Genomic DNA, 56,591 nt, shown 5'->3' with positions numbered 1-56,591 from the left:
GGGAGTTTAAAAAAACGGCAGGGGAAGGCAACCGGGACAATGCAGAAGTGTGATCGCTATCGAAACGTTTCGTTCACGCACGGACAAAGCACAAACAAAAGGGGCTCAGCCATGCTGAGCCCCTTATCAGGCGGGTTAAATCTCGACCTGCGTGCCGAGCTCGATCACCCGGTTCGGCGGGATCTCAAACTGATCCGGCGCGCGCAGCGCGTTGCGGCTCAGGGCGACGAACAGTTTACCGCGCAAATAGAGGTACCACGGCCGCTTGGTGAGGATCAGCGATTCATGGGACATGAAGAACGAGGTCTCCGACATGCGGCACGGCAACCCTTCCAGCCCGCAGCGGTGGAACACTTCCTCGACGTTCGGCGTTTCACGCCAGCCGTAGCTGGCCACCACCCGCCAGAAGGTCGGCGACAGCTGTTCGATGGTTACCCGGCGCACGTTGTGCACGTAAGGCGCATCTTCGGTGCGCAGCGTCAGCAGCACCACCCGCTCATGCAGCACCTTGTTGTGCTTCAGGTTGTGCAGCAGCGCAAAAGGAATGACGTTGGTGGCGCGCGACATGAACACCGCGGTACCCGGCACCCGCACCGGCGGCGATTTCTCCAGCGAGGCAATCATCGCCTCCAGCGAGTTGCCGTGTTCATGCAGGCGGCGCAGCAGGCGGAAACGCTCGCTCTTCCAGGTGGTCATAATGAGGAACATCACCAGCGCCAAGGTCAGCGGCAACCAGCCGCCGGAGAACAGCTTCAGGGCGTTGGCGGAGAACATCGGCACGTCGATGATCAGCAAGATGGTCACGATGCCGATCGCCAGGAAGCGATTCCAGTGCCAGTTGTTGATCGCCACCGAGGTGACCAGAATGCTGGTCAGCACCATGGTGCCGGTGACGGCAATGCCGTACGCCGCCGCCAGATTGCTGGAGTGTTCGAAGCCGATGATCACCAGCACCACCGAGATGTACAGCGTCCAGTTGATCACCGGAATATAGATCTGGCCGGATTCCATTTCCGAGGTGTGAATGATACGCATCGGCGACAGATAGCCCAGACGCACCGCCTGGCGAGTCAGCGAGAAGACGCCGGAAATCACCGCCTGCGAGGCGATAACCGTTGCCAGGGTCGCCAGAATCAGCAGCGGGATCAGCGCCCAGTCGGGTGCCAGCAGGAAGAACGGGTTTTTGATCGCCTCCGGGTTTTTCAGCAGCAGCGCGCCCTGGCCGAAGTAGTTGAGCACCAGCGATGGCAACACCACGGTGAACCAGGCCAGGCGAATCGGGAACTTGCCGAAGTGCCCCATATCGGCATACAGCGCCTCGACGCCGGTGATCGACAGCACCACCGCCCCCAGCGCGAAGAACGATACCTTCTTATATTCCATGAAGAAGTTGAGCGCCCATTTGGGGTTCAGCGCCTGCAGCACTTCCGGGTTCGAAATGATGCTGCGCGCGCCCAGCACCGCCAACACGATGAACCACAGCAGCATCACCGGAGCGAACAGCTTGCCAACGCTGCCGGTGCCGTGCTTTTGAATGGCGAACAGCAGCGTCAGTACCAGAATGGAGAGCGGCACGATATAGGCGTCAAGCGCAGGCGCGGCGATTTCCAGCCCCTCGATCGCCGACATCACCGAGATAGCCGGGGTGATCACCACCTCACCATAGAAGAAGCTGCCGCCGATCAGGCCCAGTATCACCAGCACGGCGGTAGTGCGCGCCGAGGTGTTGCGCCCGGCCAGCGACATCAGCGTCAGGATACCGCCCTCGCCGGCGTTGTCCGCGCGCATCACGTAGGTGAGATATTTGAGGGAAACGATCACGATCAGCATCCAGAAAATCAGCGACAGGAAGCCGAAAACCACGTCTGGACGAACATCGAAGCCGTAATGGCCGGAGAAACACTCTCTCAGCGTATAGAGAGGGCTGGTTCCGATATCACCGTAGACCACGCCGATGGCCGCCAGGGTTACCGCCGATAAGGACTGCTTATGCTCTGCGCTCATAATTCGTTTCTTTATCAGAACATCCGTTAGCGATGCATCCGCATCAGGCAAAATACGGGCTCAAAGATCCGTCACGCCCACCAGAAAGCCGCACAGTATGCACCATTTATACGCCTTGCCTACCCTTATATCAGAGCCGAAAAATAAACAAAATGTGAACCGGATATCCGGCACAGCTTAGAAAAATATTACTAATCAATAAGCTATACCACTAAAAATAATGGTGGTTTATCATCGGATTATCGACCAAGATTGGCTAACTCTCGGACAATGCGACAATTATATGACGCCATCATCCCTTCTGGCAGAACGAATTTCCCGCCTCAGCAGCGCGCTGGAGAGCGGTCTTTATGAGCGGCAAGAAGCGATCCGCCTGTGCCTGCTCGCGGCGCTGAGCGGCGAAAGCGTATTCCTGCTCGGCCCGCCCGGCATCGCCAAGAGCCTGATCGCGCGCCGGCTGAAGTTTGCCTTCCGCAACGCCCGTTCCTTTGAATACCTGATGACGCGATTTTCCACGCCGGAAGAGGTCTTCGGCCCGCTCTCTATTCAGGCGCTGAAAGATGAAGGGCGCTATCAGCGCCTGACAACCGGCTACCTGCCCGAAGCAGAGATCGTGTTTCTGGACGAAATCTGGAAGGCCGGCCCGGCGATCCTCAACACCCTGCTGACGGCGATCAACGAACGGCGCTTTCGCAACGGCAACAGCGAAGAACCGATCCCGCTGCGCCTGCTGGTCACCGCCTCCAACGAACTGCCCGAAGCGGACAACAGCCTCGAAGCCTTATATGACCGCATGCTGATCCGCCTGTGGCTGGACAAGGTGCAGGATAAACAGAATTTCCGCTCGCTGCTGGTCAACCGCCAAAACGAGAGCCAAAACCCGGTGCCGGCGGCGCTGAGCGTCAGCGATGAAGAGTTTCTGCAGTGGCAACCGCAGATCGACAAGGTGGCGCTGCCGGAAGCCTGCTTTGAGCTGATTTTCCAGCTGCGCCAGCGGCTGGACGCGCTGGAACAGGCGCCGTACGTCTCCGACCGACGCTGGAAAAAGGCCCTGCGCCTGCTGCAGGCCTGCGCCTTCTTCAGCGGGCGCGACGCCATCGCCCCGCTCGACCTGATGCTGCTGAAAGACTGCCTGTGGCACGATCTCACCTCGCTGAAACTGCTGCAACAGCAGATCGATCAGCTGCTGACCGAATCGGCCTATCAGCAGCAGTCGATGTTGATCCAACTGCAACAAATCCACACCCGCTGGCTGCAGGATCAGCAACAACAAAGCGACCGGCAGGCCATCAGCCTGGTGAAAAAGGGCGGCATGTTCAGCCGCAAACCGCAATACGCGCCGGCCACGCCGTTCGCCGGCGGCACTCTCACTCTGCTGCTGCAAAAACCGCTGCAGCTGCATGACATTCAGGTCAACCATCTGAGCATCGAGAGCAGCGTGCTGGATAACTGGCTGCAAAAAGGCGGCGACGTGCGCGCCAAGCTGAACGGCATCGGCTTCGCGCAGCCGATCGATTTGGAGGTCGACGACCAACTGCACCTGACGGTGCTGGACGTCAGCCGCCAGCCTTCGCTGCTGGCGCTGCCGGGCAAACAGGCCACCGCCACGCCGCAGGCGCTGCTGGATGAAATGGACGCGTTGGCCCAGCGCCTGGCGGAGCAGCGCCGCGCCTTCAGCCAGCATCAGCCCTGTCTGTTCACCCCCGCCGCCGGCCTGGCCAAGATCGAAGCCAGTCTGCTGCAGGTGGCAGAGCAGGTTAAACAGCAACTGCAGCAAATGCGCGGCCAGTAACCATGCTCAGTCTGGAGACGCTCGATCTGCTGCTGGCGATCACCGAAGGCGAGATGATCGAGGAGATGATCGTCGGCATGCTGGCGGCGCCGCAGCTGTCGGTGTTCTTTAAAAAGTTTCCGGCCATTCGCCGGGCGCTGGATCGCGATCTGCCACGCTGGAAACTGCAGCTCAAGGAGCGTCTGCAGGAGGCCATGGTGCCGCCGGCGCTGGCGCAGGAATTTTACCGCTACCAACAGTGCCAACTGGAGAATAACACCCAGTTCTATCACAACCTCAACGACACGATGGAGCTGCTGCGCCAGCTGGTCTCGCCGTTTTATGAACAGGCGCGCGCGCTGGTGGACGCCGCCGATCTGCCCAATCATCCGCTGGACGACAGCTTCCAAACCCTATTCTTGCAGCGCTGGCGCATCAGCCTGACGCTGCAGGCCACCATGCTGCACCACCAGCTGCTGGAACAAGAGCGCGAGCAGCTGATGGCGGAACTGCAGGAGCGCCTGGCACTGAGCGGCGCGCTGGAGCCGCTGCTGTCGGAGAACGACACCGCCGCCGGCAGGCTGTGGGACATGAGCAAAGGCCAGCTGCAGCGCGGTGATTACCAACGGCTGGTGGAGTACGGCAACTTTTTGCAGCAGCAGCCAGAGCTGAAAAAGTTGGCGCAGCAGCTGGGCCGCAGCTATCAGGCCAAGGCAGTGCAGCAACAGGACGCGCAGCCCGAACCGTTCAGGGTCATGGTACAGGTGCCGGCCACGCTGCCGGAAGAAGTGAGCGGCATTCATCAAAGCGATGACATCCTGCGCCTGCTGCCGCCGGAGCTGGCGACGCTGGGGATTGAAGAGCTGGAGTTCGAGTTTTATCGCCGCCTGTTGGAAAAGCGGCTGCTGAGCTACCGCCTGCAGGGCGACGTTTGGCAGGAACAGATCCTGATCCGCCAGGTCACCCACCAGCAGCAGGATCAACAGCCGCGCGGGCCGTTTATCGTCTGCGTGGACACCTCAGGATCGATGGGCGGCTTCAACGAACAGTGCGCCAAGGCGTTCTGCCTGGCGCTGCTGCGCATTGCGCTGGCGGACAACCGCCGCTGCTACATCATGCTGTTCGCCAACCAGATCGTGCATTACGAACTCACCGCCGCCAGCGGCATCGAACAGGCGGTGCGCTTTCTTGGCCAGCAGTTTCGCGGCGGCACCGATCTGGCGGCCTGCCTGAACGCCACCGTCACCAAAATGGCGGAAAGCGGCTGGTTCGACGCCGATGCGGTGATCATTTCCGATTTTATCGCCCAGCGATTGCCGGAGGAGGTAATAAAGAAGGTAAAACAGCAGCAGCAAAGCCACCAGCAGCGTTTCCATGCGGTGGCGATGTCCGCCTACGGCAAACCCGGCATCATGCGCATCTTCGATCATATCTGGCGCTTTGATACCGGGCTGAAAAGCCGTTTGATGCGCCGCTGGCGGCGCTAGGCAGGATCAGAGCAGGCCTTCGACCGCCCCGCGCACTTCCGGCGACCACACGCCGCACTGCACCTGGCCGATATGCGACAGTTGCAACAGCAGCATCACCAAACGCGACTGGCCGATACCGCCGCCGATGGTCTGTGGCATATCGCCGCGCAACAACGACTGGTGCCACTCCAGCTTCATGCGCTCTTCGTCACCGGTCAGCGCCAGCTGATGTTTCAGCGCGGCGGCGTCGACGCGGATGCCCATAGAGGACAGCTCGAAAGCGTCCTGCAGCACCGGGTTCCACACCACGATGTCGCCGTTCAGGCCCGCCAGGCCATCCGCCGCCGGCGTGGTCCAGTCATCATAATCCGGCGCCCGCACATCGTGCGATTTGCCGTGCGACAGCTTGCCGCCGATGCCGATCAGGAATACCGCGCCCAGCTCTTTGGCGATCGCCCGCTCGCGCCCTTTGGCGTCCAGATCCGGGTAGCGCTGCAGCAGGGTTTCGCTGTGCACAAAGTGGATCTGTTCCGGCAGGAACGGAGTCAGACCATGCTCGCGGCTGACTTCCGCCTCCGTCGCCTTGATGGCGGCGTAAATGCTGCGCACGGTGCTTTTCAGGTAGTCCAGGCTGCGCTCACCATCGCCCATTACCCGCTCCCAATCCCACTGATCGACGTACACCGAGTGGATAGGCGTCAGGCGATCTTCATCCGGGCGCAGCGCCTTCATATGGGTGTACAGGCCTTCGCCAGCGCCGAAATCGTAACTACCCAGGGTTTTGCGTTTCCATTTCGCCAGTGAATGCACCACTTCGAAGGTGGCGTCCGGCAGGGTTTTGACCTTAACCTGCACCGCTTTCTCGCTGCCGGAGAGGTTATCCTGCGTGCCATCGCCCAAACGGCTGAGGATCGGGGCCTGCACTTCGATCAGACCGAGCTGTTGCTCCAGCTGGCGGGAGAAGAAGGATTTGACCTGGCTGATTTGTTGTTGTTTTTGGATAAACTGTTTTTTCATTGCCGTATCTCTTGTAAACCTGTCTCTGTTGCCATCGATTAAGCAACAAAATGATACGCCAATTCAATATCCACTAATCAATATTGCCTTTTCACTTTTAATCGTTCATTTTTACCCGGACAGAATTCAACAATCGTTAATTAATGGGGGATTAAATGGCGGAAATTTATCAGATCGATAATCTCGATCGCGGCATCCTCAACGCACTGATGGACAACGCGCGCACACCGTACGCCGAACTGGCGAAAAACTTCGCCGTCAGCCCCGGCACCATTCATGTGCGGGTAGAGAAGATGAAACAGGCCGGGATCATCACCGGCGCGCGCATCGACGTCAGCCCCAAACAGCTGGGCTATGACGTGTGCTGCTTTATCGGCATCATATTAAAGAGCGCCAAAGACTATCCTTCGGCGCTGAAGAAGCTGGAAAGCCTGGAAGAAGTGGTGGAAGCCTATTACACCACCGGCCACTACAGCGTCTTTATCAAGGTGATGTGCCGATCGATCGACGCGCTGCAACAGGTACTTATCAACAAGATCCAGACCATCGACGAGATCCAGTCTACCGAAACGCTGATCTCGCTGCAGAACCCCATTATGCGCACCATCGTGCCGTAACCCGCCAAATTGCATACCCACATTATCCACAGGTAGATCCCAGCCGATTCACAGCGTACAATGCAGCCACTTTGAGTGAGAAGGTTGGGATCGTTGGTTCATGGCAGACATTACTCTGATCAGTGGCAGTACGCTTGGCAGCGCCGAATACGTGGCTGAACATTTGGCTGAAAAGCTGGAAGACGCGGGTTTCTCTACCGAGATGCTGCACGGCCCTGAACTGGATGAGCTGCCGTTGACCGGTCGCTGGCTGGTGGTCTCTTCCACGCACGGCGCCGGCGAACTGCCGGATAACCTTCAGCCGTTGCTGGAGCAGATCGCAGAACAACAGCCGGATCTTTCCGAGGTGCAGTTCGGCGCCGTCGGTTTGGGCAGTTCGGAATACGACACCTTCTGCGGTGCGATCAAACAGATCGACGATCTGTTGATCGCCAGAGGCGCGAAAAGGATCGGCGATCGTCTCGAGATCGACGTGACCGAACATGAAATTCCCGAGGATCCGGCCGAGGAATGGGTAAAAAACTGGATTGATTTACTCTAATTCGTCTAAAGATCGTGCGAACGATTGTGGATAACTATACTTAAAAGCAGGGTAAAAGCCGTAGTTATCCCAATAACAACCGTAGTGCGCTTTTTGTCCTGTGCATAACAAGCCTTTTAGATCCCAGCTTATCTGCGTCGGGATCACCGATCATTCACAGCAAACGATCCTCCTTAATCTGCTGATCTTCATCGTGAATAGTCACTTATCCACAGAGGATCGCGATCCTAATAAGAGATCTAATAAAGAGATGTTTAAATAAAAAAGATCTTCTTTTAATTACCGACGATCCTGACCACTTGGTCGATTGTCTAAACTTGAGTAGAATCCCCCACCCCAGGGCAAATAACGATCGTTCGCAATACGGCGAGGTGCAGTTCCATGTTTTATCCAGATCAATTTGACGTCATCATCATCGGTGGTGGCCATGCAGGGACCGAGGCCGCCATGGCCGCGGCACGCATGGGACGTCAGACTTTATTATTGACACACAATATCGATACGCTGGGACAGATGTCCTGCAACCCGGCGATTGGCGGTATTGGTAAAGGGCATCTGGTTAAGGAAATTGATGCACTCGGCGGCCTGATGGCCACGGCGATCGACCATGCCGGCATCCAGTTTAGGATACTAAACGCCAGCAAAGGCCCAGCCGTTCGCGCCACGCGCGCTCAGGCGGATCGCGTACTGTATCGCCAGGCGATCCGTACCGCGTTGGAGAACCAACCCAACCTGATGATCTTCCAACAACCCGTTGAGGATCTGATCGTCGAAAACGATCGCGTAGTGGGCGCCGTCACCCAAATGGGCCTGAAATTCCGCGCCAAGGCGGTGGTATTGACCGTCGGCACTTTCCTGGACGGTAAGATCCATATTGGCCTGGAGAATTACAGCGGCGGCCGCGCCGGGGATCCTCCTTCAATCTCGCTGTCGCAGCGCCTGCGAGAACTGCCGCTGCGCGTTAACCGCTTGAAAACCGGTACGCCGCCGCGCATCGACGCTCGCACTATCGATTTCAGCGTACTGGCGCCACAACACGGCGATACGCCGGTGCCGGTATTCTCGTTCTTGGGCGATGCTAGCCAGCACCCAGAACAAATGGCGTGCTACATCACCCATACCAATGAAAAAACCCATGACGTGATCCGCAATAACCTCGATCGCAGCCCGATGTATGCCGGGATCATCGAAGGGATCGGCCCACGTTACTGCCCGTCGATCGAAGACAAGGTCATGCGCTTTGCCGATCGCAACGCGCACCAGATCTTCCTCGAACCGGAAGGCCTGACCAGCAACGAGATTTACCCTAACGGGATCTCCACCAGCCTGCCGTTCGACGTGCAGATGCAGATCGTCCGTTCGATGGAAGGCATGCAGAACGCGCGTATTATTCGCCCTGGTTACGCCATCGAGTACGATTTCTTCGATCCGCGCGATTTGAAGCCGACGCTGGAAAGCAAATTCATTCAGGGGCTGTTCTTCGCCGGCCAGATCAACGGCACTACCGGGTATGAAGAAGCCGCTGCGCAGGGCCTGCTGGCCGGTTTGAACGCCGGGCGCTTCGCCGACGAACAGGAAGGCTGGGCGCCACGTCGGGATCAGGCTTATCTGGGCGTGCTGGTGGACGATCTCAGCACCCTCGGCACCAAAGAACCGTACCGGATGTTTACCTCACGTGCCGAGTATCGTCTGATGCTGCGCGAAGACAACGCCGATCTCCGCCTGACGGAAAAAGGCCGTGAACTGGGCCTGGTGGACGATGTGCGTTGGGCGCGTTACAGCGAGAAGCTGGAGCGAATCGAACGCGAACGTCAGCGCCTGCGCGACATCTGGATGCACCCGCACGCCGAGAACGTCGAACAGGTCAATGCGCTGCTGAAAGCGCCGTTGTCGCGTGAAGCGAACGGCGAAGAGCTGCTGCGCCGCCCTGAGATGGATTACGCGCAGTTGACCGGCACCGACGTCTTCGCGCCGCCGCTGGACGACGTACAAGCTGCCGAACAGGTCGAGATCCAGGTCAAATACGAAGGCTACATCGCTCGCCAGCAGGAAGAGATCGAAAAACAGCAGCGCAATGAGAATACCGTGCTGCCGTTGGATCTCGATTACCGTCAGGTTTCAGGGCTGTCGAACGAGGTGATCGCCAAGCTGAACGATCACAAACCGAACTCCATCGGCCAGGCTTCGCGCATCTCCGGCATTACGCCGGCGGCGATCTCGATTTTGCTGATCTGGCTGAAAAAGCAGGGACTGCTGCGCCGCAGCGCATAAATCTCGCATCCAGGCGGCCGTTTGTTCATCCCGTAGCCAAACGGCCGCTGACATCACTTGCGCCCTGAATTATCATAGTCGCCTCATTGCGCCAGCTAACCATCCGCTGGTCGTTCAGCGCCTGCCAGAGGATCCGTTGTGCAAAAAAAATTAGACTCGCTGCTTGCGGTAGCAGGCATTGAGCTGCCCGATCAGCAGAAACAGCAGCTGCTGGGCTATGTCGGCATGCTGGATAAATGGAACAAGGCTTATAACCTCACGTCGGTGCGCGATCCGCAGCAAATGCTGGTGCGCCACATCCTCGACAGCATCGTGGTCAACCCGCATCTGCAGGGCTCGCGTTTTATCGATGTCGGTACCGGCCCCGGCTTGCCGGGCATTCCGCTGGCGATCGTGCGCCCGGACGCGCATTTCACGCTGCTCGACAGCCTGGGTAAGCGTGTGCGTTTCCTGCGTCAGGTGCAGCATGAGCTGGGCCTGAACAATATCGAGCCGGTGCAGAGCCGCGTTGAGGAGTTTCCGGCCGAGCCACCGTTCGATGGCGTGATCAGCCGCGCGTTCGCTTCGCTGCAGGATATGCTGTCCTGGTGCCATCATCTGCCGGCGAAAGGGCAGGGGCGTTTTTACGCGTTGAAAGGCGTGCGCCCGGATGAAGAGCTGACGCAGCTGCCTGCAGGCGTTAGCCTGGAGTCTATCGTGCGGCTGCAGGTGCCTGAACTGGAAGGCGAACGCCATCTGGTGATTCTTAAGGCAAACTGAGTTTGCTTTTGATCAAACAAGCGTGAATTAAAGGCAGTACCAGGCAGAAAGATAAGCAGGCTAATTAGTTGGTCGCTTTTTTTAGTTAATTTACTTCCTATTAACACAAAAAACGCGGCTAATTAGCGACAATAGAGTAATTGCATTTGGAAATAGTCACGTTAGCAATCATGTGCGAAAGATTGGCGTTTGCTGCTAATGTTAATTGGCTGTTGGAATATTGCCCCGCTGCTTGTCAATAAAAGGTTTTCATCGGGTATACGGATTGTTTTTGAACAGTTAACTGATAATGTTTTGATTTATATAATCTTTTGATCGCTCAAATTGCTAAAGACGGTTTGGTTGACCATCGGCTATAAATCAGGAAGGGACATTACTGTGATCGGCTTCGCGTTTCTAAACGCAACGCTGGAATAATCAGACAATTAAATGCGCCCTATTATTCCGACCGTTTTCTTGTGAAAATAGGCTGGAATAGGGAAATTTAAATAATTGTTCACCTTTTCGCTACTTATCGATTGAATTCGTTGGTATGCCCCGTATAATTTGCTCGTTTTTTGCTGCTTGACTCAGGACAGCAAAAACAGTTGTATACGTCACTCAGCATACCCCCTCTGGGGTACGGAGAGAACAAACGTCATGTCTGTGTCCCTTTACAGCGGGAAAGTCGCACGCAAACTGCTGTTTTTGCAGTTAATGACTTTTGTTCTGATCAGCGTTGCTTTCTGGCTGAAAAGCCCGGAATGGAGCGCTTCGGCGCTGGCAGGCGGTCTCGCCGCCTGGTTGCCGAGTGCAATGTTTATGCTGTTTGCCTTGCGCCATCAGGCGCAAACGCCGGCGCCCGGTAGGGTTGCCTGGTCGTTCGCCATCGGCGAGGGGCTAAAGGTCGTGATCACCATCGTTTTGCTGATCGTGGCGCTGGGGGTGTTCAAGGCGGAGTTTATACCGCTTGGCCTGACCTATTTAGCGGTGTTAGTGGTGCAGATAGTGGCACCGGCCGTGATTAACAGTTACCGAACTTAACTAAATAAGGGTAAGAGGCATCATGTCTGCAGGAGAAGTCTTGACTCCACAGGAGTATATCGGTCACCACCTGACGCAGCTTCAGGTCGGGACTGGGTTTTGGTCGATTAACCTCGACTCGATGTTTTTCTCCGTCGTCCTCGGGGCGCTCTTCCTGGTGATCTTCCGCAAAGTGGCCAAAAACGCCACCAGCGGCGTGCCGGGTAAACTGCAAACCGCCGTGGAGCTGGTGGTCGGTTTCGTCGACAGCAGCGTGCGCGATATGTACCACGGCAAGAGCAAGGTCATTGCGCCGTTGGCACTGACCGTGTTCGTCTGGGTGTTCCTGATGAACCTGATGGACCTTATCCCGGTTGACTTCCTGCCTTATCTCGGCACCCACGTTCTCGGTCTGCCTGCGCTGCGCGTCGTGCCTACCGCCGACGTGAACGTCACGCTGTCTATGGCGCTGGGCGTGTTTATCCTGATTCTGTTCTATAGCATCAAAATGAAAGGCGTTGGCGGGTTCGTTAAAGAGTTGACCATGCAGCCGTTCAACCACCCTGTATTCATTCCTATCAACCTGATTCTTGAAGGTGTCAGCCTGCTGTCCAAACCTGTTTCACTGGGTCTGCGACTGTTCGGCAACATGTATGCGGGTGAGTTGATCTTCATCCTGATTGCCGGCCTGTTGCCGTGGTGGTCACAGTGGGTCCTGAGCTTGCCTTGGGCTATTTTCCACATCCTGATCATTACGCTTCAAGCCTTTATTTTCATGGTTCTGACGATCGTCTATCTGTCGATGGCGTCTGAAGAGCACTGATTTTCTTAAAACACTTGCACTTTTAAACTGAAACAAACTGGAGACTGTCATGGAAAACCTGAGTATGGATCTGCTGTACATGGCTGCCGCTGTGATGATGGGTTTAGCGGCAATCGGTGCTGCGATCGGTATCGGCATCCTGGGTGGTAAATTCTTGGAAGGCGCTGCTCGTCAGCCTGACCTGATTCCTCTGCTGCGTACACAGTTCTTTATCGTTATGGGTCTGGTCGACGCCATCCCGATGATCGCTGTAGGTCTGGGTCTGTACGTGATGTTCGCCGTCGCGTAAGTAGAGTAACCCTCTACGACGTAACCAAACTATTAACTTTTAAAGAGGCATTGTGCTGTGAATCTTAACGCAACAATCCTCGGCCAGGCCATCGCGTTCGTTCTGTTTGTCTGGTTCTGCATGAAGTACGTATGGCCGCCGATCATGGCTGCCATCGAGAAACGTCAGAAAGAAATCGCTGACGGCCTCGCTTCTGCAGAGCGTGCCAAAAAAGATCTGGACTTAGCGCAAGCCAATGCGACCGACCAGCTGAAAACTGCTAAAGCAGAAGCTCAGGTGATCATCGAGCAAGCGAACAAACGCAAAGCTCAGATCATGGATGAAGCGAAAGCCGAAGCCGAGCAGGAACGTAACAAAATCGTGGCGCAGGCTCAGGCTGAGATCGAAGCCGAACGTAAGCGCGCTCGTGAAGAGTTGCGTAAGCAAGTCGCGATGCTGGCAATTGCCGGCGCCGAGAAGATCATCGAACGTTCCGTGGATGAAGCTGCTAACAGCGACATCGTTGATAAACTGGTCGCTGAACTGTAAGGAGGGAGGGGCTGATGTCTGAATTTGTAACTGTAGCTCGCCCCTACGCCAAAGCAGCTTTTGACTTTGCCGTTGAGCACCAAAGCGTAGAGCGCTGGCAGGAAATGCTGGCGTTTGCGGCTGAAGTCACTCGCAATGAACAGATTTCTGAACTGCTGTCTGGCGCGGTCGCGCCAGAAACGCTGTCCAAGACGTTCATCGCGGTTTGTGGCGATCGGCTCGACGAACATGGCCAGAACTTTATCCGTGTAATGGCCGAAAATGGACGTTTACTGGTTCTTCCTGCCGTGCTGCAGCAGTTCATCGAACTGCGCGCCTCGCTGGAATCCACCGTCGAAGTCGAAGTGCTCTCTGCGAGCGCGCTGAGCGACGAACAGCAGGCGAAAATCGCCGCTGCGATGGAAAAACGTCTGTCACGCAAAGTTAAGCTGAATTGCAAAATTGACAAGTCTGTACTGGCCGGCATCGTTGTTCGCGCCGGCGATATGGTGATTGATGGCAGCGTTCGCGGTCGTCTTGAACGCCTGACAGACGTCTTGCAGTCTTAAGGGGACTGGAGCATGCAACTGAATTCCACCGAAATCAGCGAACTGATCAAGCAGCGCATTGCTCAGTTCAATGTAGTGAGCGAAGCTCACAATGAAGGTACTATCGTTTCCGTCAGCGACGGGATCATCCGCGTACACGGCCTGGCCGAAGTTATGCAGGGCGAAATGATCGCGCTGCCTGGCAACCGTTACGCAATCGCATTGAACCTGGAGCGCGACTCCGTAGGTGCCGTGGTTATGGGTCCGTACGCGGATCTGGCCGAAGGCATGAAGGTTAAATGCACCGGCCGTATCCTGGAAGTTCCAGTCGGTCGTGGTCTGCTGGGCCGCGTAGTTAACACCCTGGGTGCACCAATCGACGGCAAAGGCCCGATTGAGAACGATGGCTTCTCTCCGGTAGAAGCTATCGCGCCAGGCGTTATCGAGCGTCAGTCCGTTGATCAGCCGGTTCAGACTGGCTACAAATCCGTTGACGCCATGATTCCAATCGGCCGTGGCCAGCGTGAGCTGGTGATCGGTGACCGTCAGACCGGTAAAACCGCGCTGGCGATCGATGCGATCATCAACCAACGCGACTCCGGCATCAAATGCGTTTACGTGGCTATCGGCCAGAAAGCGTCCACCATCGCTAACGTGGTGCGCAAACTGGAAGAGCACGGCGCACTGGCCAACACCATCGTGGTGGTGGCGACCGCTTCCGAATCCGCTGCACTGCAATACCTGGCGCCATACGCCGGTTGCGCAATGGGTGAATACTTCCGTGACCGCGGTGAAGATGCGCTGATCGTGTACGATGACCTGTCCAAACAGGCCGTTGCTTACCGCCAGATTTCCCTGCTGCTTCGTCGTCCGCCAGGTCGTGAAGCTTACCCAGGCGACGTATTCTACCTGCACTCCCGCTTGCTGGAGCGTGCAGCGCGCGTTAACGCCGAATACGTTGAAGCCTTCACCAAAGGTGAAGTTAAAGGCCAAACCGGTTCACTGACCGCTCTGCCGATCATTGAAACCCAGGCGGGTGACGTTTCCGCGTTCGTTCCGACCAACGTAATCTCGATTACCGATGGTCAGATCTTCCTGGAATCCAACCTGTTCAACTCCGGTATTCGTCCGGCAGTTAACCCGGGTATCTCCGTATCCCGTGTTGGTGGCGCCGCGCAGACCAAGATCATGAAGAAACTGTCCGGTGGTATCCGTACCGCGCTGGCGCAGTATCGTGAGCTGGCTGCGTTCTCCCAGTTCGCCTCCGATCTGGACGACGCGACCCGCAAACAGCTGAGCCACGGTCAGAAAGTGACCGAGCTGCTGAAACAGAAACAGTATGCGCCGATGTCGGTTGCACAACAGTCTCTGGTGCTGTTTGCCGCAGAACGCGGTTACCTGAACGACGTCGAAGTCGCCAAAGTGGTGAGCTTCGAAGCCGCGCTGGTCGCCTATGCGGACCGCGAGCACGCCGAACTGCTGAACCACATCAACCAAACTGGCAACTTCAATGATGAGATCGAGGGCAAGTTGAAAGACATCCTCGAGACCTTCAAGAAAACCCAGTCCTGGTAACGCCGAACGGTCCTGCTGTTGAAAGACAGCAGGCCGTCTGGCACTGAGGAGAAGCAGAGATGGCCGGCGCAAAAGAGATACGTAGTAAGATCGCTAGCGTGCAAAACACGCAAAAGATCACTAAAGCGATGGAAATGGTCGCCGCCTCCAAAATGCGTAAATCGCAGGATCGCATGGCGGCCAGCCGTCCTTATGCAGAGACCATGCGCAAAGTGATTGGTCACCTTGCGTTAGGGAATCTGGAGTACAAGCACCCGTACCTGGATGAGCGTGACGTTAAGCGCGTCGGGTATCTGGTGGTGTCTACTGACCGTGGTCTCTGCGGCGGCTTGAACATCAACCTGTTCAAAAAGCTGCTGGCGGAGATGAAAGCCTGGTCCGAAAAAGGCGTCGAAACCGATTTGGCGCTGATTGGCTCTAAAGCGGCCTCTTTCTTTGGTTCCGTGGGCGGCAACGTGGTTGCCCAGGTGACCGGCATGGGGGACAAACCTTCCCTGTCGGATCTGATCGGGCCGGTGAAAGTGATGCTGCAGGCCTACGACGAAGGTCGTTTGGACAAGCTGTACATTGTCAGCAACAAATTTGTTAATACGATGTCCCAAGAGCCACAGGTGCTTCAGCTGCTGCCGTTACCGCCAGCCGATGACGAAGAGCTGAAGAAAACGCCTTGGGATTACCTGTATGAACCCGATCCAAAAGTGCTGCTTGATACCTTGCTGCGCCGCTATGTGGAGTCGCAGGTTTATCAGGGCGTCGTGGAAAACCTGGCCAGCGAGCAGGCCGCACGAATGGTCGCGATGAAAGCCGCAACCGATAACGGCGGTAGCCTGATCAAAGAGCTGCAGTTGGTATACAACAAGGCGCGTCAGGCCAGCATCACTCAGGAACTCACCGAGATCGTTTCGGGAGCCTCCGCGGTTTAAGCTAGGTTTACGAATTACGTAGAGGATTCAAGATGGCTACTGGAAAGATTATCCAGGTAATCGGCGCCGTGGTGGACGTCGAGTTCCCTCAGGATGCCGTACCAAAAGTGTACGATGCCCTTGAGGTAGAAAACGGCACCGAAAAACTGGTGTTGGAAGTTCAGCAACAGCTGGGCGGTGGCGTGGTTCGCTGTATCGCAATGGGGACCTCCGACGGTCTGCGTCGCGGTCTGAAAGTGAACAACCTGGACCACCCGATTGAAGTGCCGGTGGGTAAAGCTACCCTGGGCCGTATCATGAACGTATTGGGTCAACCGATCGACATGAAAGGCGACATCGGCGAAGAAGAGCGTTGGGCGATTCACCGCGCGGCGCCAAGCTACGAAGAGCTGTCCAGCTCCCAGGAGCTGCTGGAAACCGGTATCAAGGTAATGGACCTGATTTGTCCATTCGCCAAGGGCGGTAAAGTCGGTCTGTTCGGCGGTGCGGGCGTGGGTAAAACCGTAAACATGATGGAGCTGATCCGTAACATCGCGATCGAGCACTCCGGTTATTCTGTGTTTGCGGGCGTGGGCGAGCGTACTCGTGAGGGTAACGACTTCTACCACGAAATGACCGACTCCAACGTTCTGGACAAAGTATCCCTGGTTTACGGCCAGATGAACGAGCCACCAGGTAACCGTCTGCGCGTTGCGCTGACCGGTCTGACCATGGCGGAGAAATTCCGTGACGAAGGCCGTGACGTTCTGCTGTTCGTTGACAACATCTACCGTTACACCCTGGCCGGTACCGAAGTGTCCGCACTTCTGGGCCGTATGCCATCCGCGGTAGGTTATCAGCCAACGCTGGCGGAAGAGATGGGCGTTCTGCAAGAACGTATCACCTCGACCAAGACCGGTTCCATCACTTCCGTACAGGCCGTTTACGTTCCTGCGGATGACTTGACTGACCCGTCACCAGCCACCACCTTTGCGCACTTGGACGCAACCGTGGTACTGAGCCGTAACATCGCTTCTCTGGGTATCTACCCGGCCGTTGACCCGCTGGATTCCACCAGCCGTCAGCTGGATCCGCTGGTTGTTGGCCAGGAGCACTACGACGTAGCGCGTGGCGTGCAGTCCATTCTGCAACGCTACCAGGAACTGAAAGATATCATCGCGATCCTGGGTATGGACGAGCTGTCTGAAGAAGACAAACTGGTCGTATCCCGTGCGCGTAAGATCCAACGCTTCCTGTCTCAGCCGTTCTTCGTGGCAGAAGTCTTCACCGGTTCTCCGGGCAAGTTCGTATCGCTGAAAGACACCATCCGTGGTTTCAAAGGCATTATGGACGGCGACTATGACCACCTGCCGGAGCAGGCGTTCTACATGGTTGGCACCATTGAAGAAGCAGTGGAAAAAGCCAAGAAACTGTAACGCCTTGAGAGGAGGGTGATATGGCTATGACTTACCATCTGGATGTAGTCAGCGCGGAAAAACAGATGTTTTCCGGCCTGGTGCAGAAGATCCAGGTGACAGGCAGCGAAGGTGAACTGGGGATCTTCCCTGGCCATGCGCCGCTGCTGACTGCCATCAAGCCTGGCATGGTGCGTATTGTTAAACAGCACGGTGAAGAAGAGTTCATCTACCTGTCCGGCGGCATCCTCGAGGTGCAGCCGAGCGTGGTTACCGTGCTGGCGGACACTGCTATCCGTGGTACTGACCTCGACGAAGCGAGAGCGTTGGAAGCTAAGCGTAAAGCTGAAGAACACATTCGCAGCTCTCATGGCGATGTCGACTATGCTCAGGCATCCGCTGAACTGGCGAAAGCGATCGCAAAACTGCGCGTTATCGAGCTCACCAGAAAAGCGATGTAATGTTTGGGTGCAAAGCACCCAACTTTAAGAAAGCGGCCTATAGGGTCGCTTTTTTTTTACTTTAAAATAAGCATTTCAGCCCGGCGGACAGTGTGGTGTATAACCCCTGATATCGGGAAATAAACGTCGCCGATCGCCGACAGTTTTTTCGTCCCGACGCCGAATTGGCCGCGATAGCGGCAGGCCAAGGCCCACGCGGTCTGCACCGGGTTCGTGCAGAGAAATATGTAGTAATATCGTCGCTAAACGGTTTTACTTTCGTCTATCAAAATGGAGTTATCAGGTTGCTTATGTCGAACAGCGCAATGAGCGTGGTTATCCTCGCCGCGGGCAAGGGAACACGCATGTATTCCGATCTTCCCAAGGTCTTACATCCGTTGGCCGGCAAGCCGATGGTGCAACACGTCATTGATGCCGCGATGAAACTGGGCGCGCAACATGTCCACCTGGTATACGGCCACGGCGGCGATCTGCTGAAGAGTACGTTGACTGACGGCGCGCTGAACTGGGTGCTGCAGGCCGAGCAACTGGGTACCGGCCATGCGATGCAGCAGGCCGCGCCGCACTTTGCCGACGATGAAGACGTGCTGATGCTGTACGGTGACGTGCCGTTGATCTCCGTGGATACGCTGCAACGCCTGCTGGCGGCCAAGCCGCAGGGCGGTATCGGGCTGCTGACGGTCAAGCTGGACGATCCGAGCGGTTACGGCCGCATCGTGCGCGAGCAGGGCAACGTGGTGGGCATCGTCGAACACAAGGATGCCAGCGAGGCGCAGCGCCAGATTAACGAGATCAATACCGGCATCCTGGTGGCGAACGGGCGCGATCTGAAGCGCTGGCTGGGGATGTTGAATAACGACAACGCGCAGGGTGAGTTCTACATCACCGATATCATTGCGTTGGCCCATGCCGACGGCAAGAAAATCGAAACCGTGCACCCGTCGCGTTTGAGTGAAGTGGAAGGCGTGAACAACCGCCTGCAGCTGGCGACCCTGGAGCGCGTCTTCCAGTCGGAACAGTCTGAAAAGCTGCTGTTGGCCGGCGTGATGTTGCTGGATCCGGCGCGTTTCGATCTGCGCGGGGAACTTGTTCATGGCCGCGACATCACTATTGATGCGAATGTGATTATCGAAGGTCACGTCAAGCTGGGCGACCGGGTGAAAATCGGCGCCGGCTGCGTGCTGAAAAACTGCGTGATTGGCGATGACTGCGAGATCAGCCCTTACAGCGTGCTGGAAGACAGCGTGCTGGAGGCTGACTGCACCGTGGGGCCGTTCGCCCGCCTGCGCCCAGGCGCGGAGCTGGCGGCAGGGGCTCACGTCGGCAACTTCGTGGAAATGAAAAAGGCGCGTCTGGGTAAAGGCTCCAAGGCCGGCCACCTCAGCTATCTGGGCGATGCCGAAATCGGCGATGACGTGAATATCGGCGCCGGCACCATCACCTGCAACTACGATGGCGCCAACAAGCACAAGACGGTGATCGGCGACGGCGTATTCGTCGGTTCCGATACTCAGCTGGTGGCGCCGGTGTCGGTCGGCAAAGGCTCCACCATCGCCGCCGGCACCACGGTGACGCGCGATATCGCCGAGAACGAACTGGTGCTGAGCCGCGTCAAGCAGGTGCACATTCAGGGCTGGCAACGTCCGGTGAAGAAGAAGTCATAGTGTGTTTTGCGTTGGGCTCCGTTCACGAGCCCAATACAAAACATAATAACCCCCACCATCTACAGGCTCGGGGGACGCACGGTAAAAACCGGCAAAAATCAGGTCAAGGCATCGAAAGCGCCCATGAAGGGCGTTCATTAGGAATACAACTGATGTGTGGAATTGTAGGCGCAGTAGCGCAACGTGATATCGCAGAAATCCTGTTGGAAGGTTTACGCCGTCTCGAGTACCGCGGTTATGACTCCGCCGGTCTGGCGGTGGTCGACGCGCAGGGCAACGTCAGCCGCCTGCGCCGCGTAGGCAAGGTGCAAAAACTGGCCGAAGCAGCGGAGCAGACCGATCTACACGGCGGTACCGGCATCGCTCACACCCGTTGGGCAACGCACGGTGAACCTACTGAGGCGAACGCGCACCCGCATGTTTCCGACTACATTACCGTGGTGCATAACGGCATCATCGAAAACCACGAACCGCTGCGCGAACTGTTGATCGAACGCGGTTATCGCTTCAGCTCCGAAACCGACACCGAAGTGATTGCGCACCTGGTGCACTGGGAACAACTGCAAGGCGGTACGCTGCTGGAAGTGGTTCAGCGCGTGATCCCACAGCTGCGCGGCGCCTACGGCACCGTGGTGATGGACAGCCGCGATCCGAGCGTATTGGTCGCGGCGCGCTCCGGCAGCCCGTTGGTTATCGGCCGCGGCGTCGGGGAAAACTTCATCGCTTCCGATCAGCTGGCGCTGCTGCCGGTCACCCGCCGCTTCATCTTCCTGGAAGAAGGCGACGTGGTGGAAGTGACTCGCCGCACCGTCAACATCTTCGACAAGCAGGGCAACGCCATCGAGCGCCCTGAGATCGAATCCCAGGTGCAGTATGACGCCGGCGACAAGGGCGCTTACCGTCACTACATGCAAAAAGAGATCTACGAACAGCCGCTGGCGCTGAAAAACACCCTGGAAGGGCGTTTCAGCCATGGCCAAATCAACCTGAGCGAGCTGGGCCCGCGCGCCGATGAGCTGTTGGCCAAGGTGCAGCACGTGCAGATTATCGCCTGTGGCACTTCTTATCACTCCGGTATGGTGGCGCGTTACTGGTTCGAAGCGCTGGCCGGCGTGCCGTGCGACGTCGAGATCGCCTCCGAATTCCGTTACCGCAAATCGGCGGTGCGTCCGGGCAGCCTGATCATCACCCTGTCGCAGTCCGGCGAAACCGCCGATACCCTGGCGGCGCTGCGCCTGTCCAAAGAGCTGGGTTATCTCGGTTCGCTGGCCGTTTGTAACGTTGCGGGCTCTTCGCTGGTGCGCGAATCCGATCTGGCGTTGATGACCAAGGCCGGCACGGAAATCGGCGTAGCCTCGACCAAGGCCTTCACCACGCAGCTCACCGTGCTGCTGATGCTGGTGGCGCGCCTGGGCCGCCTGAAAGGCATGGCAGAAAGCGTGGAGCAGGAGATCGTGCACGGCCTGCAGGCGCTGCCGGCGCGCATCGAGCAGATGCTGTCGATGGATAAAGAGATCGAAGCGCTGGCGGAAGGCTTCTCTGACAAGCACCATGCGCTGTTCCTCGGCCGCGGCGATCAGTATCCGATCGCCATGGAAGGGGCGCTGAAGCTGAAAGAGATCTCCTATATTCATGCCGAAGCTTATGCGGCGGGCGAGCTGAAACACGGCCCGCTGGCGCTGATCGACGCCGATATGCCGGTGATTGTGGTGGCACCGAACAACGAACTGCTGGAAAAGCTGAAGTCCAACATTGAAGAAGTGCGCGCGCGCGGCGGCCAGCTGTACGTGTTCGCCGATCAGGACGCCGGCTTCGTCAGCAGCGAAGGCATGACCATCATTCCTCTGCCGCACGTCGAGGAAATCGTGGCGCCGATCTTCTACACCGTGCCGTTGCAGCTGCTGTCTTACCACGTGGCGCTGATCAAAGGCACCGACGTTGACCAGCCGCGCAATCTGGCGAAGTCTGTCACCGTAGAGTAATCTGCCGCAGGTAAACTGCAAAAGCCGGCCTTAGTGCCGGCTTTTTTCATGAGTAACGCGAAAGATGACAGCGGCGCCGATTCAGGGATAAACGTTGTCATATTCAAGCGGATAGGGCGTGGCCAAACGGTTTTTTTATTGCTTGGCAATTGCGCTGTTTTTGATTTAACTAATTGATTTTTATGTAAATTATCACCCCTCAAATGCACTGTAATATAACTGTCATATTGCGTACATTTTTCTGTCACCAAACTGTCCTATTTTCCCTCCTGCAGCAATACTTACTCTGATTAAAACGACTCGAAGTCGATTTTAAATATCCCATTAGGAGGGATTATGAAACTGATGCGTACCACCGTCGCCAGTATTGTGGCAGCGACCTTCTCCCTGACCGCCGTGTCCGCGTTCGCTGCTGCCAGCCTGACCGGTGCAGGTGCGACATTCCCCGCTCCGGTTTACGCCAAGTGGGCAGATTCTTATCAGAAAGAAACCGGCAACAAAGTTAACTATCAGGGCATCGGCTCCTCTGGCGGCGTGAAGCAAATCGTGGCCAACACCGTTGACTTTGGCGCCTCCGACGCCCCGCTGTCTGACGACAAGCTGGCGGCCGACGGCCTGTTCCAGTTCCCGACCGTGATTGGCGGCGTGGTGCTGGCCGTGAATATCCCGGGCATTAAATCCGGCGAACTGACTCTGGACGGTAAAACCCTGGGCGATATCTACCTGGGCAACGTCAAAAAATGGAACGACCCGGCTATCACCAAGCTGAACCCAGGCGTGAAACTGCCTGATCAGAACATCGCCGTGGTACGCCGCGCCGATGGTTCCGGCACCTCGTTCGTGTTCACCAGCTACCTGTCCAAGGCCAACGCGCAGTGGAAAGAAAAGATTGGCGCCGGTTCTACCGTTAACTGGCCGACCGGTCTGGGCGGCAAAGGCAACGACGGCATCGCCGCCTTCGTTCAGCGTCTGCCAGGCTCTATCGGCTACGTAGAATACGCTTACGCCAAGCAGAACAACCTGGCTTATACCAAGCTGGTTTCCGCCGACGGTAAACCGGTCAGCCCGACTGAAGAGAGCTTCAGCAACGCGGCCAAAGGCGTGGATTGGAGCAAGACCTTCGCTCAGGATCTGACAGACCAGAAAGGCGACAACGTGTGGCCAATCACCTCCACCACCTTCATCCTGGTGCACAAAGAGCAGAAAAATCCTGCTCAGGGTGCCGAAGTGCTGAAGTTCTTCGACTGGGCTTACAAAACCGGCGCCAAGCAGGCGAACGAGCTGGATTACGCCACCCTGCCGAAAGAAGTGGTTGAGCAGGTGCGCGCGGCCTGGAAAACCAACGTAAAAGACAGTTCAGGTAAAGCGCTGTACTAACAACGCAGGGGCGCGGGTTCGCCGCGCCCCACACAGTTCTTCAGGCTCCGATCCCGGTTGGGGCTGCCAGGGTTCAAACAGAGAGTAATCTATGGCTGAGTACAAGCCGACCATCAAAGCACCGGGCAAAAACGGTGACATCATTTTCAGCGCGCTGGTGAGACTGGCTGCGCTGATTACCCTATTGTTGCTGGGCGGCATTATCGTTTCGCTGATCTTCGCCTCCTGGCCAAGCATGCAGAAATTCGGCTTCGCTTTCCTGTGGACCAAAGAGTGGGACGCGCCGGCGGAGCAGTTCGGCGCGTTGGTGCCGATCTACGGTACCGTGGTCACCTCGCTTATCGCGCTGATCATCGCCGTGCCGGTGAGCTTCGGCATCGCGCTGTTCCTGACCGAACTGGCGCCGAACTGGTTGAAGCGGCCGCTGGGCATCGCCATTGAGCTGCTGGCGGCCATCCCGAGCATCGTCTACGGCATGTGGGGCCTGTTCGTGTTCGCCCCGCTGTTCGCCGAATACTTCCAGACGCCGGTGGGCGAAGTGCTGTCGGGCATTCCGATCGTCGGCGAGCTGTTCTCCGGCCCGGCCTTCGGCATCGGCATTCTGGCCGCCGGGGTGATCCTGGCGATCATGATCATTCCTTACATCGCCGCGGTCATGCGCGACGTGTTCGAACAGACGCCGGTGATGATGAAAGAGTCGGCCTACGGCATCGGTTGCACCACCTGGGAAGTCATCTGGCGCATCGTGCTGCCGTTCACCAAAAACGGCGTCATCGGCGGCGTGATGTTGGGCCTGGGCCGCGCGCTGGGGGAAACCATGGCGGTGACCTTTATCATCGGTAACACCTACCAGCTCGACAGCGCTTCGCTGTACATGCCGGGCAACAGTATCACCTCGGCGCTGGCCAACGAATTCGCCGAAGCCGAGTCCGGCGTGCACACCGCCGCGTTGATGGAGCTGGGTCTGATTCTGTTTGTTATCACCTTTATCGTGCTGGCGCTGTCGAAACTGATGATCATGCGTCTGGCCAAGAATGAGGGGCGTTAACATGGCGACGATGGATATGCAAAACGCAGTCGTTCTGGCGGAAAGCCGCCGCAAAATGCAGGCCTGGCGCCGGCAGAAAAACCGCCTCGCGCTATTCCTGTCGATGGCGACCATGGCGTTCGGGCTGTTCTGGTTGATCTGGATCCTGATCGCCACCGTCACCAAAGGCTTCGACGGTATGTCGCTGGCGCTGTTCACCGAAATGACCCCGCCGCCGAATACCGCGGGCGGCGGCTTGGCCAACGCCATCGCCGGCAGCGGCCTGTTGATCCTGTGGGCGACCATCTTCGGTACGCCGCTGGGCATCATGGCCGGCATCTACCTGGCGGAATACGGCCGTAAATCCTGGCTGGCGGAAGTGATCCGCTTTATCAACGATATCCTGCTGTCCGCACCGTCGATCGTGGTGGGCCTGTTCGTTTACACCATCGTGGTGGCGAAGATGGAACACTTCTCCGGCTGGGCCGGCATCGTGGCGCTGGCGCTGCTGCAGGTGCCGATCGTCATTCGCACCACCGAAAACATGCTGAAGCTGGTACCGGATACGCTGCGCGAGGCCGCGTATGCCCTGGGTACACCGAAATGGCGCATGATTTCTGCCATCACGCTGAAGGCGTCGGTGTCCGGCATCATCACCGGCGTGCTGCTGGCGATTGCGCGCATCGCGGGGGAAACCGCACCGCTGCTGTTCACCTCGCTGTCGAACCAGTTCTGGAGCACCGACCTGATGCAGCCGATCGCCAACCTGCCGGTGACCATCTTCAAATTCGCCATGAGCCCGTTCGCCGAATGGCAACAGCTGGCCTGGGCCGGGGTGCTGTTGATCACCCTGTGCGTACTGTTACTGAATATCCTGGCGCGCGTGATTTTCGCCAAGAAAAAGCATTCATAAAATTTTGAGCGCCGCTTTGGCGGCGCTGATGAAAAGAGAGAAGTCTTGATGAGTATGGTTACTGACGCTTCCAGCAGCAAAATTCAGGTACGCGATCTGAACTTCTACTACGGCAAATTCCATGCGCTGAAGAACATCACGCTGGATATCGCCAAGAACAAGGTCACCGCGTTTATCGGCCCGTCCGGCTGCGGCAAATCCACCCTGCTGCGCACCTTCAACAAGATGTATCAGCTGTACCCGGAACAGCGTGCGGAAGGCGGCATCCTGCTGGACGGCCAGAACATCCTCACCGACAACTCGGATATCGCGCTGCTGCGCGCCAAGGTCGGCATGGTGTTCCAGAAGCCGACGCCGTTCCCGATGTCGATTTACGACAACATCGCCTTCGGCGTTCGCCTGTTTGAAAAGCTGTCGCGCGCCGATATGGACGAGCGCGTGCAGTGGGCGCTGACCAAGGCGGCGCTGTGGAACGAAACCAAGGACAAGCTGCACCAGAGCGGCTACAGCCTCTCCGGTGGCCAGCAGCAGCGTCTGTGCATCGCCCGCGGCATCGCCATTCGTCCGGAAGTGCTGTTGCTGGATGAGCCTTGCTCGGCGCTGGATCCGATCTCCACCGGCAAGATTGAAGAGCTGATCAGCGAGCTGAAGGCCGACTACACCGTGGTGATCGTGACGCACAACATGCAGCAGGCGGCGCGTTGCTCCGACTCTACCGCATTTATGTATCTGGGCGAGCTGATCGAGTTCAGTGATACTGATAACCTGTTCACTGCGCCGCAGAAAAAGCAGACTGAAGACTACATCACTGGCCGTTATGGTTGATAGGAAGCATCATGGATAACCTGAATTTAAATAAACACATTTCCGGCCAGTTCAACGCAGAGCTTGAGCATATCCGCACCCAGGTGCTGACCATGGGCGGGCTGGTGGAGCAGCAGCTGACCGACGCCATCACCGCGATGCACAATCAGGATGGCGAGCTGGCCAAGCGCGTGATCGAAGGCGACGCCAAGGTCAACATGATGGAAGTGGCAATCGACGAAGCCTGCGTGCGCATCATCGCCAAGCGTCAGCCGACCGCCAGCGATCTGCGCCTGGTGATGGCGATCATCAAAACCATTTCCGAGCTGGAACGCATTGGCGACGTGGCGGACAAAATCTGCCGCACCGCGCTGGAAAAGTTCTCGCACCAGCACCAGCCGCTGCTGGTCAGTCTGGAATCGCTGGGGCGCCACACCGTGCAGATGCTGCACGACGTGCTGGACGCGTTTGCGCGCATGGATCTGGACGAGGCGATCCGTATCTACCGTGAAGATAAAAAGGTCGACCAGGAGTATGAAGGCATCGTGCGTCAGCTGATGACCTACATGATGGAAGACTCACGCACCATTCCCAGCGTGCTGACCGCGCTGTTCTGCGCCCGTTCTATCGAGCGCATCGGCGACCGCTGCCAGAACATCTGCGAATTTATCTTCTATTTCGTCAAAGGGCAGGACTTCCGTCATTTGGGTGGTGATGCCCTGGAAAAGCTACTCTCTCCGGGCGGTAAAGACGAAAAGGCCGACTAACCCTTTCCGGGTAATATCCTTCAAAGGCGCGGTTTCCCGCGCCTTTATTCCATCTTAAGCGCGTAAAGATAAAAAGGTTATAAATATAGCTTTTTATATTATTTCCTGACCTATGTGGCGCTTGCTAGCTTATCCGCCAGCAGGACATCAACCACTTAGGAGCTTTCTATGAAACATCGCGCTTTGGCCTTAACGTTGTTAGCCAGTCTGACCGGCCTCGCCGCCGGCGCCGCGCACGCGGACAAACTTGACGATATCAAGCAAGCCGGCGTGGTGCGTATCGCGGTGTTCGATAGCAACCCGCCGTTCGGCTACATCGACCCGCAGAGCAAGAAGCTGGTGGGCTACGATGTGGACGTCGCCGATGCGATCGGTAAAGCGCTGGGCGTGAAAGTGGAGCTGCGCGCCACCAACCCGGCCAACCGCATTCCGTTGCTGGTGTCGAAGAAGGTTGACCTGATCGCCGCCAACTTCACCATTACCGACGAGCGCGCCAAGGAAGTGAACTTCAGCGTGCCATATTTCGCTACCGGCCAGAAATTCATCGCCCGCAAAGGCGTGCTGAAAACCCCGGAAGACATCAAGAAGCTGCGCATTGGCGCGGACAAGGGCACGGTGCAGGAAATCACCCTGCGCGAGCGTTTCCCGACGGCGAAGGTGATCTCTTACGATGACACTCCGCTGGCGTTCGTGGCGCTGCGTAACGGCAACGTGCAGGCGATCACTCAGGACGACGCCAAGCTGGTCGGCCTGCTTGGCAACCTGCCGGCGGCGCAGAAGGCGGAGTTTGAAATTTCGCCGTTCAGCCTGACCAAAGAGTACCAGGGCGTCGGCATTCCCAAGGGCGAAGATCGCCTGACCGCCGCGGTGAACGAGACGTTGATCAAGCTGGAAAAAGACGGCGAAGCGGTTAAGATTTACGATCGCTGGTTCGGGCCGGAAACCCAATCCGCCCAACCGCGCGGTGATTTCAAAATCGCGCCTTTGGATCAGCAACCGAAAGCCTGATTTAACCGCTCGCGGTGAGATCGGCACGGAGGGGCGCAGCTTGCTGCGCCCCTGATGCATTCTGCAAGACAAGGATTGAACATGAACCTGGACTGGCTGCTGGCGCCGCAATACCTGAGCTGGCTGTGGCACGGCTTTCTGCTGACGCTGTGGCTTTCCGCCTGCGCGGGCCTGGCGGCCACGCTGCTGGGCTTTGTGCTGGCGGCGATGCGCGACAGCAGCCTGCGGCCGTTGCGCTGGCTGGCGATGGGGTACAGCTCGCTGTTTCGCAATACGCCGCTGCTGGTGCAGCTGTTCTTCTGGTACTTCGCCGCCGGGCAGATCCTGCCGTCCGCCGCCATGCAGTGGCTGAACAGCTCGCATCAGGTCGGCCCGCTGGAGTGGCCGTCGTTCGAGTTTCTCGCCGGTTTCTTCGGCCTGACGCTCTACTCCACCGCCTTTATCGCCGAAGAGATCCGTTCCGGTATTCGCGGCGTCGCCGGCGGGCAGAAATATGCCGCCCAGGCGCTGGGGCTGACCGGCTGGCAGGCGATGCGCTACGTGGTGTTGCCGCAGGCGCTGAAAATCGCGCTGCCGCCGTTGCTCGGGCAATACATGAACGTGATCAAGAACTCGTCGCTGACCATGGCGATCGGCGTTGCCGAACTCTCTTACGCCTCGCGTCAGGTCGAAACCGAAACGTTGCGCACCTTCCAGGCGTTCGGCGTGGCGACGGTGCTGTATATCGCCATCATCGCGCTGCTGGAAGGCTGGGGCATGTGGCGCCAACAGCGTAAACCGCTGGGAGGGCATTGAGATGGATTTCAGCGTAATTCACGATAACCTGGGCTACCTGCTGTGGGGCACCTGGCCGGACGGACCGCTGGGCGGCGCGGCGCTGACGTTGGCGATCAGCCTGATGGCCGGCGTGGCTTCGGCGGTGCTCGGCACGTTATTCGGCGTGGCGCTGGCGATGTCGCGCGGCGTCGCTGCCGGATTGCTGGCGGCGGTGCTGGGCTTTTTCCGCGCCATTCCGGTCATCATGCTGATCTTCTGGACCTATTTCCTGCTGCCGATGGTGTTTGGCGTCGAGATCCCGGAAATCACTACCGTGGTGTGCGCGCTGGCGCTGATCGCTTCGGCCTATTTGGCCCATGCGGTGAAGGCCGGCATCGCCGCGATCGGCCCCGGCCAGTGGCAGGCCGGGCTTTCTCTGGGGCTGACCCGTTGGCAGACGCTGCGCATGATCGTGCTGCCGCAGGCGCTGCGCATGATGGTGCCGTCGTTCATTAACCAGTGGATCTCCCTGATCAAAGACACCTCGCTGGCTTATATCGTCGGCGTTGGCGAACTGACCTTTCTGGCGACCCAGGTCAACAACCGCAGCATGGTCTACCCGATGGAAGTGTTCCTGTTCGTGGCGCTGGTCTATTTCGTGTTCTGCCTGGCGCTCGATCTGCTGGCCAACGCGATTAACCGCCGCTTCGGCGCGCAAACCCGCGCGCTGAAGCGGTCCTGGCGCTGGTGGCGCAACAAGCCGCCGTTGCCGGCCAGTTAATCGGCCGTCAGTCGCCAGCCGCGTTCGCGCCACAGCGCGGGCAACTGGGCCAGGTCGTCGAACGTCGTCACCAGCGGGTGGTCGATCGGCGGGTTATGCGGATCGGCGCAGAAGTAAAAGACCGGAATGCCGGCGTTGATGCCGGCCTGGGCGCCGGCGGGCGAGTCGTCCACCAGGATGCAGCGCGCCACCGGCACCTGCATCCGTTCGGCGGCGTGAAACACGATCGCCGGATCCGGCTTCCAGCGCTGAATGTCATAGCCGCTGAACAACCGGTCATCAAAATAAGGCAGCATGCCGGTCAGGCCGAGCGAGTGCTGCATCTTGCTGACCGGCCCGTTGGAGACGGTGCAGACAGGCACCGTCACCTGCGCCAGCAGCTCGCGGGCGCCGGCAATCTGCTGTAATTCGCTGTCGAACAGCCGCGCCACCTCCTGCCGATACAGCGGTTCCAGCGCCTCTTTTGCCAGGTTAGTGCCCTGCTCGGCGTTGACCCGATCTATGATCTCGTACAGCTTCACCCCTTTGTATTTCTTGAACACCTCTTCCAGCGACAGGTGAATGCCGTAGCGGGCGAACATGTGCACATAGGCTTTGCTGCACAGCACTTCGCTGTCCACCAGCGTGCCGTCGCAGTCGAACAAAATGCAGTCAATCTGATTCATGCGGGACAGGTTCCTTCGGGTTAACGCCGCTGAGGCCGCTCAGCGATCACTTGATCAGGTTACGCGCCTTAAGATCGTGCAAAATCAGCGCGGCGACGTGTGAGCAGTGCGGTAAATCGCGGCTGTCGCACCACCTGAGTTCGGCGATTTCGGCGGCCGGCTGCAGCTGCCCGGTAAAGTCGGCCTGATAGCAGCGAATGCGCACCTGGGTGCCGTCCTGCTTGCCGTCCGCCGGGCCGGTGAACTCGCCGTAAAACGCGATGGAGCTCGGCAGCAGCGCAACGGTCAGCTCTTCGTCGATTTCGCGGCACAGCGCCTGTTCGTCGGTTTCACCTGCTTCGCGTTTTCCGCCTGGGACATAAAACAGCGTCTTATTGTGTGAACGCACCAGCGCCACTTTGTCATCTTTCAGCGTAATTAACGCGAGCTTATCGATAAAGGTCGAAGACATGCGGATTCCTGTTTTTTTAGCGGGTAGGGTAAGAGATGCGATAGGCCATTTTATCGGCCGTGCCGGCAAACGGCAACGCAGCGGGCGGGAACGGGGAATGAAAGCCTGTAAATACAAGCCGTTGACGCGTTTAGCCGTAAAGACGGCGAAAAAAACCTGTGACCGGCGTCAAAAGCCCCACTTTTTGTTATAGGATAGCCGGCGACTGTCCATTCCCATTTTCGGAATTCTGATAATGACCAAACCAGTATCTGGCCTTGACGCTGAGCAAGGCTTGCTTGGGCGCGTGTTTAAACTCAAGCAACATGGCACGACGGCGCGTACGGAAACGATTGCCGGTATCACCACCTTCCTCACCATGGTGTATATCGTGTTCGTTAACCCTCAAATTTTGGGCGCGGCGGGCATGGATACCCAGGCGGTATTTGTCACTACCTGTTTGATCGCCGCCTTCGGCAGCATCTTTATGGGCCTGCTGGCGAACCTGCCGGTGGCGCTGGCGCCGGCGATGGGCCTGAACGCCTTCTTCGCCTTCGTGGTGGTCGGGGCGATGGGCATCTCCTGGCAGGTGGGCATGGGCGCCATCTTCTGGGGAGCGGTCGGCCTGCTGCTGCTGACCATTTTCCGCATCCGCTACTGGATGATCGCCAACATTCCGGTCAGCCTGCGGGTCGGCATCACCAGTGGCATCGGTCTGTTCATCGGCATGATGGGGCTGAAAAACGCCGGCATCGTAGTGGCCAACCCGGACACGCTGGTGACCATCGGCAGCCTGACCTCGCACAACGTGCTGCTGGGCGCGCTCGGCTTCTTCATCATCGCCGTGCTCTCTTCGCGTAACTTCCACGCGGCGGTGCTGGTGTCGATCGTGGTCACCACCCTTATCGGCTGGATGCTGGGCGACGTGAAATACGGCGGCCTGTTCTCCCTGCCGCCGAGCATCACCTCGGTGGTGGGCCAGGTCGACGTGGCCGGCGCGCTGAACATCGGGCTGGCCGGGGTTATTTTCTCGTTTATGCTGGTGAACCTGTTCGACTCTTCGGGCACCCTGATCGGCGTTACCGATAAAGCCGGCCTGACCGACAGCCAGGGCAAGTTCCCGCGCATGAAGCAGGCGCTGTACGTCGACAGCATCAGCTCGGTGGCCGGTTCGCTGGCGGGCACTTCTTCCGTGACCGCTTACATCGAAAGCTCTTCCGGCGTCGCCGTCGGCGGCCGCACCGGTTTGACGGCGGTGGTCACCGGCCTGCTGTTCCTGCTGGTGATCTTCCTGTCGCCGCTGGCGGGCATGGTGCCGGCTTACGCCGCCGCCGGCGCGCTGATCTACGTCGGCGTGCTGATGACCTCCAGCCTGGCGCGGGTGAAGTGGGACGATCTGACCGAAGCGGTACCGGCGTTTGTTACCGCGGTGATGATGCCGTTCAGCTTCTCGATCACCGAAGGTATCGCGCTCGGCTTTATCTCCTACTGCGTGATGAAGCTCGGCACCGGCCGCTGGCGTGAAATCAGCCCGTGTGTGGTGGTGGTGGCGCTGCTGTTCGTGCTGAAGATCGTCTTCGTCGACGGCCATTGACCGCCAAAGGGCCGGCGCCTGCCGGCCCTGAACCCCTAGACGCCCGGCGTCGCATCCGGCGCCCGATCCAACACCCACTGCAACGGCCGCCTGAAGCGCGCCTGCCAACTGCCGGCGGCATCCTCTCCTTGGGCGAAGTGCAGCGTCTGCACCTGATTATCCTCCCCGAACAGATTGGCGAAGTGCAATGCCAGCGCCTGCTCGCTGAAGTTCTGCCGATCGTAATACGCCATCACGATTTTCTTTTGCGCCGCCAGCGACTGCTGGGCCGGCTTGATCTCCCCGTTGGGGGCGATCAGGAGTGCACCGGCGTAAAACTGCGGGTACTTCGCGATCAGGTTGGCGGCGTGCAGTGCGCCCTGGCCGCGGGCGCTGAGGTAAATCCGTTGGGTATTCAGCTTTAGCTGGGGAGCCAGCTGTTGCAGCGTACGCTGAATGGCGGTGTGGGTGCTCTCGTCGCTGTAATTCGACCAGCGGAAGCTGTTTTCCGACAGCATCTGCGTGCCGTTGATCTCGATGTACGCCACGCCCATTTCGCCGAACAGCAGCCGTTCTTCGGGGCTGATGGCGGCGGCTTTGCCGTAGGTATGCAGGAAGATCACCGTTGGCCAGCCTTCGGGCGGCGCTTCGCCGTCCGGCATCGCGTAGCTGGCCTTGCCTTCATAGTGACGGGCGTGCTGCAGATAGCGCGCTTTGGTGGCGGCCAGGATCGATTGGTAGGTGGCGGAGTGCTGGATGCTGTTGAAGGCGTCGTCCTCCAGCAGGTTGTAGTAGTACCACAGGCCGCGGTCGGCGCTCAGCTGCAGGTAGCGCTCCGCCAGCTCGGTTTGGCCTTTCTCCGCCGACGATACCGCCAGCTGGTAGGGCGCCCAGACGTTGCGGCCGTCTTCGCGCATCAGCGTCAGGTACAGCGACATGGCGCCCAGCTTTTTGTCTTCCTGGTTTTGCGCGGATCGCGACAGCTGGGCGTTGAGCGCGCTGTGTGCCGGCAGCTCCAGCGGCTCTTCACCGGCGGGATAACGCATGTCTGCGGCGAAAGCGGGACTGGTGATGGAAACAAAAAATAACGCTAAAATGAAAAAATACATGATGCTATGGCTTTAATTTTCAATGAATTGACGGACTTCATGTCCTGTTGCGGCGCCCCGCGGGCGCCGCGAGACGGTCACTCCACGCGGCGAATAAAATCGCTGAACGCGGACAGCTGGCCGGTCAGGAAATCCAGCGTTCCCTGATCGCTCAGTTCACCGGCCTGTTCATCGACCTTGCTCTGGATCACACCGCCCATAAACTCAGGCTTGTTCATTACCATCGCATCGAGGAACACCAGGATCTGGCGCAGATGATATTGGCAGCGCGCGCCGCCGATCGGCCCCATCGAGCTGGTTTGAATGGCGACCGGCTTGCCGGCCAGCGGCTGATTCGGCAAGCGAGACAGCCAGTCGATGGCGTTCTTCAACCCGCCGGGCACGGAATAGTTATATTCAGGGGTGACGATGATCACGCCGTCGGCCTGGCGGATCTGTTCGGCGATCGCCTCGACAGCGGCAGGGAAGCCTTCACCCTGTTGCATGTCGGCGTCGTACAGCGGGATATCGCGGATGGAAGGCAGCGCTTCAATGGTGACGCCCTGTGGGGCCAGCCCAGGCAGGGCGCGGGCCACCATGGCGTTGTAGGAGCCTTTGCGCAGGCTGCCGAGCAGAGTGACGATTTTCAAGGCTTGGTCTGACATGGTGATTCTCCCTTTCGAATGAGCAGATTCAGCGTACAACATGGGCGAATAGTAGGCTAAAGCGCGGGTCGAGAATAGGCGATTGCTCAACATTTAGCTGTCTTTACAATTTAATCCAGCAACTTGTGCGGTAAAGACAGCGTTATCCGCTTTGCGCTGCGTTAACCGGGCGTCTTCAGGCCCGTCAGTTTAACGAAGCGCGAGGATGCCGCCGGGCTGCGCGGCGAGATTTCCCCGTCTTTGTGCAGGCCGCGGCGCTCTTCGTAGCGCCAGCACAGCAGGCGGTCCAGGCCGGGGCTGCCGGCGCAGGCCCAGCTCAGGTATTCGTCGGCGTCGCTCATCACCTGAACGTCCGGCGTGGCGCTGGAGCGCAGGTGGCCGGAGAAGGGATGCAGACGCAGCGTAGCCTGGCCGCTGTTGCCGAGGCCGGAAATTTTCAGCACGCTTTGCCGGATGCTCCACAGCTGAGTCTCTGCCTCCAGCCGATCGTCCTGCGCGCCGATCCAGGCACTTTCTGCCGGCGTCTGATGCGCGTGTTGCAGCGCGCTTTGCCGGGTGCCGCGCGCGCGCATCACTTCGATATCCAGTCCGACTTTGCCCTCGTCGCTGAGCAGCACGCCCACGGTGTTGCTGGCGTAAGCGAGGCTAAAGTCGGGCAGCTGATGATCGGCGAAACAGGGGCGGCCGGTCGGCGTAGTGGCGATGGGGGGCAGCGTCGGCAGGCCGTACAGATAGAACATCATTTCGGCGAGCAGAATGCGCCCTTGCAGAAAGCGCGTGCGGCGTTTAACGGAAAAGGTGCGGGTGGCGGCTATCACTTCGTCGGAGAGTCTTTGGGTATCCAGGACAGCGGAGGCCGGGGTCCAGCGGGCAAAATGACACGCCATTGTTCACTCCATGACAGAGGGTCGCTAAGAACGCAGGGGTGTTAGATTAAGACTAAGTTGAGGATTTATCATCAAAAAACACTATGCGTTTTATCCGATTTGTTGGCTTTTGCGCTATATAGGCGGGGGAGGGAGAAGAGCGTGCGGATCTGAATAAGCGCATAAAATTAATCAGTACCGAAACCAACCACGTTCGAATCGACGGCGTCTAATGAATCTATAAAAATAACTATCAGATAAGAAAAAGTTGGCGGAGAGAGCAGGATTCGAACCTACGACACGATGACTCGTGTGGATTTAAGAAACGGTTAGTTTCTTAAATCTGGCTTAAACCACTCGCCCACCTCTCCGCATCCGTTTGTTGGACACATAAAACCACAAAATAAAAATGGTTAAAATAACCTAAACTTGGAAGTGTGACAAAGGCCAAAAAAACCATGATTTATGTGGGTGATTGTTAATTATCAGAGTCAGATCACTAAATTTACATTAGCTATTGTTATAAAAAATTGGCGTCATTGGCTACGAATAGGGAAGAAGGGCATGCCAGATCTCGAGTTAATGCCGCTGCAAAGCGCCGAATTTTATAAGACAGCTGAACGTGTTGTTTTTAAAGAATATAAATGCAACTGCAAAAAAGGTTGGAAGGGTGAAGATCGTTTTATCGTCTACAAAGCCGATCAGAATGGAATCATTGAGGTGGTCAATAATGAGGTTTCAAATAACAACGTCGAAGAGCTCATCGCGCTGGCATCGCCTTTTTTGACGGATAAGGTGCTGATTTCCGGTGGGCATACCGTGGTTAATTTGGACGATCGTTTTTCTGTCAGCAGTGAAGTGGAAAAATCAGCGCAATTCTGCATTGACTACATAGCCGAATCCATTCGACAACTCAATGTTCAGCCTGACTTCTTGATGGAAATAAATGATTTCTATATGGAAAAAAGCGATGGCAGCGAGATAGACGGCGCTAACGAATTCAGGAAGATAGCGACATCGCCGTATATTATTCCGGAAAAAATAAATGACTACATTCTGGCGTCGAATCAAAGACATGGTATTGATATAAATACATTTTATGTCAGTGAAAAAAACATGGCGGATCGCTTTAAACGCCATATTAAGAACCGTATGGATAAAGAGGCGTATTTTCAGCGCCAAGACGGCAATGTGAAGATGACGGTGGGAGAGCATAGGTTCGATATCATCAAGGAAAATAAACCGACCTGCGCGGCGGGAAATGCCGCGACGTTCAGGGCCATTCGGTATCGCATTTCCTCCAATAAAGTCTTCGATAATTACACGTCGCATATTGGCGTTTTTCCGCTGTGTTCGCGCGTTAACGTGCTTAACGGCTATCGTGCAGCCGCGACTTTTTACGATAACTTCTCCTTGCCTTCCTTACTGGTCTTCTTCGGCAGATCCTGTTTCGAATGACATTTTTTTTGCCAGTTGGCTATGCGTTGCCGCATAGCCATGATGGTCGAGCATCATCATGAAAATTTCACACCTGTATTGGCCAGTTACCTTTTTCTCCACGGCATTCGGCGCCGGGATTTTCTTTTTGCCCCAGGCTGTGGGGCCGGGCGTGTTGGGGATGAAAGCGTTCGCGCTGTTTATCGTTATCGCCATGTCGGTATCGATGATGGCGCACTATCTTTTTTTCAAATTCATCACTTCGCACCCGGAGAAAGATTTCCTGGCGGCATCATCGACGTTTATCGGCGAGCGGGCGGCGTCAATTGTCTGTGTGCTGTTTATTCTGTCGATGATCATTATCGTGCTGATAAATTTCATTACTCTGGTTAACGTTGTCGTGTCTTTTCTCCACGATGGATTCTGGATTCGGGGCGGTATTTCGCTGTTGTTGAGTGCGATGCTGTCGGCTGCATGGTTGGCGTTTAGCCAGCGAATTGAGCACCTGATCTCCAGAATGGCACTGGTTTCTATCGTGATGGTGGCGATCCTGACGGTGTTTTTCCTGTTACAACCTGCTGGGGCTCAGCTGGCGCCTGCGCCGCCGAGCATTTCATTGCAGACGTTGATGCTGCTGCCGATTTTTCTTTTTACGTTTAACTTTACCCCGTGCATCCAGCGGTTTGCGAAAAGCGCCGTGCGGCCGCAGGCGCGCAGTATTCTGTTCGGCAAGATACTGATCTTGGCGTTTATCGCCATGATCGTTATCGCTATCAGCCGCTTGCTGACGTTGGATGATATCTCGATCATTAACGGCCGTAATGTGGATGCGCTGTTTTATACCGCCGGCTTGACCGGCAACTCGATGGCATGGTTAGGCGCAGCCCTATTGCTGTGTTTGCTCACCGGTGGTGCTTATATGGGCACGTTGACTGGTGTAATCGACGGTATTACGTCCTTCGGCATGGCGGGAAAAAAGGGAATTATCGCGGGGAACATTATTGTCTGTACGCTTATCGGCACGATTAATCCGAGTATTATCAAGATCATCTCGAGCTGGTCGATACCCGTTATCGTGATGACCGTCTTTTTCATCCCATCACTGTATTTTTTACAGCGGGGCGACGGCCGGCAAAAGATGGTGGGAATAGCGGTGCTGTGCTGCGGCATCGCGGTGATAGCGACGCTATTTGTGTAAGGCGGTACGTCTAATCCAGGATCAGCGTATCGCCGGTGGCCGGTGAGATCCCTGCCGGCAGCCAGAGCCGGCCCCAGGCGCCGGTACAGTGGCAGCCCATGATCTTTTCCGGCTGATGCTGCCGCAAAAAACGGCGGACGCGCCAGAGCGTGCGCGGGGAAGCGCAGCGCAGATGAAAACCGCCGATCAGGGCGTGGATCCGATCGATCCCGGTGATTTTCTGGCAATGGCGCACGATATTGACGATCCCGCGGTGCCCGCAGCCGGTCACGATCACCAGACCGCGATCCGATTTGTAAATCAGCACCCCTTCGTCGATCACGTAATCCACCGCCGCGTTGTCCCCGGCGATCACCCCGTAGGCGCGCGGGGCGGGTACCGCGATTTCGCCTGACCACATAAAGCGATCGCCGATCGCCAGCGGTTCGCGGCTGTAGTGCATGCGGTGGCGCGAGTAGTCGATATCCAAGGAGAGCTTTTTGATTTTGCGGGTGTGGCCCAGCACCTTCAGCGCCGCATAGCGTTCATCCCCGACCTGCGGGTGGCAGATGATGCGGCTGTTGTCCGGCAGCCAGGCGACGCCGCCGCAGTGGTCATAGTGGCCGTGGGAGAGCACCGTTGCGGTAATACGGGAGAGATCGACGCCCATCAGCGCCGCATTGCGCAGAAAGCTGTCGTCGGGGCCGGTATCGAACAGTATGGACGTCGTCTCATCTTCAATCAGCAGGCTTAGCCCGGCCTTGGCCTGCAATAATGGGTCGGCGCCGGCGGCGCGGCGGTTTTCCAGCAGTACCTTGAGGGTCAATGCCATGTTGACTCGTTCCTGAGAGAGATTCCTGACTTTTCAGTATAGCGTGGAGGGCGGTAGCGGCTCTGTGAGCCGGCGCGCAGAGCGAGCGCGGGAAAGAAAAACGGCCGGAACAAGGGCTTGTCCCGGCCGTGAAGGCGTCTGGCGGCGTTATTTACCGATACAGAAGCTGGAGAAGATGCGGCCCAGCAGGTCGTCGGAGGTGAATTCGCCGGTGATTTCACTCAAGGCCAGCTGCGCCTGACGCAGCTCCTCGGCCAATAGCTCGCCCGCGTAAGCGCTCACTAACTGTTCTTTACCTTGCACCAGGTGCTGTGCCGCCAGCTCCAGTGCCTGCAGGTGGCGACGGCGCGCCAGGAAGCCGCCTTCCATGTTGCTGGTGAAGCCCATGCTCTGTTTCAGATGATCGCGCAGCACATCGACGCCTTCGCCGGTGCGGGCCGACAGGCGAATAAGTGAGTGGTTGTTCACTTCCGTCAGACCCAGCGTTTCACCGGTGATGTCGGCCTTGTTGCGCACCACGGTGATCGGCAGCGTGCCCGGCAGGCGCGCCATAAACTCCGGCCAGATCTCCGCCGGCTCGGTGGCGGCGGTGGTGGTGCCGTCAACCATAAACAGCACTCTGTCGGCCTGTTCGATCTCGTTCCACGCACGTTCGATGCCGATACGCTCAACTTCGTCGCTGGCGTCGCGCAGGCCGGCGGTGTCGATGATGTGCAGCGGCATGCCGTCGATATGGATATGTTCGCGCAAGACGTCGCGGGTGGTGCCGGCGATATCGGTGACGATCGCCGCCTCGCGCCCGGCTAACGCATTGAGCAGGCTGGATTTACCGGCGTTGGGGCGCCCGGCGATCACCACCTTCATCCCTTCGCGCAGCAGGCTGCCCTGGCGCGCTTCGCCACGCACGTTATCCAGATCCGCCATCACGTCGTTGAGCTGCGCCTCGATTTTACCGTCGGACAGGAAGTCGATTTCCTCGTCCGGGAAGTCGATCGCCGCTTCCACGTAGATTCGCAGGTGAGTGAGCGCTTCCACGAGCTGGTGGATGCGGGTGGAGAAGGCGCCCTGCAGCGAGTTCATCGCCGAACGTGCCGCCTGCTCGGAGCTGGCGTCGATCAGATCGGCAATCGCTTCGGCCTGCGCCAAATCGAGTTTGTCGTTGAGGAACGCGCGTTCGGAGAACTCGCCGGGCCGTGCGATGCGCACGTCGGGCAGCGCCAGCACGCGCTTGAGCAACAGATCGAGGATCACCGGCCCGCCGTGGCCCTGCAGCTCCAGCACGTCTTCACCGGTAAAGGAGTTCGGCCCCGGGAACCACAGCGCGATGCCCTGATCGAGGGTGGCGCCCGTGGCGTCGCGGAACGGCAGATAGTCAGCGTAGCGCGGCTTCGGCAGCTTGCCGAGCAACGCCTGGGCGACGTCTTTGGCCTGGCTTCCGGAAATGCGCAGAATGCCGACGCCGCCGCGTCCCGGCGGGGTGGCTTGGGCTACGATGGTATCGGTGGTGCTCATAACGGTTCTCTCTGACGATTAAGATGCAAAAAGGCGGTCTAATGACCGCCTTTGGTGTGACTGCAAGGGTCGGCGCGCCGAACCCCTACAATACGCTTAGCTTTTTTTCTTGTCGCGGCTGTGCAGACCGCGTTTTTCCAGACCACGGTAAATCAGCTGCTGCTGCAGGATGGTCACCAGGTTACTGACGATGTAGTACAGCACCAGACCGGACGGGAACCACAGGAAGAACACTGTGAAGATCACCGGCATGAAGGTCATGATTTTCTGCTGCATCGGGTCAGTCACGGTGGTCGGCGACATCTTCTGAATGAAGAACATCGTCACGCCCATCAGGATTGGCAGGATGTAGTACGGGTCTTGTGCCGACAGGTCATGGATCCACAGGGCGAACGGCGCGTGGCGCAGCTCGACCGAACCCATCAGCATGTAGTACAGCGCCAGGAAGATCGGCATCTGAATGATCAGCGGCAGGCAGCCGCCGAGCGGGTTCACTTTCTCCGCCTTGTACAGCGCCATCATCTCTTGGCTCATGCGCTGTTTGTCATCGCCGATGCGCTCGCGCATCGCCTGCAGCTTCGGCTGCAGCATGCGCATTTTCGCCATCGAGGTGTACTGCGCCTTGGTCAGCGGGTACATGATGCCGCGCACGATGAAGGTGATGATGATGATGGAGAAGCCCCAGTTACCGATAAAGCCGTGGATGAACTTCAGCAGTTTGAACAGCGGCTGGGAGATGAACCACAGCCAACCGTAATCCACGGTCAGGTCCAGGTGCGGCGCCAGCTGGGCCATCTGGTCCTGCAGCTCCGGGCCGACCCACAGGGTCGCGTTCAGCTGCTGCTGAGCGCCCGGCTGCACCACGACCGGCGTAGATTTGAAGCCGATGGTGGACAGATTGTCGCCCGGTTTGGCGGTGTAGAAGGTGTTGTCACCCTTGGTCGCCGGTACCCACGCGGTGGCGAAGTACTGTTGCAGCATGGCGACCCAACCGTCTTTGGTGGTGACGCTCAGGTTTTCGTCTTTGTCGAATGCGTATTTCTGGTACTTGTCATCGCTGGACGAGTACGCCGCGCCGCGGAAGGTGTGCAGCGCGAAGTTGCTGCTGCCGGTGTCGCGGTGCTTAGGCAATTCGGTGGTCTGCTTCAGCTGGCCGAACAGGGTCAGCTCTAGCGGCGTCGCGCCTTTGTTGTCGATGCTGTAATCCACGCCGACCGCATAGTGATCGCGTTTGAGCACGAAGGTCTTGGTGTAGACCGCGCCGTCTTTATCGGTGTAGGTCAGCGGGATGCGCAGCTCGTCCTGGCCTTCCGGCAGGGTGTAGCTGTCCTGTGCCGCCTGATACAGCGGGCGTTCGCCGTTGGCCGGGTTGTCCGGGCCGTTTTTACCGGTCAGGCCGCTTTGCGCCTGATAGACGAATGACGGAGTGGTTTCCAGCAGTTGGAACGGAGTCGATGAACCCAGAGTATCCGGGTAGGCCAACAGTTTAGCCTGCTCGATATCGCCACCACGGGTGTTGATGGTCAGTGACAGCACGTCGGTGTTCACGGTAATCAGCTTACCCTGACCACTGGCTGGCACGGCCTGGCTGGCGGCATCACCGGCTACTGCGTTCGAAGTCTGTTGCGTGGTCTGTGCGGCCGGCTGCGGAGCGTTGTCCGTTTGCCATGCCTGCCAGATCATGAAAGACACGAACAGCAGAGCGATGAGGAGAAGATTGCGTTGCGAATCCATCGTTAGTGTTCTCTGTTATCGTCGGTTTTTGGCGGCACCGGATCATCGCCACCTGGGTTCAAAGGGTGGCATTTTAATACGCGTTTCAATGCTAACCAACTGCCTTTTATCATGCCAAACCTGCTTAATGCCTCAATTGCGTAATGAGAGCATGTCGGCTGGAAGCGACAACGAGGCCCTAGCAGCGGACTGATGACGAGCTGATAGGCCCGCACCAGCCCGATCAGGATGCGGGAGCCTGGCGACAGTGGCGACGCCATAATTTATCCAAAGCTTCCGTCAGCGCGCGGTTATCCAAATCCGCTATCCCCTTTTTGGCCACCACGACAAAATCCATCGCCGGTAATTCGTGCTGACGCAGGCGGAAGCTTTCGCGGGTTAGGCGTTTGATCCGATTACGCTCGTGCGCGCGTTTGACGTGTTTTTTGGCGACGGTAAGACCGATGCGGGGATGCCCCAGCTGGTTCAGGCGGCCGAGGATGGTGATTTGCGGCGTGCCAGCCCGTTGTGGCTGCTGGAAGACGAAAGTGAAATGAGTGGGAGTTAACAAACGTAACTCCCTGGGAAAAGCGAGCTTAACCACTCAGCGGGTTAGCTTTATTACTTAGAAACAGTCAGACGAGCACGGCCTTTCGCACGACGGCGGGCCAGAACTTGACGACCATTTTTGGTGGCCATACGAGCACGGAAACCGTGGCTACGGTTGCGCTTCAATACGGACGGTTGGAAAGTGCGTTTCATAGCGATTTCTACCTAAACTTAAAATAATTACTGATCAGTAAACGCGTTTGGCTACTCGGCGTGAAGATGACCGACGCCTCAATCGCAATACATAAAGAAGCGGGATTGTAATAATTGTACAGTCCTGAGTCAATTCGCATCGCGCCAGCCTACCTGGTTGTCTGCCAATAACGGAACAAAATCCGGTCTTGGCCCGTGGTCACCGCAGAATCCTGTCTGGCTAATGACGCACCATAAGGAACCAGGTATCACACGTAGGGCGAAGATTATACGGACTCGGGGTGAAATCGCAAGGATCCCCGTGAGATCCTTTGCGCGCGATCGCAGGATCCGGCGTGGATAACAGGGTATAACCGGTTGACAATGTAAAAAACGCGGCGTAGCGGCCGGGATCTGCGCGGCCATTCGGCGCCAGCGGCGAAAAGATCGCCGCCGGCCGCGGCCTGTGGATAAAATGGATCTAATCTGTGAGGAAGGGGAGGATCTCTTGCGCGGATTGCGCTATGATCCGTCATTCCGATCGCGATCCCTCATACCGGGATCGTGAGGGACACAAACCGTGAAAGGCGGTTCGCATCCCCCACAGGCAAACAGCCGATGCCGGGTATGTGTCAAAAATCATGAGTTATAAAAAAGTTGCCCGTTTCTTTTCTTTATTGATCTTGTTCGAGTGGAGTCCGCCGTGTCACTTTCGCTTTGGCAGCAGTGTCTTGCCCGATTGCAGGATGAGTTACCTGCCACAGAATTTAGTATGTGGATTCGCCCATTGCAGGCGGAACTGAGTGACAACACCCTGGCGCTGTACGCGCCTAACCGTTTTGTGCTGGATTGGGTTCGCGATAAATACTTAAACAACATCAATGGTCTGCTGAATGATTTCTGCGGCACGGATGCGCCTTTGCTGCGTTTTGAAGTCGGCAGCAAGCCGATCACGCAGGTGATCAGCCAGACCGTGACCGCCAGCGTCAGCAGCGCCCCCGCAGCCCCGGCGGCGCGCACGGCCGCGCCTTCGCGCCCGAGCTGGGACAACGCGGCGGCGCAACCCGAGCTCTCTTACCGCTCCAACGTCAACCCCAAGCACACCTTCGACAACTTCGTCGAGGGTAAGTCCAACCAGCTGGCGCGCGCGGCGGCTCGCCAGGTGGCGGACAATCCGGGCGGCGCCTACAACCCGCTGTTCCTGTATGGCGGCACCGGCCTGGGTAAAACTCACCTGCTGCACGCGGTCGGCAACGGCATCATGGCGCGCAAAGCCAACGCCAAAGTGGTCTACATGCACTCGGAACGCTTCGTGCAGGACATGGTCAAAGCGTTGCAGAACAATGCTATCGAAGAGTTTAAGCGCTACTACCGTTCGGTCGACGCCTTGCTGATCGATGACATCCAATTCTTCGCCAACAAGGAGCGTTCGCAGGAAGAGTTCTTCCATACCTTTAACGCCCTGTTGGAAGGCAATCAGCAGATCATCCTGACCTCGGATCGCTACCCTAAAGAGATCAACGGGGTGGAAGATCGTTTGAAGTCCCGCTTCGGCTGGGGGCTGACGGTGGCGATCGAGCCGCCGGAGCTGGAAACCCGCGTGGCGATCCTGATGAAAAAGGCCGACGAGAACGACATTCGCCTGCCGGGCGAAGTGGCGTTCTTCATCGCCAAGCGCCTGCGTTCCAACGTGCGTGAGCTCGAAGGGGCGCTGAACCGCGTGATCGCCAACGCCAACTTTACCGGCCGGGCCATCACCATCGATTTCGTGCGCGAAGCGCTGCGCGATCTGCTGGCGCTGCAGGAAAAGCTGGTCACCATCGACAATATTCAAAAGACGGTGGCGGAGTATTACAAGATTAAAGTCGCGGATTTGCTGTCCAAGCGGCGTTCGCGATCCGTTGCCCGCCCGCGCCAGATGGCGATGGCGCTGGCGAAGGAACTCACCAACCACAGCCTGCCGGAAATCGGCGATGCGTTTGGTGGCCGCGACCATACCACGGTGTTGCACGCCTGCCGGAAGATCGAGCAGCTGCGTGAGGAAAGTCACGACATCAAAGAAGATTTCTCCAATTTAATCAGAACATTATCTTCATAGCGCTATGAAATTTATCGTTGAACGTGAGCATCTGCTAAAACCGCTGCAACAGGTGAGCAGCCCGCTGGGCGGCCGCCCGACCTTGCCGATCCTGGGCAACCTGCTGCTGCAGGTGACGGAAGGCTCCCTGCTGCTGACCGGCACCGATCTGGAGATGGAGATGGTGGCGCGCGTCGCCCTGTCCCAACCGCACGAGCCGGGCGCGACCACCGTGCCCGCGCGTAAATTCTTTGATATCTGCCGTGGCCTGCCGGAAGGGGCGGAGATCGCCGTCACGCTGGAGAGCGAGCGCATGCTGGTGCGGTCCGGCCGCAGCCGCTTCTCGCTGTCCACGCTGCCGGCGGCGGACTTCCCGAACCTGGACGACTGGCAGAGCGAGGTGGAGTTCACCTTGCCGCAGGCGACGCTGAAGCGCCTGATCGAAGCCACCCAGTTCTCGATGGCCCATCAGGACGTGCGTTACTACCTGAACGGCATGCTGTTTGAAACCGAAGGCGAGGAGCTGCGCACCGTCGCGACCGACGGCCACCGCCTGGCGGTGTGTTCGATGCCGATCGGCCAACAGCTGCCTTCGCATTCGGTGATCGTGCCGCGTAAAGGGGTGATGGAGCTGGTGCGTCTGCTGGACGGCGGCGATTCGCTGCTGCAGCTGCAGATCGGCAGCAACAACATTCGCGCCCACGTCGGCGATTTCATCTTCACCTCCAAGCTGGTTGACGGCCGTTTCCCGGACTATCGCCGCGTCTTGCCGAAGAACCCGGATAAAACGCTGGAAGCCGGCTGCGATCTGCTCAAGCAGGCGTTTGCGCGCGCGGCCATTCTCTCGAACGAGAAATTCCGCGGCGTGCGGCTGTACGTCAGCCAGAACCAGCTGAAGATCACCGCCAACAACCCGGAGCAGGAAGAGGCGGAAGAGATCCTCGACGTCAGCTACGACGGCGCGGAGATGGAGATCGGCTTCAACGTCAGCTACGTGCTGGACGTGTTGAACGCGCTCAAGTGTGAAGACGTGCGCCTGCTGTTGACCGACTCGGTCTCCAGCGTGCAGATCGAAGACGGCGCCAGCCAGGCGGCGGCCTACGTTGTCATGCCAATGCGGTTGTAGTCTCGTTACCTTGAATTACAGCACCGTCATCGGTAAAGAGATTGCATGGCTCTGACGCGTTTATTGATTAAAGATTTCCGCAATATCGAGGCGGCGGATTTGGCGCTGGCGCCGGGATTCAACTTCCTGGTCGGCGCCAACGGCAGCGGCAAGACCAGCGTGCTGGAAGCGGTATATACGCTCGGGCACGGCCGCGCCTTTCGCAGCCTGCAGGCCGGTCGGGTGATCCGTCACGACCAGCCGGAGTTCGTGCTGCACGGCCGCATAGAAGGTACGGAGCGCGAGCTGTCGGTAGGATTGAGCAAGAGCCGTCAGGGTGACAGCAAAGTACGCATCGATGGCAGCGACGGCCACAAGGTGGCCGAGCTGGCGCAGCTGCTGCCCATGCAGCTGATCACCCCCGAAGGTTTTACCCTGCTGAACGGCGGGCCGAAATTCCGGCGCGCCTTCCTTGACTGGGGCTGTTTTCATAACGAACCCGGTTTTTTCACCGCCTGGAGCAACCTGAAACGGTTACTGAAGCAGCGCAATGCCGCGCTGCGCCAGGTGAGTCGCTATGCGCAGATCCGCGCTTGGGATCAGGAACTGATCCCGCTCGCGGAGCGCATCAGCGAATGGCGGGCGGAATACAGCGACGCGATCGCCGCGGATATCACCGCGACCTGCGCGCAGTTTCTGCCTGAATTCGCCCTGAGCTTCTCCTTCCAGCGCGGCTGGGACAAAGAGAGCGACTACGGCGAGCTGCTGGAGCGCCAGTTCGAGCGCGACAGGGCGTTGACCTATACCGCGGTGGGGCCGCATAAAGCGGACTTCCGCATTCGTGCCGACGGCACGCCGGTAGAGGATTTGTTATCGCGCGGTCAGCTTAAGCTGCTGATGTGCGCGTTGCGCTTGGCGCAGGGTGAGTTTCTCACCCGGCAGAGCGGGCGGCGTTGCCTGTATCTGATTGATGATTTTGCCTCCGAGCTGGACACCGGCCGTCGCCGGTTGCTGGCCGATCGCCTGAAAGCCACCCAGGCCCAGGTTTTTGTCAGCGCGGTCAGCGCTGAACAAGTGACCGACATGGCCGGTGAAAAGGGCAAGATGTTCCGCGTGGAACAGGGTAAAATAGAGGTTCAACCACAGGACTAAAATGAGCGAGAAACGTTGATGTCGAATTCTTATGACTCCTCAAGTATCAAGGTATTAAAAGGGCTGGATGCGGTGCGCAAGCGCCCGGGCATGTATATCGGCGATACCGATGACGGCACCGGTCTGCACCACATGGTATTCGAGGTTGTGGACAACGCTATCGACGAAGCGCTCGCGGGCCACTGTAGTGACATTCAGGTCACCATCCATGCCGACAATTCGGTATCGGTACAGGATGACGGCCGCGGCATTCCGACCGGCATTCACCCTGAAGAAGGGGTTTCAGCCGCAGAGGTCATCATGACCGTGCTGCACGCCGGCGGTAAATTCGACGACAACTCCTATAAAGTTTCCGGCGGCCTGCACGGCGTGGGCGTCTCGGTGGTTAACGCCCTGTCGGAGAAACTGGAGCTGGTGATCCGCCGCGAAGGCAAAGTACACGAACAGACTTACAGCCACGGCGAGCCGCAGGCGCCGCTGACCGTGGTGGGCGAAACCGAACAGACCGGCACCATGGTGCGCTTCTGGCCGAGCCACCAGACCTTCACCAATGTGACCGATTTTGAGTACGACATTCTGGCCAAGCGTCTGCGCGAGCTGTCCTTCCTCAACTCCGGCGTGTCTATCCGCCTGAAGGACAAGCGCACCGACCGTGAAGACCACTTCCATTACGAAGGCGGCATCAAGGCGTTTGTCGAGTATCTGAACAAGAACAAAACCCCGATCCACCCGAACGTGTTCTACTTCTCGACCGTGAAAGACGATATCGGCGTGGAAGTGGCGCTGCAGTGGAACGACGGTTTCCAGGAAAACATCTACTGCTTCACCAACAACATTCCGCAGCGCGACGGTGGCACGCACCTGGTCGGTTTCCGTACCGCGATGACCCGTACGCTGAACAGCTACATGGAAAAGGAAGGCTACAGCAAGAAGGCCAAGGTCAGCGCCACCGGCGATGACGCGCGTGAAGGCCTGATTGCCGTGGTGTCGGTGAAGGTGCCGGATCCGAAGTTCTCTTCTCAGACCAAGGACAAGCTGGTCTCCTCCGAGGTGAAAACCGCGGTTGAAACGCTGATGAACGAGAAGCTGGTGGATTACCTGATGGAAAATCCAGGCGACGCGAAAATCGTGGTCGGCAAAATCATCGACGCGGCGCGCGCGCGCGAAGCGGCGCGTAAAGCGCGTGAGATGACCCGCCGCAAAGGCGCACTGGATCTGGCCGGCCTGCCGGGCAAGCTGGCGGACTGCCAGGAACGCGATCCGGCGCTGTCCGAACTGTACCTGGTGGAAGGGGACTCCGCGGGCGGCTCTGCCAAGCAGGGGCGCAACCGCAAGAACCAGGCTATCTTGCCGCTGAAGGGGAAAATCCTCAACGTCGAGAAAGCGCGTTTCGACAAAATGCTCTCCTCGCAGGAAGTGGCGACGCTGATCACCGCGCTGGGTTGCGGCATTGGCCGCGACGAGTACAGCCCAGACAAGCTGCGTTACCACAGCATCATCATCATGACCGATGCCGACGTCGACGGTTCGCACATCCGTACGCTGCTGTTGACCTTCTTCTACCGCCAGATGCCGGAAATCATCGAGCGTGGCCACGTGTTCATCGCGCAGCCGCCGCTGTACAAGGTGAAGAAAGGCAAGCAAGAGCAGTACATCAAAGATGACGAGGCGATGGATCAGTACCAGATCGCCATCGCGATGGACGGCGCTACGCTGCACACCAATGCCAGCGCACCGGCGCTCGGCGGTGAGCAGCTGGAAAAACTGGTGGCCGAACACTACGGCGTGCAGAAGCTGATTGGCCGCATGGAGCGCCGCTACCCGCGCGCGCTGCTGAACAGCCTGATCTACCAGCCGACGCTGAACGAAGGCGATCTCAGCGATGAAGCCAAGGTGAAAACCTGGATCGCTTCGCTGGTGCAGGCGCTGAACGACAAAGAGCAGCACGGCAGCAGCTATGACTTCGTGATCTTCGAGAACCGTGAGCGCCAGATGTTCGAGCCGGCGCTGCGCATCCGCACCCACGGCGTGGATACCGACTATAAGCTGGACTTCGACTTCATCCACGGCGGTGAATATCGCAAGATCTGCCAGCTGGGCGAGAAGCTGCGCGGGCTGATCGAAGACGGTGCGTTCATCGAGCGTGGCGAACGTCGTCAGCCGGTAGACAGCTTCGAGCAGGCGCTGGAGTGGCTGGTGAAAGAGTCGCGCCGCGGCCTGTCGGTGCAGCGTTATAAAGGTCTGGGCGAGATGAACCCGGAGCAGCTGTGGGAAACCACCATGGATCCGGAAAGCCGCCGCATGCTGCGCGTGACCGTCAAGGACGCCATCGCTGCCGATCAGCTGTTCACCACGCTGATGGGCGATGCGGTTGAACCGCGCCGCGCCTTTATCGAAGAAAACGCCCTGAAAGCGGCGAACATCGATATCTGATGCGTTAATGGCTGTGAAAATCCGCGCCGGGCGACCCGCGCGGATTTTTTTACGCCTTTTTTGGCGCTGACAGCCGAGGCTGAAACGCGTTAGCATGAGAAAAAACCACTGGGAGAAGCGTTGAATGGCTATTGAACTGATTGCGATCGACATGGACGGCACGTTGCTGGATCCGCAGCACCAAATCACGCCGGCGGTAAAGCAGGCTATCGCGGCAGCGCGGCGCAAAGGGGTGCACGTGGTGCTGGCCACCGGGCGGCCTTATGTCGGCGTGCAGGATTATCTGCGCCAGTTGGACATTCAGGGCCCCGGCGATTTCTGTATAACCTATAACGGCGCACTGGTGCTGCGTGCGGTCGACGGCGCCTGCATCCTGCAGGAAACGCTGGGCTTCGAGGACTATCTGCACTTCGAGCAGATGGCGCGCGAGTTCGGCGTTCACTACCAGGCGTTTGATTTCGACACCCTGTATACCCCGAATAAAGACATTGGCAAATACACCATACACGAGGCGGCAATGACCGGTATTCCGCTGAAATACCGCAGCGTGGAGGAGATGGATCGCCAGATGCGTTTCCCTAAAGTGATGATGATCGACGAGCCGGAGCTGCTGGATAGCGCCATTGCGCGCATCCCGGCGGAAACGCGCGAGCGTTACACCATTCTGAAAAGCGCGCCTTACTTCCTCGAAATCCTGCATAAGAACGTCGATAAGGGCGCCGGGGTGAGAATGCTGGCCGAGCACCTCGGCGTGGCGCGGGAAAACATCATGACGCTGGGGGATCAGGCCAACGATACGGCGATGATTGAGTATGCCGGCGTCGGCGTGGCGATGGGCAATGCCATTCCCGAGCTGAAAGCGGTGGCGCAGTTTGTCACCAGCGCCAATACCGAAGACGGCGTGGCGCGCGCCATCGAGAAGTTCGTGCTCAACGTCTGAGAACACGGGGCGCTGCGGCGCCCCTTTATATTGCCGCCAACACCCCTTTGGCGATCTGCAGATCCTGAATCGCCAGCCCGGTAAGATCGGCGATGGTGATGTGCTGCGGCTCGCTTCGCAACCGCCCGCCCTGCGCCAAGAGGGCGCCCATTTCGACGATTGGCGTTGAAGTGAGCCTGTTTTGCCGATAAGCCGTCGCGATCTCGCCGTAGTCAGCACATTGCGCCAGCGCATCGACCAGCAGCGCGTCCGCATTGGCCACCAGATCGGTCGCCAGCTCCTGCTTGCCTGGCGCGTCGGCGCCCACGGCGGTGATGTGCGTGCCGGGCCGGATATCCGCCGCCTGCAAGATCGGTTCGCGGCTGGGCGTGGTGGTCACGATCAGCTGACAGTGCGCCGCCAGTTCCGCCGCGTCCTGCGTGGTCAGCACCCGAAAACCTTCTGCCTCGGCATCGCGCCGATACGCCGCCAGCGCCTGTTCGTTGCGGCCCCACACCCACACCTCGCGGCAATCGGTCACCGGTTTCAGGCATTGCAGCTGTAGCCGCGCCTGCAGGCCGGTGCCGACCATGCCGATCGCCTGAATATGCGGCGGCGCGCACAGCTCGGCGGCGATGCGGCCGGCCAGTGCGGTGCGCAGCGCGGTCAGCCAGCCCTCATCCTGCAGCAGCGCCCGGGGTTCGCCGGTCTGGGCGGAGAACGCCATCACCAATCCCTGATTGCTGGCCAGACCGCGTTCGGCGTTGCGATAGAAACCGGCGGACACCTTGACCACGAACAGCTCGTCGCCTTCCAGCCAGGCGGATTTGATGCAGCAATCGCCGGCGGCCTGTTCGAACAGGAAATGCTGCACCGGCGGCTGTTGCACCTGCCGCTGCGAATAGGCGATAAACCCCTGCTTCAGCAGCGCGGTTATGGCCTCGGCGTCGAACGCGGCGAGGATTTGCTGCTGATTAAGGATGCGCATCGGCGATGGCCTTAAGGTATTTCTCCAGCACGATATTTTTGCCGCACAGCACCACCGCCACTTTTTTCCCCTGATATTCCGGCGCCAGTTTGATCGCCGCCGCCAGCGCCACGCCGGCCGCGCCTTCGATAATCCACCGATCGCTGGCGGCGATCCGGCGCATCGCGTGTTTGATCTCTGCCTCGCTGACCAGCACTTTACGGTCGATCAGCTGCTGGCACAGGGGAAAGGTCACGGCGCCCGGTTCGACGCCGCCGGCGGTGCCGTCGGACAGCGTTTCTTGCTCTTCCACCGGGAAGATATGGCCCGCTTCCAGCGCGCTGTACATGCTGGTGGCGTTTTCCGGCCAGCAGGCGATAAGCTGCGTGTTCGGCGACAATTGCCGCAAAACGGTGCCGATACCGGCGATATAGCCACCACCGCCCACCGCCACGAACACGGCGTCCAGACCGGTGAGCTGTTCAACCAGCTCCATGCCGCAGGTGCCCTGGCCGGCGATCACCTGCTCGTCGTTATACGGCGAAATATAGGTTTTTCCCTGTTCGCGGGCGGCCTGTTCCCCGGCCAGTTCGGCGTTCAGCGCATCGCCCGGCACCAATTCCACGGTGCCGCCCAGCGCGCGGATGGTGTCTAGCTTGATGCTCGCGGCCGTCTCTGGCGCATAAACCGTGACGCCAACGCCCATCAGCTGCCCCGCCAGGGCGACCGCCTGGCCGTGGTTGCCGGTTGAGGCGGCAATCACGCCGCGCCGGCGTTGCTCGCTATCCAGCAACCGCAGCTTGTTGCTGGCGCCGCGAAATTTAAAGGAGCCGGTGTGCTGCAGATGGTCGCATTTCAGATACAGCTCGCAGCCGAGCTGCTGCGAAAGCAGCACGCTGCGCTCCAGGGGCGTGACCCGTACCTGAGGGCGCAGTTGCTGATGGGCAGAAACAATGGCATCGAAGAGGGCGTTCATACCGGCTCCAGAATGTTTTGGACTTAAAAATCCAGTTTGTACTTTTTTGTATTGATTGTAAACCCCGTCGCCCGACCGCCGGGCAACCCGGCCCGCCAGCGGCAACGGCCGGGGAAGAGCATCGCGTTGGCGTTGAAAATAATCATTAACCTGTCGTTTAGCGACACGATTTTTTATTTATTTGCGTTAAGGAAGGTGCTGCCGCTGACTTATTTTGATGAAGGAAATGAGAATGAAAAAAATAGCGCTCGCGGCATCCGCCTATACGGCATGGGCGCCGTTGAGTTTCGCCGCCAGGAATGCGAACGCCTAATCGGCCGCTTATTTCCTGCCGACGCCGTCGTTTGGCTTAAATGATAAGACGCTGAAAAATAATTGCGTCATTTCGAACCGAAAAATCCTCCCGCCTTACCCGCGCAGGCCATGTGAAACGCTGTCGCCGATCCGGTAAGATGGCGACTCAGTGCCGGCATGCGCAGGAGAACCGCCATGAGCCATCGGGAAAAACAACTGACTTTCGACCCTCGCGGGCATCAGTTAACCAATATCAACGTCTGGACGCCGGACAGCCAATGGCTGGCTTATGACGTGCGCCCGCGCGGCGCCTCTTTCACCGGTCTGAGCATCGAGCGGGTCAACGTCGCCAGCGGCGCGGTGGAGGTGGTTTATCGCGCCCAGCACGGCGCCCACGTCGGCGTGGTCACGGTCAGTCCCGATGCGCCGGCGCGCTATGCCTTTATCCACGGTCCGGAACACCCCGACAGCGCCTGGCAGTATGATTTTCACCACCGCCGCGGGGTGATCGTCAGCGAACCGGATCGCGAGTTGGCCATCACCCTCGACGCGCTGGATATCACCGCCCCCTACACGCCCGGTGCGCTGCGCGGCGGCAGCCATGTGCACGTTTTCAGTCCGGACGGCAGCCGCCTCAGCTTTACCTACAACGACCACGTCATGCACGAACGCGATCCGGCGCGCGATCTGCGCAACGTCGGGGTGGCCGTGCCGCTGCACGGGGTCAATCCGCCGAAACAGCACCCGCGCGAGTATGACGGTAGCCACTATTGCGTGCTGGTCAGCGAGACGGTGCCGCAGCCGCAGCCGGGCAGCGATCAGATCAATCGCGCCTACGAAGAAGGCTGGATCGGCCGCGAGGGTTATCGTAAGGCCGACGGCAGCCGGCAGCGCTGGGCGCTGGCGTTCATCGGCGATACGCTGTCCGCCGCCGGCGAGAAGCTGCCGGAGGTGTTTATTGTCGATCTGCCGGAGAACGATGCCGATTACGCCAGGGCGGGCGCTTTGCCGTTGCAGGGGACGGAAAGCGAGTTGCCGGCGCCGCCGCAGGGCGTCAGGCAGCGGCGGGTAACCTTTACCGGCGATCGTCGTTATCCGGGCATTGCCGGTGCGCCGCGCCATTGGCTGCGCAGCTCGCCGGACGGCAGCCAAATCGCATTTTTGATGAAGGACGACGGCGGCGTGGTGCAGCTGTGGACGGTGTCGCCAAACGGCGGGGAGCCGCGGCAGGTGAGCCGCAGCGAGCATGACATCCAGTCAGCGTTCAGCTGGCACCCGCAGGGCGGGGCGATTGCCTTGGTGTGCGACAGCAGCGTGATGCTGTGCGAGGTCGCCGGCGGCCGCCTGCAGCGTTTAACGCAGCGCAGCGCGCAGCCGCCGTCGGCGGATGCCGTGGTGTTTTCACCGGATGGCAAGAAAGTGGCGTTTATGCGCGAGATAGCGGGGTTCAACCAGATCTTTGTGGTTGAGGTGTAAGGCGGGCCTGGCGGCCCGCTGCGTGCGCGATTAGTGGGTGGCGGTGCTGTCGTTGCCTTCGCCGGGATTGCCGGTTGCTGCCAGATTCTGCTGCTCGCTGCGCAGGATGCGCGCTTTTGGCGAGTCTGCGGTGGCGTCGTTGCCGGAACGCAGATAGTCGTAAGGCAGCAGTACGGTGTCCATCACTGCGGAAAACGGCAGATCCAGCGCCACCAGCGGCATCATCGCCCAGCTGGTGTTGTCGTCCTTCAGCATGTCCACGCTGGCGCGGGTGCCGGGGTAGTAACCCTGATTCGGGCCAGTATGGCTCATCACGCTGGAGCAACCGCTGGTCGCCAACAACATGCAGCCCGTCGCTATCGCTTTCATCGTCGTCATTAATCCATCCTGCAGGGTTGCTGTTCCCTTAAATTAAGCTGATTTATAACATCCTGTTGCTGCTTTTAAAGAAGCAAAATCCCGCTCTGTGGCGGCTCTCTCACTTTAGTGTAAGTGGTAAAAAAACTTTCGCCTAATCGGTGCGAAGTTTTTTTGATCCTCGCCTGTTGAATTCATGAAATCAACCCCCATTTTATCATCAGAGCCGAATTGAGAATTCGCCGTAAGGGAATTCTGGCTTAATTAGCCTGTCCAGAGTGGAAGGCGTATTTATTTCAACCTCGCTGAAGTGCCTTAGGAGGCTGTTTTATGCGTAATTTTGATCTTTCCCCGCTATACCGTTCCGCCATTGGTTTCGATCGCCTGTTCAACGCGCTGGAAGCCGGTCAGAGTCAGGGCAACGGCGGTTATCCGCCTTATAATGTCGAGCTGGTGGACGAAAATCATTATCGCATCGCCATCGCGGTAGCCGGGTTTGCCGAGCAGGAGCTGGAGATCACCACGCAAGATAATCTGCTGATCGTGCGCGGGGCGCACAATAACGAACCGGCAGAAAAAACCTATTTATACCAGGGCATCGCCGAGCGTAATTTCGAGCGTAAATTCCAGCTGGCCGAACATATTCAAATTAAAGGCGCCAAACTGGAGAATGGCCTGTTGTATATCGACATGCAACGCATCGTGCCGGAAACATTAAAACCGCGCCGCATCGAAATTAAATAAATTTCCGTTTCGCCGGCAGGTACGCTGCCGGCAAATAATACCTAGCCTGCCGTCAGGGGGCTGAATAAACACATCTCGCTTAATGAAAGGAGTTGTTCCTATGCGTAATTACGATTTATCCCCGCTTCTGCGTCAGTGGATTGGTTTTGATAAATTGGCCAGTTCAATGGGTGGCCAGGAACCCCAAGGGTTCCCACCGTACAACATTGAGAAAAGCGATGACAATCACTACCGCATTTCTCTGGCGCTGGCCGGTTTCCGGCAGAGCGAACTGAATATCGAAGTGGAAGGGCCGCGGTTGACCGTCAGCGGTAAACCTACGCCGCCGGAAAAACAGGTCGAATACCTGCATCAAGGGCTGGTGTGCAAAGAGTTCCAGCTGACCTTCACCCTGGCGGAGCATCTGCAGGTGTCCGAGGCCAAATTTGAAAATGGCCTGCTGCACATCGATCTGGTGCGTCAGGTGCCGGAAGCCTTGCAGCCGCAGCGCATCGCCATCGGTGCGACGCCGGAGCTGGAAGCCAAATAACCGACTGAAAAACGGTCATCATCATGCGGGGGAGATCCAGACGGATCTCCCCCGCTGCGTTATGTGGCGCACGCCACAGTCCCCCCGTCTGTTCGATGTCATAATCCTTGTTAATTGTGTGCTTTTAACCGTGAATTCCCGATTCAACTTTGGCAAGGATGTGACCTATGAGCGATATCGCCCTGACCGTCAGCATGTTGGCGCTGGCGGCCGTCATTGGGCTGTGGATGGGGAACTGGAAGCTGTACGGCGTCGGGCTGGGCATCGGCGGCGTGCTGTTCGGCGGCATCCTGGTCGGTCACTTCGCCCAGAGCGGGCAAATCAGCCTGAACGGGGACATGCTGCACTTTATCCAGGAGTTCGGCCTGATCCTGTTCGTCTACACCATCGGTATTCAGGTCGGCCCCGGTTTCTTCTCTTCGCTGCGCGTCTCTGGTCTGCGCCTCAACGCCTTCGCGGTGCTGCTGGTGCTGACCGGCGGCGTCGTGGCGGCGGCGGTGCACAAGCTGTTCGACGTGCCGCTGCCGATCATCCTCGGCGTGTTCTCCGGCGCGGTCACCAACACTCCGGCGCTGGGTGCCGGTCAACAAATCCTGACCGATCTCGGTTCCGATCCGGCGTTGGTGGACGGGATGGGCATGGGCTACGCCATGGCCTATCCGTTCGGCATATGCGGCATTCTGCTGGTAATGTGGCTGATCCGGCTGTTTTTCCGCATCAACATCGAGCGCGAGGCGCAGGCGTTTGAAAGCAGCCTGGGCAATCAGCGTGAGCTGCTGCACGCCATGAACGTGGCGGTGCGCAATCCCAATCTGCAGGGCATGGCGATCAAGCAGGTGCCGCTGCTCAACGGTGAAGCGATCGTCTGTTCGCGCCTCAAACGCGGGGAGCTGCTGATGGTGCCGGCGCCGCACGAGCGGCTGGAGCTTGGCGACTACCTGCATCTGGTGGGCAAACGCGAAGATCTGGAAAATGCCCGGCTGGTGATCGGCGAAGAGGTGGACGCCTCGCTGTCGACGCGCGGCACCGCGCTGCAGGTGGTGAGGGCGGTGGTGACCAACGAGCAGGTGCTGGGCAAGAAAATCCGCGATCTGAACCTGAAGCAGAAGTATGACGTGGTGATTTCACGCCTCAACCGCGCCGGCGTGGAGCTGGTGGCCGGCAGCAACGTGACGCTGCAGTTCGGCGACATTCTCAACCTGGTCGGTCGACCGGAGGCCATCGACGCGGTGACGGCAATCGTCGGCAACGCCCAACAAAAACTGCAGCAGGTGCAGATGCTGCCGGTCTTTATCGGCATCGGGCTCGGGGTGCTGCTCGGCTCCATTCCGCTGTTCGTGCCCGGCTTCCCGGCGGCATTGCGGCTGGGGTTGGCCGGCGGGCCGCTGGTGGCCGCGCTGATCCTGGGGCGCATCGGCAGCATCGGCAAGCTGTATTGGTTTATGCCGCCGAGCGCCAACCTGGCGCTGCGCGAACTGGGCATCGTGCTGTTTCTGGCGGTGGTCGGATTGAAGTCGGGCGGCAACTTCATCGATACGTTGTTGCACGGCGAAGGGCTGACGTGGGTCGGGTACGGCGCGCTGATCACCGCCATTCCGCTGCTGAGCGTCGGTATTCTGGCGCGCACGGTGGGCAAGATGAACTACCTGACGCTGTCCGGCATGCTGGCGGGATCGATGACCGATCCGCCGGCGCTGGCGTTCGCCAACGGTCTGCATCCGACCAGCGGCGCCGCCGCGCTGTCTTACGCCACCGTGTATCCGCTGGCGATGTTCCTGCGCATCATGTCGCCGCAGCTGCTGGCGGTGCTGTT

At 58.3% G+C, this 56,591-nt stretch carries 54 protein-coding genes and 1 pseudogene (1 of these 55 running past the window's edge); 38 read left to right on the top strand and 17 right to left on the bottom strand.

Translation table 11 applies throughout. The annotated features are described in order from the left end of the window. Positions 1-135: 135 nt before the first annotated feature. The gene (gene kup / locus AWX27_RS18900) at positions 136-2,004 is read right to left on the bottom strand and encodes a low affinity potassium transporter Kup (protein WP_049200553.1); all 1,869 of its coding nucleotides are present in this window, start codon (positions 2,002-2,004) and stop codon (positions 136-138) included. 283 nt (positions 2,005-2,287) lie between these two features. On the opposite strand from kup, the gene ravA reads away from it, so the two are divergent. Both ravA and viaA read left to right on the top strand, forming a co-directional pair. Continuing rightward, positions 2,288-3,796 carry an ATPase RavA gene (ravA, locus tag AWX27_RS18895; protein ID WP_087762477.1) on the top strand — a complete coding sequence of 503 codons (1,509 nt, stop codon included), beginning with the start codon at positions 2,288-2,290 and terminating at the stop codon, positions 3,794-3,796. Between the two features lie 2 nt (positions 3,797-3,798). After that, complete coding sequence (gene viaA / locus AWX27_RS18890; protein ID WP_049200559.1) at positions 3,799-5,262, top strand: ATPase RavA stimulator ViaA; 1,464 nt, start codon at positions 3,799-3,801, stop codon at positions 5,260-5,262. 6 nt (positions 5,263-5,268) lie between these two features. Here viaA and asnA read toward each other — a convergent pair whose 3' ends face one another. Continuing rightward, complete coding sequence (gene asnA, locus AWX27_RS18885; RefSeq protein ID WP_041037361.1) at positions 5,269-6,261, bottom strand: aspartate--ammonia ligase; 993 nt, start codon at positions 6,259-6,261, stop codon at positions 5,269-5,271. A gap of 155 nt (positions 6,262-6,416) precedes the next feature. On the opposite strand from asnA, the gene asnC reads away from it, so the two are divergent. From asnC to AWX27_RS18770, 23 genes are all read left to right on the top strand, one after another. Continuing rightward, positions 6,417-6,878 carry a transcriptional regulator AsnC gene (asnC, locus tag AWX27_RS18880; RefSeq protein WP_004933786.1) on the top strand — a complete coding sequence of 154 codons (462 nt, stop codon included), beginning with the start codon at positions 6,417-6,419 and terminating at the stop codon, positions 6,876-6,878. A 100-nt stretch (positions 6,879-6,978) separates the two neighbouring features. After that, complete coding sequence (gene mioC / locus AWX27_RS18875; protein ID WP_060424383.1) at positions 6,979-7,419, top strand: FMN-binding protein MioC; 441 nt, start codon at positions 6,979-6,981, stop codon at positions 7,417-7,419. Positions 7,420-7,800: 381 nt separating this feature from the next. After that, the gene (mnmG, locus tag AWX27_RS18870) at positions 7,801-9,690 is read left to right on the top strand and encodes a tRNA uridine-5-carboxymethylaminomethyl(34) synthesis enzyme MnmG (RefSeq protein ID WP_060424381.1); all 1,890 of its coding nucleotides are present in this window, start codon (positions 7,801-7,803) and stop codon (positions 9,688-9,690) included. Positions 9,691-9,828: 138 nt separating this feature from the next. Next, positions 9,829-10,449 carry a 16S rRNA (guanine(527)-N(7))-methyltransferase RsmG gene (gene rsmG / locus AWX27_RS18865; protein WP_060424379.1) on the top strand — a complete coding sequence of 207 codons (621 nt, stop codon included), beginning with the start codon at positions 9,829-9,831 and terminating at the stop codon, positions 10,447-10,449. Between the two features lie 639 nt (positions 10,450-11,088). Beyond that, positions 11,089-11,472, top strand: a complete 384-nt coding sequence (atpI, locus tag AWX27_RS18860) for a F0F1 ATP synthase subunit I (protein ID WP_004933796.1) — start codon at positions 11,089-11,091, stop codon at positions 11,470-11,472. A gap of 22 nt (positions 11,473-11,494) precedes the next feature. Beyond that, positions 11,495-12,274, top strand: coding sequence for a F0F1 ATP synthase subunit A (gene atpB, locus AWX27_RS18855; protein ID WP_025160299.1), 780 nt, complete (start codon positions 11,495-11,497; stop codon positions 12,272-12,274). Between the two features lie 49 nt (positions 12,275-12,323). Continuing rightward, the gene (gene atpE / locus AWX27_RS18850) at positions 12,324-12,563 is read left to right on the top strand and encodes a F0F1 ATP synthase subunit C (RefSeq protein ID WP_004093904.1); all 240 of its coding nucleotides are present in this window, start codon (positions 12,324-12,326) and stop codon (positions 12,561-12,563) included. A gap of 57 nt (positions 12,564-12,620) precedes the next feature. Then, positions 12,621-13,091, top strand: a complete 471-nt coding sequence (atpF, locus tag AWX27_RS18845; RefSeq protein ID WP_004933804.1) for a F0F1 ATP synthase subunit B — start codon at positions 12,621-12,623, stop codon at positions 13,089-13,091. A gap of 14 nt (positions 13,092-13,105) precedes the next feature. Further along, positions 13,106-13,639, top strand: a complete 534-nt coding sequence (gene atpH / locus AWX27_RS18840; protein ID WP_033649565.1) for a F0F1 ATP synthase subunit delta — start codon at positions 13,106-13,108, stop codon at positions 13,637-13,639. Positions 13,640-13,651: 12 nt separating this feature from the next. Continuing rightward, complete coding sequence (gene atpA / locus AWX27_RS18835) at positions 13,652-15,193, top strand: F0F1 ATP synthase subunit alpha (RefSeq protein ID WP_004933808.1); 1,542 nt, start codon at positions 13,652-13,654, stop codon at positions 15,191-15,193. A 59-nt stretch (positions 15,194-15,252) separates the two neighbouring features. Then, the gene (gene atpG, locus AWX27_RS18830) at positions 15,253-16,116 is read left to right on the top strand and encodes a F0F1 ATP synthase subunit gamma (protein WP_004933811.1); all 864 of its coding nucleotides are present in this window, start codon (positions 15,253-15,255) and stop codon (positions 16,114-16,116) included. Between the two features lie 32 nt (positions 16,117-16,148). Next, positions 16,149-17,531, top strand: a complete 1,383-nt coding sequence (gene atpD, locus AWX27_RS18825; protein WP_004933813.1) for a F0F1 ATP synthase subunit beta — start codon at positions 16,149-16,151, stop codon at positions 17,529-17,531. A 20-nt stretch (positions 17,532-17,551) separates the two neighbouring features. Continuing rightward, complete coding sequence (locus AWX27_RS18820; RefSeq protein WP_004933814.1) at positions 17,552-17,971, top strand: F0F1 ATP synthase subunit epsilon; 420 nt, start codon at positions 17,552-17,554, stop codon at positions 17,969-17,971. Positions 17,972-18,261: 290 nt separating this feature from the next. Then, positions 18,262-19,635 (top strand): bifunctional UDP-N-acetylglucosamine diphosphorylase/glucosamine-1-phosphate N-acetyltransferase GlmU, encoded by a 1,374-nt coding sequence (gene glmU / locus AWX27_RS18815; RefSeq protein ID WP_038876038.1) that lies wholly within the window; start codon positions 18,262-18,264, stop codon positions 19,633-19,635. 152 nt (positions 19,636-19,787) lie between these two features. Then, positions 19,788-21,617: a glutamine--fructose-6-phosphate transaminase (isomerizing) gene (glmS, locus tag AWX27_RS18810; RefSeq protein WP_060424377.1), complete on the top strand. Its 1,830-nt coding sequence runs from the start codon at positions 19,788-19,790 to the stop codon at positions 21,615-21,617. Positions 21,618-21,953: 336 nt separating this feature from the next. Beyond that, entirely contained in the window at positions 21,954-22,994 is a 1,041-nt protein-coding gene (pstS, locus tag AWX27_RS18805) for a phosphate ABC transporter substrate-binding protein PstS (RefSeq protein WP_060424375.1), read from the top strand. A gap of 91 nt (positions 22,995-23,085) precedes the next feature. Further along, positions 23,086-24,042, top strand: a complete 957-nt coding sequence (pstC, locus tag AWX27_RS18800) for a phosphate ABC transporter permease PstC (RefSeq protein ID WP_004933822.1) — start codon at positions 23,086-23,088, stop codon at positions 24,040-24,042. 1 nt (position 24,043) lies between these two features. Beyond that, the gene (pstA, locus tag AWX27_RS18795) at positions 24,044-24,934 is read left to right on the top strand and encodes a phosphate ABC transporter permease PstA (protein WP_019455481.1); all 891 of its coding nucleotides are present in this window, start codon (positions 24,044-24,046) and stop codon (positions 24,932-24,934) included. 54 nt (positions 24,935-24,988) lie between these two features. After that, positions 24,989-25,759, top strand: a complete 771-nt coding sequence (pstB, locus tag AWX27_RS18790) for a phosphate ABC transporter ATP-binding protein PstB (protein WP_016929614.1) — start codon at positions 24,989-24,991, stop codon at positions 25,757-25,759. 11 nt (positions 25,760-25,770) lie between these two features. Beyond that, positions 25,771-26,505, top strand: a complete 735-nt coding sequence (gene phoU, locus AWX27_RS18785) for a phosphate signaling complex protein PhoU (protein ID WP_016929613.1) — start codon at positions 25,771-25,773, stop codon at positions 26,503-26,505. A gap of 168 nt (positions 26,506-26,673) precedes the next feature. Then, the gene (locus tag AWX27_RS18780) at positions 26,674-27,513 is read left to right on the top strand and encodes an ABC transporter substrate-binding protein (protein ID WP_019455482.1); all 840 of its coding nucleotides are present in this window, start codon (positions 26,674-26,676) and stop codon (positions 27,511-27,513) included. 81 nt (positions 27,514-27,594) lie between these two features. Next, positions 27,595-28,308, top strand: coding sequence for an amino acid ABC transporter permease (locus AWX27_RS18775; RefSeq protein ID WP_025304748.1), 714 nt, complete (start codon positions 27,595-27,597; stop codon positions 28,306-28,308). Between the two features lies 1 nt (position 28,309). Then, positions 28,310-29,050 carry an amino acid ABC transporter permease gene (locus tag AWX27_RS18770; RefSeq protein WP_060424373.1) on the top strand — a complete coding sequence of 247 codons (741 nt, stop codon included), beginning with the start codon at positions 28,310-28,312 and terminating at the stop codon, positions 29,048-29,050. Here the strand turns inward: AWX27_RS18770 and yieH are convergent. Together yieH and AWX27_RS18760 are read right to left on the bottom strand one after the other, a co-directional pair. Further along, positions 29,047-29,715, bottom strand: coding sequence for a 6-phosphogluconate phosphatase (gene yieH / locus AWX27_RS18765; RefSeq protein WP_060424370.1), 669 nt, complete (start codon positions 29,713-29,715; stop codon positions 29,047-29,049). The genes AWX27_RS18770 and yieH overlap by 4 nt on opposite strands. Before the next feature lie 46 nt (positions 29,716-29,761). Next, a complete protein-coding gene (locus AWX27_RS18760; protein WP_060424368.1) occupies positions 29,762-30,166 on the bottom strand; it encodes an NUDIX hydrolase in 405 nt (134 codons plus the stop codon). Between the two features lie 235 nt (positions 30,167-30,401). Here AWX27_RS18760 and AWX27_RS18755 point away from each other — a divergent pair, with 235 nt between their 5' ends. After that, a complete protein-coding gene (locus AWX27_RS18755; protein WP_028128066.1) occupies positions 30,402-31,739 on the top strand; it encodes an NCS2 family permease in 1,338 nt (445 codons plus the stop codon). A 35-nt stretch (positions 31,740-31,774) separates the two neighbouring features. Here the strand turns inward: AWX27_RS18755 and AWX27_RS18750 are convergent, their stop codons facing one another. From AWX27_RS18750 to AWX27_RS25155, 4 genes and pseudogenes are all read right to left on the bottom strand, one after another. Beyond that, complete coding sequence (locus AWX27_RS18750) at positions 31,775-32,827, bottom strand: alpha/beta hydrolase (protein ID WP_038876022.1); 1,053 nt, start codon at positions 32,825-32,827, stop codon at positions 31,775-31,777. Positions 32,828-32,904: 77 nt separating this feature from the next. After that, on the bottom strand, positions 32,905-33,471 hold the full coding sequence (locus tag AWX27_RS18745) for an NADPH-dependent FMN reductase (RefSeq protein WP_025304752.1): 567 nt from the start codon (positions 33,469-33,471) through the stop codon (positions 32,905-32,907). A 161-nt stretch (positions 33,472-33,632) separates the two neighbouring features. After that, positions 33,633-34,358, bottom strand: coding sequence for a 4'-phosphopantetheinyl transferase family protein (locus AWX27_RS18740; RefSeq protein ID WP_038876020.1), 726 nt, complete (start codon positions 34,356-34,358; stop codon positions 33,633-33,635). Between the two features lie 248 nt (positions 34,359-34,606). Beyond that, positions 34,607-34,708: pseudogene (locus tag AWX27_RS25155) on the bottom strand. 193 nt (positions 34,709-34,901) lie between these two features. Here AWX27_RS25155 and AWX27_RS18735 point away from each other — a divergent pair. Both AWX27_RS18735 and AWX27_RS18730 read left to right on the top strand, forming a co-directional pair. Then, positions 34,902-35,795 carry a hypothetical protein gene (locus tag AWX27_RS18735; protein WP_060424366.1) on the top strand — a complete coding sequence of 298 codons (894 nt, stop codon included), beginning with the start codon at positions 34,902-34,904 and terminating at the stop codon, positions 35,793-35,795. A 58-nt stretch (positions 35,796-35,853) separates the two neighbouring features. Beyond that, positions 35,854-36,972 carry an amino acid permease gene (locus AWX27_RS18730; RefSeq protein WP_060424364.1) on the top strand — a complete coding sequence of 373 codons (1,119 nt, stop codon included), beginning with the start codon at positions 35,854-35,856 and terminating at the stop codon, positions 36,970-36,972. 10 nt (positions 36,973-36,982) lie between these two features. Here the strand turns inward: AWX27_RS18730 and AWX27_RS18725 are convergent, their stop codons facing one another. The 6 genes from AWX27_RS18725 to rpmH form a co-directional block, all read right to left on the bottom strand. Continuing rightward, a complete protein-coding gene (locus AWX27_RS18725; protein WP_060424361.1) occupies positions 36,983-37,783 on the bottom strand; it encodes an MBL fold metallo-hydrolase in 801 nt (266 codons plus the stop codon). 147 nt (positions 37,784-37,930) lie between these two features. Then, positions 37,931-39,295, bottom strand: a complete 1,365-nt coding sequence (mnmE, locus tag AWX27_RS18720; RefSeq protein ID WP_060424359.1) for a tRNA uridine-5-carboxymethylaminomethyl(34) synthesis GTPase MnmE — start codon at positions 39,293-39,295, stop codon at positions 37,931-37,933. 96 nt (positions 39,296-39,391) lie between these two features. Continuing rightward, positions 39,392-41,029: a membrane protein insertase YidC gene (yidC, locus tag AWX27_RS18715; protein ID WP_049200579.1), complete on the bottom strand. Its 1,638-nt coding sequence runs from the start codon at positions 41,027-41,029 to the stop codon at positions 39,392-39,394. A gap of 2 nt (positions 41,030-41,031) precedes the next feature. Then, entirely contained in the window at positions 41,032-41,289 is a 258-nt protein-coding gene (yidD, locus tag AWX27_RS24700) for a membrane protein insertion efficiency factor YidD (protein WP_004933881.1), read from the bottom strand. After that, on the bottom strand, positions 41,253-41,612 hold the full coding sequence (gene rnpA, locus AWX27_RS18710) for a ribonuclease P protein component (RefSeq protein WP_004933883.1): 360 nt from the start codon (positions 41,610-41,612) through the stop codon (positions 41,253-41,255). Before rnpA ends, yidD begins: the two co-directional genes overlap by 37 nt. A gap of 17 nt (positions 41,613-41,629) precedes the next feature. Next, on the bottom strand, positions 41,630-41,770 hold the full coding sequence (rpmH, locus tag AWX27_RS24695; protein ID WP_000831330.1) for a 50S ribosomal protein L34: 141 nt from the start codon (positions 41,768-41,770) through the stop codon (positions 41,630-41,632). Between the two features lie 682 nt (positions 41,771-42,452). Between rpmH and dnaA the strand changes: the two genes are divergently transcribed. The 5 genes from dnaA (at position 42,453) to yidA (ending at position 49,456) form a co-directional block, all read left to right on the top strand. After that, complete coding sequence (dnaA, locus tag AWX27_RS18705) at positions 42,453-43,847, top strand: chromosomal replication initiator protein DnaA (RefSeq protein WP_004933889.1); 1,395 nt, start codon at positions 42,453-42,455, stop codon at positions 43,845-43,847. Between the two features lie 4 nt (positions 43,848-43,851). Then, complete coding sequence (gene dnaN, locus AWX27_RS18700) at positions 43,852-44,952, top strand: DNA polymerase III subunit beta (RefSeq protein WP_004933892.1); 1,101 nt, start codon at positions 43,852-43,854, stop codon at positions 44,950-44,952. A gap of 45 nt (positions 44,953-44,997) precedes the next feature. Next, positions 44,998-46,083 carry a DNA replication/repair protein RecF gene (gene recF / locus AWX27_RS18695; protein ID WP_033636531.1) on the top strand — a complete coding sequence of 362 codons (1,086 nt, stop codon included), beginning with the start codon at positions 44,998-45,000 and terminating at the stop codon, positions 46,081-46,083. Positions 46,084-46,101: 18 nt separating this feature from the next. Beyond that, positions 46,102-48,516, top strand: a complete 2,415-nt coding sequence (gene gyrB, locus AWX27_RS18690) for a DNA topoisomerase (ATP-hydrolyzing) subunit B (RefSeq protein ID WP_060424357.1) — start codon at positions 46,102-46,104, stop codon at positions 48,514-48,516. 124 nt (positions 48,517-48,640) lie between these two features. Beyond that, a complete protein-coding gene (gene yidA / locus AWX27_RS18685; protein ID WP_060424355.1) occupies positions 48,641-49,456 on the top strand; it encodes a sugar-phosphatase in 816 nt (271 codons plus the stop codon). A 25-nt stretch (positions 49,457-49,481) separates the two neighbouring features. On the opposite strand, the gene AWX27_RS18680 is transcribed toward yidA, so the two are convergent. Both AWX27_RS18680 and AWX27_RS18675 read right to left on the bottom strand, forming a co-directional pair. Further along, on the bottom strand, positions 49,482-50,423 hold the full coding sequence (locus AWX27_RS18680) for an ornithine cyclodeaminase family protein (RefSeq protein ID WP_060424353.1): 942 nt from the start codon (positions 50,421-50,423) through the stop codon (positions 49,482-49,484). Next, positions 50,410-51,378 carry a threonine/serine dehydratase gene (locus tag AWX27_RS18675; RefSeq protein WP_060424350.1) on the bottom strand — a complete coding sequence of 323 codons (969 nt, stop codon included), beginning with the start codon at positions 51,376-51,378 and terminating at the stop codon, positions 50,410-50,412. Before AWX27_RS18675 ends, AWX27_RS18680 begins: the two co-directional genes overlap by 14 nt. 36 nt (positions 51,379-51,414) lie before the next feature. On the opposite strand from AWX27_RS18675, the gene AWX27_RS18670 reads away from it, so the two are divergent. Together AWX27_RS18670 and AWX27_RS18665 are read left to right on the top strand one after the other, a co-directional pair. Beyond that, the gene (locus tag AWX27_RS18670) at positions 51,415-51,735 is read left to right on the top strand and encodes a hypothetical protein (RefSeq protein WP_060424348.1); all 321 of its coding nucleotides are present in this window, start codon (positions 51,415-51,417) and stop codon (positions 51,733-51,735) included. 132 nt (positions 51,736-51,867) lie between these two features. Continuing rightward, positions 51,868-53,148 carry a DUF3748 domain-containing protein gene (locus AWX27_RS18665; RefSeq protein ID WP_060424345.1) on the top strand — a complete coding sequence of 427 codons (1,281 nt, stop codon included), beginning with the start codon at positions 51,868-51,870 and terminating at the stop codon, positions 53,146-53,148. Between the two features lie 30 nt (positions 53,149-53,178). On the opposite strand, the gene AWX27_RS18660 is transcribed toward AWX27_RS18665, so the two are convergent. Continuing rightward, positions 53,179-53,526, bottom strand: coding sequence for a YceK/YidQ family lipoprotein (locus AWX27_RS18660; protein ID WP_016929593.1), 348 nt, complete (start codon positions 53,524-53,526; stop codon positions 53,179-53,181). 309 nt (positions 53,527-53,835) lie between these two features. On the opposite strand from AWX27_RS18660, the gene ibpA reads away from it, so the two are divergent. The 3 genes from ibpA to AWX27_RS18645 form a co-directional block, all read left to right on the top strand. Then, a complete protein-coding gene (gene ibpA, locus AWX27_RS18655; RefSeq protein ID WP_004933919.1) occupies positions 53,836-54,249 on the top strand; it encodes a small heat shock chaperone IbpA in 414 nt (137 codons plus the stop codon). 100 nt (positions 54,250-54,349) lie between these two features. Then, positions 54,350-54,778 (top strand): small heat shock chaperone IbpB, encoded by a 429-nt coding sequence (gene ibpB / locus AWX27_RS18650; RefSeq protein WP_004933922.1) that lies wholly within the window; start codon positions 54,350-54,352, stop codon positions 54,776-54,778. A 167-nt stretch (positions 54,779-54,945) separates the two neighbouring features. Further along, on the top strand, positions 54,946-56,591 hold the 5' portion of the coding sequence (locus AWX27_RS18645; protein WP_047729572.1) for a putative transporter. It continues 13 nt past the right edge of the window; only the first 1,646 of its 1,659 coding nucleotides appear in the window; it begins with the start codon at positions 54,946-54,948; its stop codon lies off the right edge, out of view.

The sequence above is a fragment of the Serratia sp. 2880STDY5682894 genome (assembly GCF_001537385.1).
GTDB classification, from domain to species: Bacteria; Pseudomonadota; Gammaproteobacteria; order Enterobacterales; family Enterobacteriaceae; genus Serratia; species Serratia nevei.
The sequence above is the reverse complement of the archived record's forward strand: the minus strand, read 5'-3'. Positions and strand labels throughout refer to the sequence as shown.

Excerpts from the sequence above, each read along its gene's own strand:
- kup (WP_049200553.1), bottom strand. The coding sequence starts at position 2,004 with ATGAGCGCAGAGCATAAGCAGTCCTTATCGGCGGTAACCCTGGCGGCC.
- ravA (WP_087762477.1), top strand. The coding sequence starts at position 2,288 with ATGACGCCATCATCCCTTCTGGCAGAACGAATTTCCCGCCTCAGCAGC.
- viaA (WP_049200559.1), top strand. The coding sequence starts at position 3,799 with ATGCTCAGTCTGGAGACGCTCGATCTGCTGCTGGCGATCACCGAAGGC.
- asnA (WP_041037361.1), bottom strand. The coding sequence starts at position 6,261 with ATGAAAAAACAGTTTATCCAAAAACAACAACAAATCAGCCAGGTCAAA.
- asnC (WP_004933786.1), top strand. The coding sequence starts at position 6,417 with ATGGCGGAAATTTATCAGATCGATAATCTCGATCGCGGCATCCTCAAC.
- mioC (WP_060424383.1), top strand. The coding sequence starts at position 6,979 with ATGGCAGACATTACTCTGATCAGTGGCAGTACGCTTGGCAGCGCCGAA.
- mnmG (WP_060424381.1), top strand. The coding sequence starts at position 7,801 with ATGTTTTATCCAGATCAATTTGACGTCATCATCATCGGTGGTGGCCAT.
- atpI (WP_004933796.1), top strand. The coding sequence starts at position 11,089 with ATGTCTGTGTCCCTTTACAGCGGGAAAGTCGCACGCAAACTGCTGTTT.
- atpB (WP_025160299.1), top strand. The coding sequence starts at position 11,495 with ATGTCTGCAGGAGAAGTCTTGACTCCACAGGAGTATATCGGTCACCAC.
- atpE (WP_004093904.1), top strand. The coding sequence starts at position 12,324 with ATGGAAAACCTGAGTATGGATCTGCTGTACATGGCTGCCGCTGTGATG.
- atpH (WP_033649565.1), top strand. The coding sequence starts at position 13,106 with ATGTCTGAATTTGTAACTGTAGCTCGCCCCTACGCCAAAGCAGCTTTT.
- atpA (WP_004933808.1), top strand. The coding sequence starts at position 13,652 with ATGCAACTGAATTCCACCGAAATCAGCGAACTGATCAAGCAGCGCATT.
- atpG (WP_004933811.1), top strand. The coding sequence starts at position 15,253 with ATGGCCGGCGCAAAAGAGATACGTAGTAAGATCGCTAGCGTGCAAAAC.
- atpD (WP_004933813.1), top strand. The coding sequence starts at position 16,149 with ATGGCTACTGGAAAGATTATCCAGGTAATCGGCGCCGTGGTGGACGTC.
- AWX27_RS18820 (WP_004933814.1), top strand. The coding sequence starts at position 17,552 with ATGGCTATGACTTACCATCTGGATGTAGTCAGCGCGGAAAAACAGATG.
- glmU (WP_038876038.1), top strand. The coding sequence starts at position 18,262 with ATGTCGAACAGCGCAATGAGCGTGGTTATCCTCGCCGCGGGCAAGGGA.
- glmS (WP_060424377.1), top strand. The coding sequence starts at position 19,788 with ATGTGTGGAATTGTAGGCGCAGTAGCGCAACGTGATATCGCAGAAATC.
- pstS (WP_060424375.1), top strand. The coding sequence starts at position 21,954 with ATGAAACTGATGCGTACCACCGTCGCCAGTATTGTGGCAGCGACCTTC.
- pstC (WP_004933822.1), top strand. The coding sequence starts at position 23,086 with ATGGCTGAGTACAAGCCGACCATCAAAGCACCGGGCAAAAACGGTGAC.
- pstA (WP_019455481.1), top strand. The coding sequence starts at position 24,044 with ATGGCGACGATGGATATGCAAAACGCAGTCGTTCTGGCGGAAAGCCGC.
- pstB (WP_016929614.1), top strand. The coding sequence starts at position 24,989 with ATGGTTACTGACGCTTCCAGCAGCAAAATTCAGGTACGCGATCTGAAC.
- phoU (WP_016929613.1), top strand. The coding sequence starts at position 25,771 with ATGGATAACCTGAATTTAAATAAACACATTTCCGGCCAGTTCAACGCA.
- AWX27_RS18780 (WP_019455482.1), top strand. The coding sequence starts at position 26,674 with ATGAAACATCGCGCTTTGGCCTTAACGTTGTTAGCCAGTCTGACCGGC.
- AWX27_RS18775 (WP_025304748.1), top strand. The coding sequence starts at position 27,595 with ATGAACCTGGACTGGCTGCTGGCGCCGCAATACCTGAGCTGGCTGTGG.
- AWX27_RS18770 (WP_060424373.1), top strand. The coding sequence starts at position 28,310 with ATGGATTTCAGCGTAATTCACGATAACCTGGGCTACCTGCTGTGGGGC.
- yieH (WP_060424370.1), bottom strand. The coding sequence starts at position 29,715 with ATGAATCAGATTGACTGCATTTTGTTCGACTGCGACGGCACGCTGGTG.
- AWX27_RS18760 (WP_060424368.1), bottom strand. The coding sequence starts at position 30,166 with ATGTCTTCGACCTTTATCGATAAGCTCGCGTTAATTACGCTGAAAGAT.
- AWX27_RS18755 (WP_028128066.1), top strand. The coding sequence starts at position 30,402 with ATGACCAAACCAGTATCTGGCCTTGACGCTGAGCAAGGCTTGCTTGGG.
- AWX27_RS18750 (WP_038876022.1), bottom strand. The coding sequence starts at position 32,827 with ATGTATTTTTTCATTTTAGCGTTATTTTTTGTTTCCATCACCAGTCCC.
- AWX27_RS18745 (WP_025304752.1), bottom strand. The coding sequence starts at position 33,471 with ATGTCAGACCAAGCCTTGAAAATCGTCACTCTGCTCGGCAGCCTGCGC.
- AWX27_RS18740 (WP_038876020.1), bottom strand. The coding sequence starts at position 34,358 with ATGGCGTGTCATTTTGCCCGCTGGACCCCGGCCTCCGCTGTCCTGGAT.
- AWX27_RS18735 (WP_060424366.1), top strand. The coding sequence starts at position 34,902 with ATGCCAGATCTCGAGTTAATGCCGCTGCAAAGCGCCGAATTTTATAAG.
- AWX27_RS18730 (WP_060424364.1), top strand. The coding sequence starts at position 35,854 with ATGAAAATTTCACACCTGTATTGGCCAGTTACCTTTTTCTCCACGGCA.
- AWX27_RS18725 (WP_060424361.1), bottom strand. The coding sequence starts at position 37,783 with ATGGCATTGACCCTCAAGGTACTGCTGGAAAACCGCCGCGCCGCCGGC.
- mnmE (WP_060424359.1), bottom strand. The coding sequence starts at position 39,295 with ATGAGCACCACCGATACCATCGTAGCCCAAGCCACCCCGCCGGGACGC.
- yidC (WP_049200579.1), bottom strand. The coding sequence starts at position 41,029 with ATGGATTCGCAACGCAATCTTCTCCTCATCGCTCTGCTGTTCGTGTCT.
- yidD (WP_004933881.1), bottom strand. The coding sequence starts at position 41,289 with ATGGCGTCGCCACTGTCGCCAGGCTCCCGCATCCTGATCGGGCTGGTG.
- rpmH (WP_000831330.1), bottom strand. The coding sequence starts at position 41,770 with ATGAAACGCACTTTCCAACCGTCCGTATTGAAGCGCAACCGTAGCCAC.
- dnaN (WP_004933892.1), top strand. The coding sequence starts at position 43,852 with ATGAAATTTATCGTTGAACGTGAGCATCTGCTAAAACCGCTGCAACAG.
- recF (WP_033636531.1), top strand. The coding sequence starts at position 44,998 with ATGGCTCTGACGCGTTTATTGATTAAAGATTTCCGCAATATCGAGGCG.
- gyrB (WP_060424357.1), top strand. The coding sequence starts at position 46,102 with ATGTCGAATTCTTATGACTCCTCAAGTATCAAGGTATTAAAAGGGCTG.
- yidA (WP_060424355.1), top strand. The coding sequence starts at position 48,641 with ATGGCTATTGAACTGATTGCGATCGACATGGACGGCACGTTGCTGGAT.
- AWX27_RS18680 (WP_060424353.1), bottom strand. The coding sequence starts at position 50,423 with ATGCGCATCCTTAATCAGCAGCAAATCCTCGCCGCGTTCGACGCCGAG.
- AWX27_RS18675 (WP_060424350.1), bottom strand. The coding sequence starts at position 51,378 with ATGAACGCCCTCTTCGATGCCATTGTTTCTGCCCATCAGCAACTGCGC.
- AWX27_RS18665 (WP_060424345.1), top strand. The coding sequence starts at position 51,868 with ATGAGCCATCGGGAAAAACAACTGACTTTCGACCCTCGCGGGCATCAG.
- AWX27_RS18660 (WP_016929593.1), bottom strand. The coding sequence starts at position 53,526 with ATGACGACGATGAAAGCGATAGCGACGGGCTGCATGTTGTTGGCGACC.
- ibpA (WP_004933919.1), top strand. The coding sequence starts at position 53,836 with ATGCGTAATTTTGATCTTTCCCCGCTATACCGTTCCGCCATTGGTTTC.
- ibpB (WP_004933922.1), top strand. The coding sequence starts at position 54,350 with ATGCGTAATTACGATTTATCCCCGCTTCTGCGTCAGTGGATTGGTTTT.